This window comes from Parashewanella spongiae (assembly GCF_004358345.1).
Lineage (GTDB): Bacteria > Pseudomonadota > Gammaproteobacteria > Enterobacterales > Shewanellaceae > Parashewanella > Parashewanella spongiae.
Window position 1 is genome coordinate 5,132,767 of the sequence record NZ_CP037952.1, and the last position, 57,671, is coordinate 5,190,437.

Below are 57,671 nucleotides of genomic sequence, written 5' to 3' on the forward strand. Positions count from 1 at the left end.
CCCAAAACGACAATTTGACCAGAATCAGCCATCACCGTAGTAGTTAAGCGTCTTGTTGAAAGAGTAATATCGACACCTGTTGCTCCTTTAACACCGGACACTTCTTGTTCAATGGTCAACTTAACCGCACTACCTTCATTAATTTGTGGTACGACTTTTAATTTAACTCCGACTTCTTTTCGTTCAACCGTCTGAAACGGGTTTGAATTGTCAGAACTGGCTGTTGCACCAGTTAAAATAGGCACTTCATCGCCGACAATAAACTCTGCTTCTTGATTATCCAACGTCGTAATAGAAGGCGTTGCTAAAACGTTTGAGGTCGTATCCCCTGAGATGGCTTGAACCAGTGCGCCAAAGTCACCACTAAATACGCCCCATGCCGCACCATTAATCTTACCAAGCGCCTGAGCTAAGACAGTGATGTCACCTCGTGTATCAGGGTTAGTTGTAGTGATCGGCTGCCCCGTATTTGGATCAATTCTGGTCGTGGTATTTCCATCTTCACCTTGTGCGGCCCACACACCCGCACCAATCTCACCAATGGTTGTACCTAAGTTGTTAAACTGAGTACCGCCACCAGCAGACGTAGCCCACTGCACACCAAAGCCGACATTATCATCATTAGATACTTCAACAATAATGGCTTCGACTAATACTTGCGCACGACGAATATCAAGTTGATTAATGACATTCTCAATGGTGAGCATTTGATCTGGCTCAGCAGTGATCACTAAAGCATTATTTTCGGCATGAGCCATAATATTGATGCCACTATTGCGGCGGCTATTATTTCGACTGCTGCCTGCTTTTGATGAGCGTGATTTTGATGCTAAGCTGCCCTTTTTCTCGCTGGATAAATTCTCTGCAAAACCAGTCAGCACTTCTACGAGATCTTCCGCTTTGGCGTAGCGTAAATAACGGACTTTGGTGTTACCAGTATTCGCTTGCTCTGAATCTAAGCGTTTAATTAACTTGATGATACGTGTACGGGTTTTCTCATCACCGCTGACTACCACTGAGTTTGTACGCTCATCGGCCACAATTTTAGGCTCTTTACTTCGGTTACTTGTTCCGCCATTTTGACGATTCAAGGTTTCAATAATGCGAACAATTTCTCCCGCTGAGGCATAGTTAAGCGGTACCACTTTGACACCCGTATCAGATTGTTTGTCGACACGATGGACAATTTCAACCAGCTTATTAACCACTGCCGCACGCCCTGAAATCATCAAGGCATTGGACTCAACGTTAACCACGTTGCCGCCACCGGCATTATCATTAAGTTGTCTTAGCAATGGTGCGATTTGCTTCGCATCACTGTTGTAGACCTTAACAATACGCGTGACCATTTCGTCACCAACACCGGGGTTGTTATCGTCAGCCACCCGAATCGAAGACGTTTTTGCGTCTTTATCTTTAATGACTTTAATGATGTTATTGTCCATCTCAACGACGGCGTAACCGTAGACTTGCAACACATTGAGAAAAAATTGGTAATACTGATCGTCATCAAGCAGATCATAACTACGAACATTAATTTTTCCGCGAACGGTAGGATCGACAATGATGGTACGGTTGAGGTTTTTACCAACAATATTGATGAACTCTTGAATGTCTGTACCTTTGAAATTGGCCGCATATTCAGCTGACCAAGTGTATGTTGGCGACAGTAGGACAAGTCCGGCCATTAAACCGGTCAGGAATTTACGTCCTGCTTTATGCTTCGTCATTATTTCTCTTCCCCTAAACCTAAATGCTATTGCGGTAAACCAAAGGTAATTTCAACGAGTTGTCCTTGGCGTTCAACCATAACAGACAATTCTGTGAGTTCTGGCAATTGAGCCATGACTTCAAGCGCCTGTGAAATATCCGTTAAATCATAACCATTAATTGATTTAGCTAAATCATTAGCCTTAAAACCTGCTTGTTTAAATAACTGCCGATCTTTCCCCGGGTTTAAACGGTAACCTTGCAGTGCTCCGTTTATTGTTTTCGGCGAAATGGATAAATAGTCCGATATTTTATTGGGATCTTGCATCACTTCACTTCGAGATTCGGCAATTCGAGCTGCAATCGCTTTATTGTTACGCTGATCTATTTTTCTCAATTTAGATTTCGCACTGGCTTTATGTAATGCATTGTTTGCACTCGATTGAGCCGTGAATTGTAACCCATCTAACATGACAGTTTCATAACGACCGCTGTTAGTGATAATAATCCTATCAGCATACACTTCTTTCAACGAAGCCGATGTGCCTTTAATTTTATCACCGATACTATAAGTAACTTGTTCACCATTTGAATCAATAACCGCAAGCCCTTGTTGCTTTGCTGTTGATGCCACAACACCCGTTAATTGAATGGATAATGATGATTTTGGTGCATCAGTGATAAGCTCTGGCTGAGCGACAGGTTCGTGCTCAACCGTTGCGTCATGTTTACCAAAGAGAGCAAGTTGTTGGATACCACTTAAATCAACGTTTGATGAGGTACTGTTTGAATTCGATTGGCCCGTTGCCTTCCAAACTGAAGCGTGTTGCGGTGTGGGGATTAAGTTCCAAGTAATTTGCGCCATTAAATACAACACAATGGATAACCCACCCCAAAAAACGGCTAAACTGAGCGGCTTATGCGGTAGCCCGACCACTTTCGTTATAACTTTATCTAATGCATCCATTTCAATGGGAACCTATAAAATAGTCACGCTATTGTTACTTCACGCAATTGCTACTGACACAATGCACAATAATCCTGCCATGCTACCTTAGCCTGTTGCCAGCAACAAGCTTTTAACAGTGCGAAGATTGGCCTAAATTGACCATTTATGCTAACTTTGCGGCTCAAATGTACCGTTACTTTGCCTTAAAACGTAACTTTACTAATAAAAACTGAACGCTAGCTGATCCAAATCCACTCTTTTAGTTATCAGTCTCGAATCGGAGCGGTTATGACCACTGAAAACAAAAAAATCACTCCTATAAGACTTGATAAATGGCTTTGGGCTGCCCGTTTCTATCGTACTCGCGCCATTGCTAAGCAAATGATTGACGGCGGAAAAGTACACTACAATGGTCAGCGCACGAAATCCAGTAAGAATGTCGAAATTGGCGCTCAAATTCTTTTACGCCAAGGTTATGATGAAAAAGAAGTCGTTGTCCAAGCACTTTCTGAACATCGCGGTAATGCAACCTTAGCCCAGACGTTATACCAAGAAACGGATCAAAGCTTGAAAAAGCGCCAAGTATCCGCTGAAGCAAGACGATTAAACCGATTAAACAATCCTGCTCCAGATCATAAACCAGATAAAAAACAACGTCGTCAAATTGTACGTTTCAAACAAAACCAATTTATTGATGACACCGAGTGAGATCACATAAACATGAGTATAGACACTTTACATCGCTATTTGTTCGATAATGCCGACGTTCGCGGCGAGATTGTTCAGTTAGAGCAAAGCTATCAACAAATAATTACCTCGCACAACTACCCCAAGGTACTAAGAAATCTTTTGGGAGAATTGATGGTCGCCAGTTCATTATTAACGGCAACACTGAAGTTTAAAGGTGACATCGCCGTTCAAATACAAGGTGATGGCCCCGTTTCACTGGCTGTGATCAATGGCAATGACCAACAGCAATTACGCGGTGTAGCTCGTTGGCAAGGAGAATTAAAAGATAACGCAACCTTAGCGGAATTGTTTGGTAAAGGTCATTTGGTGATTACGTTAACACCTGAAGAAGGTGAACGATATCAAGGCGTAGTTGCACTAGATAAACCTAATTTAGCAGGCTGTATCGAAGCATACTTTATGCAGTCAGAACAACTGCCCACTCGACTTTGGTTATTCACTAACGACGAAAAAGCCGCAGGGATTTTCTTACAAGTATTGCCGTCGGACAAAGATCATCTCGATGATTTCGATCACTTGACCCAACTTACAGCAACCACAAAACCTGACGAGATTTTTACGCTTCCAGCTGAAGAGTTACTGCATCGATTATATCATGAAGAACAAGTGCGCTTGTTTGAGCCAGTTGATGTCAGTTTCAAATGTCGCTGCTCTCGAGAGCGCACTTCAGCGGCAATATTATCTCTCCCGAAAGAAGAGGTCGCCAGTATCCTCGAAGAACAAAACGCGGTTGAATTAGATTGTGAATACTGCAATACCCGTTACCGTTTTGACTCGATTGATGTCGCTGCCATATATGCACATTCAACCTAGAAACATCAGTTGACTGCGTTTTCAAGCGTAGAAAAGTGGCTGATAGTAAGGCGTAGCTTGCAGCAAGTAGTTATTCTATCTGCAAAAGTTACAACACAGATAGCAGTCATTTTAGCAAGCTTGTGAGCGTAGAGCACTTCACTCATTGGGTGAAAGCCATGATGATAAAGTCATCGTATTGCTCAAACAGTTACTCATATACTCAGCGTTCAACTGATCTTTTTAGGAAAGTTGCGTAAAAAAGTATACCGATGAGTTTTCGTCACTCCAGCGCAAGCTGGAAACGAAGTAACGACAGTTTTGTATGTCGGTAGTCTAGGGGCTGTTTATCTTTCAGGATTAAATTTTGTGCTATTTGAGCGTTTATCTGTTCAAAGCGTAAGCAGTGAAGCTTAGTCATCTAAGTAAACGGGTTACAACACAGAACAGTGAACACTCAAAAGCATCTAAGACAGCGTAAATTGGTCATTTCTACTGCGTTATCGCTTGCTTATTTGGAAACGAAGTAACGACAGTTTTGTATGTCGATAATACCAAACCGCACAAGCTCTGTCTTGTATAAAACGACCAATTTATCGCTGCAAAAATAAGCACGAAAGATAAACAGCCCCTTTTTTCTATAAAGGTCACTGGATACCAGCTTTCGCTGGCATGACAAAGATTGGTACTTTCTAAATCGCTAGATCCCTTAGGTTCAAACATCAATCAACAAAACAATAGTCAATTTTGTTTATGGCAATCTTCCCATTAGATTGCCATATCTTTACTTGCCACGTCGTTAACTATCACCACGATAAACAGTCTGTTTCCTTCAACGACACTAGAATCTCACCTTTTCAGATTAAGTTCAGTTACAATCATCGCAATAACATAATAATAATCATGGGCATAAGCCCGTCCTCAATGTCGACACTAATGATCGACAAATAATTTTACATCTTGCCCCAAACATGGAGAGTTTAGTTATGAGTGATACCACTCGTCGTACTTATTCAAACCTTACCACCGCCCAACTTGTCGAAATTTCACTCGCACGCAATGAAGGTCAATTGACTGAAAATGGTGCCCTAGTGGCCCAAACCGGATCTCGCACAGGACGATCTCCAAATGATCGCTTTATTGTGCAAGAAGAAAGTTCTCAGGATCAAGTTGACTGGGGTAATGTCAATAAGCCTTTTTCAGCCGAAAAATTCACCGCGCTTTGGCAGCGTGTCGAGCATTATCTGAGCAATAAAGATATTTTTGTGTCGCAATTAGAAGTCGGCGCCGATCCAGAGCACTATTTACCTGTCCAAGTCACCACAGAATATGCTTGGCATCAACTTTTCGCTCGTAACATGTTTATCGTTCCAGAAGTGTTTAACAAAGCAAACAAAGGCAGTTGGCAAATTATCAACGCACCCGGGTTTGAATGTATTTCAGAACGTGATGGTACACATTCAGAGGCCACGGTGATTATAAATTTTGCTGAGCGCAAAGTACTGCTCGCGGGTTTGAAGTACGCCGGAGAAATGAAAAAATCTATGTTTTCAGTGCAGAATTTTTTACTGCCAGCCAAAGGAGTGTTACCTATGCATTGCTCTGCCAATGTGGGGCATGATGGTAATACCACATTATTTTTTGGTCTTTCAGGAACAGGAAAAACCACTTTATCCGCAGATCCAAAACGTTTCTTAATTGGTGATGATGAACACGGCTGGGCACCTGGTGGCGTATTTAATATAGAAGGCGGTTGTTACGCCAAGTGCATCAATTTGAGCCAAAAGAATGAACCCGTTATTTGGGATGCGATTCGGTTCGGAACTGTGCTGGAAAACGTGATGCTTGATGCTAAGCGTCGCCCTGATTTTGATGACACAAGTTTAACTGAAAATAGCCGTGCCGCTTATCCACTCGAGCATGTTACCCAGCGTAAAAAAGACAATCGTGGCGGCGAACCTCGCGCCGTCGTATTTTTAACCTGTGATGTCTCAGGGGTTTTGCCTCCGGTATCTAAGCTTTCTAAAGAGCAAGCGGCGTTTCATTTTTTGTCTGGTTATACCGCCAAGGTTGGCTCTACAGAGGTTGGTTCAACCGCGGCCATTCAGTCAACCTTTTCTACTTGCTTTGGTGCGCCGTTCTTTCCTCGCCCAGCCAGTGTTTATGCTGAGCTATTGATGGAACGGATTGCAGGCTTTGGCAGCCAAGTGTTTTTAGTTAACACAGGCTGGACAGGTGGTCCATATGGCACAGGAACACGTTTCGACATACCTACAACCCGCGCGATTATTGATGCCATTGTTTCCGGTGAGCTCAATGATGTCGATACTACACACCTTGAACAATTAAACTTAGATATCCCTGTTAACGTTTCTGGAGTAGACGAACAACTTTTAAACCCAGTCAATACTTGGAGCGATAAGCAGCAATACGCTGGCTACGCCCAACAACTGGCAAAAGAGTTTAATGATAACTTCAAGCAGTATCAGGTTTCAGAATTGATTTCAAAAGCTGGCCCTAAGATTTAATCTATTTGCTGAATTATCCTAAATAAATCAGATGGGAGCGTTCATATACGCAGAAAAAATTACTGATAGCAAGGCATAAATAGCAGCAAGTAGTGGTTACCGACATAAAAAACTGTCGTTAGGGATGTCGCAGTTCAAATAATACCACTTTAAATTTCAACGCTTAATTTGTCATACCTGCGAACGCAGGTATCCAGCGACTTGTGCCCAAATTAACCAAAGACTCTGGACTCCTGCGTTCGCAGGAGTGACGATAAAATTGGTATACATTCTTCCGCCACGTCCCTTATACCAATTACAGTAATTAAATGCTCAACTCAGAGCTATGTATGCGCACAAAGTACAAACGAAATTGGTGAAAACATAGTTATCTACGTTGAGATAATTTTGTGAAGTAATTTTTGCGCATACAAGCTCCCGAAGGACAAGGCTAAAGGTTTCCATTACTGCGTTGCACCTTCTTGAATTATCCCGACAAAAGCACTAAGTGTGTTGAACGCCAGTTTTGTATGGCGGCCGTAGGGAATATAGTACTTCGAACATGCGCCTTGTACTGAAAACCTTTATCTCTTGCTGAGTGAGAGATTAATTACTGTAATTGGTATTACTTCGTTTCTACTTGCAAAATTTATAACGCAGCTAGCGGTGATTTTAGCAAGTATATGAATGTTCAGCACTCACCTGATGGATCAGTTCTAGCTATTTTATTTTGCATTTAATTTCAATAGATTAGAGTTAAACTGCGCACTCAGCCGATTTATTTAGGATTATGGTTATAAACAACCATAATTCACCTGTTTTTAAATGAATAGAACTTCATCTAACCCGCGGTATATCTTCATCTACACATCAACAGACCCAACTATAATTATTGACTCAATCTATTCATTTATACGAGCTTTAGTTAATTCAGTGGGAGAGGATGATGTTAAGTGGTTATCCACAGATAAACAGGCAAATGTATTCTCCTCATATCGGAGAACAAAACGGCACTGAGACATTCGCATCAAATGCAATACATAAACTAGCCGATTGCTTTAATAGCGAGAATAAAGCCTTAGCTCGTGAGAAGTTTAAATTATTATTTGAAAGTACAGAGTTACTTTTATCACAAAGACTGTGTAAAGACATTTTCGGTTTAATGCGCCCTGATTACCAAAGACAAGGGCAAGATATTTATTTTAAGTTTCAACCCGAAGGCACACATTACCTTTCTCGTACTTACATGCATTCTTTATCTATTAAAATCCCTTTGTATTTAACTGATGATGGGACGGAAGAATCAATCACGATTCCTGTATTAAAAAAAGAACGAGTCGCCGATGATTATTTATTTAACAACATTCTTGATCCAAATATGAAGCCGACATGTGTTATTCGTACGACCTTTATTCAATCAAATATCAATGAAATCACCCCTGATGCTTACTCTGTTTTTACAAGCTTACTCTGTAAGTTAGAACAAGATTTTGATGAGAGAGAACTTTGCACTCTTGCCCATCAGTTAAACTGCTGCCTAAAACCAAATTCAAAGCTAAACTTTATTACTCGAACAGTGACTGGAATCTTTTACCACCAAAAACAATCGGTCTCTGGATTAATTGTAAACCTTCCAAATTCCCAACAAGTCGTTTATGCATCTTGCCCCTCCGAAGGCTCTGATAGCTTTTTAACGCTTGCAGATGTCGGCAACATAACAGCTCATCTCATGTCAACAGATTACAGTTGCTTTGGTGTTACCCCAAACGACTTCTTCTCAACCTTAGATCCGTTTATTGGTAAAAGTGCAAAAGCAGACTTACAACACTTTGTCGCGACAGCCGCTAAACTTTGCAAATATGGAATTCACAATATACTGAAAGTAGAATCCAGCATTAAAGAAGTTGATGGCGACAAGTTTCACCACCATTCACTGATTCTTTACGCTAAAAATAATAAAGTTAAAGTATTCGTTTCATCTCTTGGTGAGCGTATAACTAAAGGCGACTTCATGGCTCCTATCAGCGACGTTGAGCGGGAATCATGCCTAAGTTCATTAACTTTAAATATGCATCCAGAAGCCCACTTTTCTAGTCAATCACAAGCCCATATTAGTCCGCAATGGCAACAGCGACCACCTTATTGCGCACATCAAACACACACAACTCATTTAACACCAAAAAAGCGATCTATGATCCCCCCCCAAAGAACAGCCCCATGCCATACACAAGTAATCTCTGCTCAATATTTTTGGTCACATCCAGAGAGCCACCTAACAGCTAAAGCTGAAAAATTTGAGCTTAATGCATCACCTCAAGCTTCTGTTAACCATGCTGAATATTTTTCTCGTCTTGAAAGTGAATGGGAATCACTTTTTGAGCTGTTAACAACAAAGGCGCTTATTTCAACAGAAGAAGACTTAACTGCCGCGCACAATAATCTGCTGGGTGAGTGTAAAGCTGGCTGTAAGCAATACTTTGAACTCATCAGAAATGATGAAGAAAACACACTGGAATCTCGTGTTTACTCAAAAGACGGACTAGCATCCGAAGTACTTGCTTCCGTTAAGTTAAGCAAACCTATCTCGCGAAGAGAAACAACGAATTCGGAAATCAATTATCGTTGGGCTCACCAAGTAGCAGGGTTATCACGGCAATGACTTATACCAATTACTACCTGATGTGTAATTAATTTTTGATATGCATGACAATACCTTAGAATGATTGATTCTAAAAAATCCTACCTGAAGGATACGATCTTTTTGCTCTAAAAAAGATAAAGAGACTGAATTCCTGCCTTCGCAGGAATGACGATGTGAACAATTTCAATGAGTTACAAAATCAACACATCAGGTAATTACTGTAATTGGTATAAGAACTTGATTAAAACAGAATCCAATCACTTAATCATATAAGTATTTGGTAAATAACAAATTCACTACAGCTTTTTTACCCATTTCCTCAGTGAGCAGCTGATTAACGGTTTCAAGGCACTGTTGGCGCATGGTTTCCCTACCACTCAGTGACTTTATTTGTGCTTCCGTTTGGTTCCCTAGAATTTCAATAATCGCCGCTCGCAGTAAAGGTTCGTGATGCTCAATCATTGATAAATCATCTTTACCACGAACCATTAATTCAACATTCACTCGCACAAAGCCAAGTTTTTTACGATTTGATAGGTAATTGGTAACAATATCCGGTTCAAAACCATAATAAGCGTAATCATCAACAGCTGAATCTTCGGCGTGCACGGCCACAATGGAAGTGAAGGTGAGTAAAAATGCCAATACAAGCTGTTTCATGCTAGTTAAAACTCCTCAAGCTATTTCCTCGCTAACCACTCTATATGGGTTATCAAGGTCATGGTAAACTGTTATGGTTTATTAATATTCTTGCGAGTAGCTCATGTCGTTGCCTCATCCACAGTTTCCAGTTGGCGAACCCATAAACTGGTCTGCGTTACCTGAAGATATCGGTAGACTGGATGACAATTTAACAAAATGGTTACTTGCTACTGGCAGTTTAACTGAAAAACTGAAAGCCTGCTGTACCGAATTTCAGGTTGAGGTGCTTGGGGAGGCAGAATTACCTTCTTTGCAATATGAGTCAAGCATTTCTACAACACTTTGGGTAAGAGAAGTATTATTGCTATTAGACGGTGTGCCTTGGGTATTTGCCCGTACATTAATACCACCCGCCTTATTACGACAAACTCAAGTTGATTTTAAAGGCCTTGGCACTCAACCATTAGGTCAGTTATTGTTTAGCCACCATGAATTTGTCCCTGGGAAGATTGAAATTGGCCACACGGCTTTAAATGGAAAAGTAAGCCAATTATCAACCTCAATAAATCAGCCTTGTGACTCCTTATGGGGCAGGCGACGTTTTTTCACTTATAAGCAACACGAAATGCAAGTGTGTGAATTCTTTTTACCGGCTGCCATTAATTACATGGAGGCCGAGACGGCACGCTCTTGCTCTAACCATTGATGATAAATCAACAATAACACCGATGCTGACCAGCTAAAATTATTACAATGCAGGCCCTGTCCTGTTATAGGATCATAGTTTTCTCGGATCACTCCATTGCCTAGCATTCCTTCCCCATTGCTCACCAGTTGTAATGCTAACGCTTTCGCTTCGTCTTCATAACCATATCTTTGCATTCCTTTTAGTCCGAACCAAGCTTGATCTAACCACACTGGGCCACGCCAATAACGCTTAGGTAGAAAATTAGGACTATCTACACTGACGGTTGGAAATGGTATTTTGCTATTAAATGTCGATTGACTTAAGTGACGCTTAACCACTTCTTGAGCTTGTACTTTGGTTGCCACGCCAGCCCATAGTGGTATCCATCCTTCGACACCTTTTCCATTTGCTACTAATAATCTGCGTTGTTCACCTTGAAATCGGACATCATAAAAAAATCCAGTTTTATCATCAAACATTTGAGTCTGGATCAATTCAGCTAACTTATCGGCTTGTTTCCGCCAATCCAGCGTTTGCGATTTGTAGTTTGCCTTTTTATCTGAATCCTGTTTTGCCAGTATTTCTGCCATTTGCGCCAAAAAATGCTTTTCAGCATAAAGATAGGCGTTCAAATCAACTGACTCTTGGGAAATTGAATAGCCAACCAATTCACCTTTATGGCGATTTTCTAAAATATACAGATCCTCTGCATCGTCAAAACGCGGGGCATTATCCATACCTGACTCCCACGCAGCGGCTTCAATAATCGCTGTTCGATCGGCACGACTATCCTTAATATGGGCTGGGTGAAGGTTAGCGCCATATTCTACCAAGCCATTATTATTGTGATCTCGATTACGGTACCACCAGTGATGGTAAGCCATTAATTTCGGGTACATCTGATTGATAAACTCAAGATCACCAGTTTGTTGGTAAATTTCCCACACGGCCCATGCCGCAAGTGGCGGTTTAGTATTACGCTCGTTCCAATTGCCGCCGATACCGCCTCTATCCGCATTTTTATTATAAAAAATAGCATCAGGTACGCTACCATGATCTTGAGCCCTAACCGCATCGTCTGGAGTAAATTGGTAAGCAAACATGGCCAGCATATTCGATTTAGCCAACTCAGGATTAAAACGTGCTAAAGCAACCGCTTGTTTCCAACTGTCCCATGACCACACGCCGTTAAACCACTTAAAACTCACCGAAGGTGTGACAGCGTCATGAGTTATTGCGCCCGCCGCACTGCGCCAATTATGAGTCAGCGTCATTATAGACTTAGCTGCTAAACGTCCGTACTCATTGTTGGGTAGATCGTGTACTACTTTTTCCCAATTGCGCTTGTGAGTTAACAGCGTTTTAGGTATCGATGAAAAATCAGTTTTTGGATGTTGTTTACGCTCATGTTGTGTATGAAAGTATTGATGTACGGCCTGTGTGCGATAAGTCTCATTAGGTGAGAGTTCAATCGTTGCTGAACGCGCATGATAACTAAAACCAGCACCTTGATTTAAAATGATATTAGGTTCGAATTGGATTTGATATTCAGCATCATTAAGCAGTAACTGCCACTGTTCATTGATGGGGGTCAATGACCAACGACTGGTATTAGTTTCAATTTGGTGTTGTTTCACCAATGAGTAATCAGCCAATTTGGGGTGTTTTGTGAAAGGTGCACCTTTCCATATCAGTTGCCACTGCTGTTTATCAGCGCTTAGATTATGTATCTGAGTGGTTATTATCGCACTACGGTTATCAAGAAAGCTTAATGATATGTTCACCATTAAGTCGTCCCATTTAAACATTTGAGAAAGTTGATCTGGTTGGCTAAAAATCTGCTTATCCTTCGCCGAAGCGAGTGAGCGAGGGCGATCTAACATCACATCAACTAATTGTAATTGTTGTATGTTATTACTGAAATAAACACTGAACTCCTGTGCGATGATCAGCGGGCCAACAAAACCACCATAATCGGAGTGCTTTTCGGGCAAATGAAAACCATGCCATGCGCCTTTGTCGATATAAACCGCTGGGATTTCTAAATTACGGAGCTTATCTCTCGGCTCCATGGTTGAAACAGAGCCGGAATAAGGCAATAGACTTTTGAAATCATTAACCTCAGCGCTAAAAGCAAAAAAAGTGTTAAATAGTCCTATAATTCCTAATAAAAGAGGAGGTAAAAATTTCATAGCAACCATCAATTTGAATACAATATCCATAAGCTATCATAAACAATTCGATTCAGAAACGGTCATATTTCAAACATTGTTTTTGCTTGTAATTTATTTACGCCACTTTATTGAAGTAGTCAGAAAGTCCATCCAACAACATCTGCACTGAAATCATTACCAGTACCATCCCCATTAAACGCTCAACGGCTGTTAAACCTTTCTCTCCGAGAAGCCGTGTGAACAATTGATAGAACATCAAAATAACCGCACTGGCCGCCCATGAAAGTACAAGTGCTATCGTCCAGTCACTCATTCGGGAACTGTCAGTGTGAGCCAGTAGAATTAAGGTGGCTAAAATTGAAGGTCCCGCCATTAGCGGTATAGCCATAGGTACTATAAAGGGTTCTTCACCAGCCGCTAAGCCAACAACACCTCCAGGTTGGGGAAAAATCATTTTGAGTGCAATTAAGAATAAAATGATGCCACCAGCAATGCTTACCGATTCTGGACGTAAATTTAAGAAAGTGAGTATGGCTTCGCCAGCATATAAAAACAGCATCATGATAGCCAAAGCAAACAACAATTCACGGATTAATACCTTGCGACGCTTTGCTGGATCAATATGTCGTAAAATCGACGCAAATATCGGCAAGTTCCCTAGAGGATCCATAATTAAAAACAACATGACTGTGGCAGAAAATATATCCATGACAGAATTAGACTCAAAGCAGGTGAAAACACCTCATTCTATACTCAAATGATGATAAATGAAGGTGGTTTTTAGTGTTTTAGTGTGCAATAACTTACTTTCAGTGAAATATTGAAATTTTCTGTTGGCAATCGATTTAATACCAATCCATTTTAATACAAGCAGATAGATTTTAGTGCTAGTACTGCCTTCATTTCGCTTTTAGGTATATACTTCAGCGTTGCCCATTTTTCAGCTAAGAAAACATGCTTTATCTCATCGCCAGTTTAATTGCCTTACTCATAGGGCCACTTTGTTATCGTTTTCTTGCCTCGGGTACGGGACTGCAAAAAGGCTTAGATGGGTTTATTTTTGTGGCATTGGGTGGCTTAGTTTTAATTCACATTTTACCTGAATTACTTGAACATGGCGGATGGCTATCATTAGTTTTTATCGTAATCGGTTTATGGGGGCCGACAGCGAGCGAGAGACTATTCCATCGTTACTCTGAAGTCACTCATAACATCACGCTTGTTTTAGGTGTTTTGGGGTTGCTGCTCCACACCTTGACAGATGGCGGCGCGCTTGTCCTTGCTGGCCAACCTGAGAATTCATCATTATTAGCACTGGGCATTATACTTCATAGGCTCCCTGTCGGGATTGCCATTTGGTGGTTACTGAAACCTCAAGTCGGTACTAAATGGGCCAGCGTTGTTATCGGTTTCATGATGCTGCTTACGGCTATCGGCTACTTTGTGGGCGAGCAATTACTTACTCAACTCAGTCTTGACAACACCGTATATTTACAAGCTTTCGTTACCGGCTCAATCCTTCACGTGGTATTGCATCAGCCCCATGTTCAACATCATGAAGATAAAAAAGGTCGGTATGAGTATCATGCTGGAATCGGCAGTTTATTGGGTATTGGGTTATTGTTGGTATTATTAGGTATGGAAAACATTTCCCATGATCATGACAAGCACTCACACCTATTGACAGAGTTTTGGCGCTGGGCTTTGACATTATCACCGGTGTTGTTGTTAGCGTTTATTTCAACGACAATTTTTTATTCCTTAGGACTCAGAACAAACACAAATAATCCAAAATCAGCATGGTTACAGAAATTAGTAGGTCCAGAGGCTATTGTTATCACAGGAATAATTTTAGGAATAGACTTTCTCACTGTGTATTTTATTTGTATCGGAGCCTTATATTGGTTTTTAATTCATCGCAACGTAATGCCTGTTATGCCCCATTCAACTTCAACTTCATTATGGCAATTTAGTTTTCAACACGCCGTTGATCAAAGTGCTCCATGGATTATTTTAAGCTTAGTATTGGCTAATTTAATCGGGCATCCGGCATTACCACTACAGAGCCCATTTAGCCAAATTACTTTTTTGGCTATTTTATTTGTAATACTCCGTTTTGAGCGTCTCGGTGCTGCAATATTTGCCGTTTCTATCGCTTATAACAATTGGAGTCCTCAAGCCGTCATTTTTGTATTACTTGCCGCCACTTTGTTACCTTCCTCTCAATTAAAAAAATTAGGTCGTTTCAATTCTTTAATAGTATTCGTTATCTTAATCATCAGCTTATCATTAAGCTCTCTATTTGAGTTTAAAATAGGCGCTTTATTCGTTTTACCAGACTCCCTTAATCTCGTGTCATCAATCACGTTAGGTTTGTTATTCACGTCCAGCTTGCTACGCCAGGGTCCAAGAAACTTCCTACAACCGCTTATCATTAAAAAGCCTCACAAACACCATTAGCTATTATCTAACAGATCGTTAAAACTTGTTTACAGCTACTCTCTCAAAAGTATTGGTTCAATTTGTGAGGGAGATCACGGACAAATCATAAATTCAATCTCGTTCACTACTTTTAATGTGATAGTTTGAAAATCCAAGCGGTTAGGGCTGCGTCAATCTAATATTTCAAAACGATGATGAGTAAGGAAGCTTCGTTGAAACACCATTCATGATGAAGAAAATGTAAGTCATATAGACTGATGTACTAATAACTGCTCATTAACACATTAGGGAGTTTATTTTGAAAATCCTCATGATCTTTGGCACTCGACCTGAAGCTATAAAGATGTGTCCATTGGCACTCAAGCTAACGGAAAACAAGGAGCTTGATGTTAAAATCTGTGTTACTGCTCAACATCGTCATATGCTTGATCAAGTCCTGCAAATTTTTAACCTTAAACCCGATTATGACCTCAATTTGATGAAACCCAACCAAACTTTAGAATGGTTAACCGGAGCAATCATTGAAGGTGTCGGTCAGGTTATTTCTGACTTTAAGCCTCAGTTAGTTTTAGTTCATGGGGACACAACAACATCGTTTTCTGCAGCACTAGCTGCTTTTTATCAAAAGGTTGATGTTGGGCATGTCGAAGCAGGGTTGCGGACTGGAGACATCCATTCCCCTTGGCCTGAAGAAGCCAATCGAAAGCTGACCGCAACCTTAACCATGCTTCATTTTGCTCCAACCGATGCTGCGGCACAAAATTTAAAAAATGAAGGTTATTCAACTAATAACATCTTCGTTACTGGAAATACAGTGATAGATGCTTTATTCAAAACCCTTGAGTTCACCAGAAAAAATAGATTTGTCCCTGCACAACAACTGCAAAAAATACTGCCGACTCTCGAAAATAAGAAAATAATACTCATTACGGGGCACCGCCGTGAAAATTTTGGCACAGGTTTTCAAAATATTTGTACTTCACTCAAAATTATTGCACAGACTTACCCTGATGTAGAGCTTGTATACCCTGTGCACTTAAACCCTCATGTTCAACAGCCTGTTTACGACACGCTAGGTAATTTAGATAACTTTCATTTAATTGAACCATTAGACTACCAATCATTCGTTTTGCTTATGGACTTAGCCGATATCATCTTAACTGATTCCGGAGGTATTCAAGAAGAAGCACCTTCATTGAATAAACCTGTTTTAGTGTTCAGGGAGAAAACCGAGCGCCCAGAAGCTGTAAATGCTGGGGCTGTCCGCATAGTTGGTACTGATATCAACCGAATTGTTACCGAGGTTAGCACACTTATCGATAAACCAAATGCATTTGGTAAAGCGGCAAATCCATATGGAGATGGGAAAGCTTGCCAAAGGATTTCGGACATCATTAAACGCTATTATCGAGTATAACAATGCCTAATATCTATATTATTTATCGTTCAATGTTCGATAACACTGGTAAATTGACAACCATTGGCGGTATCGAAAATTACATTCTTTCATTGATTGATGTTTTTTCCGAACAAGGCTGGGGAGTTCATGTTGTTCAACCTGCCGCCACTCCTTTTGAAATAAAAAGCAAAAACCATTACATTCATGGAATAAAAACTGGCTTTTGGAAAGGAAACTTAAAAAAAGTTTCTCTCGTCAGATGGGTGAAACAACGAAATAGTATAAAAAAGCGTAAAGACATTGTGATATTCGCTACTGACAGCTATGCGGTTTCTATGCCTGAATATAACACTGTCGCGATACAACATGGTATATCGTGGGATAAACCAAGAACCCAAAGTTGTGCACCAAGACAATTCTTTAGCTCTTTACTTAATCAATGTAAGTACCTGTCTTACACAGGTAAAAGCAAGACTCTTGTCTGTGTTGATCATAATTTTATCAATTGGTATCGAACGTGGTTTAACCTCAAAAATAATTCAATGAAAGTTATCTATAACTTTTATGAAAACAAGATTTCTGAAAAAGATTTCAAAGATAAATGGTCAATTGACGCTTCTACAAGCCCTCTGAAAGTAATTATTGCTCGCCGATTTGTCGACTACCGCGGAATAAAACTGATAGCCCCAATTATCAAGGAAGTGTTATCCGAGCACAGAAATGTCGAGTTTACTTTTGCTGGAGAAGGTCCACTTAAACCCTATTTAGATGCTCTCTTTGCCGATGAACCAAGAGTGACTTTAATTAAGTACGCTCCAAAAGAAAGTTTTGATATTCATCAACAACATCATATTGCAATAATTCCAACCCTGGGTTCTGAAGGCACTTCGTTATCAATGATTGAAGCGATGTCTTCTGGCTGTGCCGTTATTAGCAGTAATGTTGGCGGTTTATCCAATTTAATTATTAACGGCTACAATGGACAGCTCGTCATACCAACTTCCTCTGAACTAAAATCAGCCCTAATGCACTGTTTATTAGATTTAAACTTCCCCAAGCAACTCGCCTACAATGGATTACAATCAATCAGTTCAGCATGTTCTAAAGAAACATGGGCTGACAATTGGGTTTCGGTAGTTAAGGATTTAACTACCGAAACCCTATAAAAATCAGTTGGTGGCGTTCTTAAACGCAGAGAAAATTTTCGATAGCAAGGCGTGACTTGAAGTAAGTAGTGGTTCTACTTATAACTGACATTGTGCATATCTATTAAAAACCTAAAATTAATGAATGGTTACTCATTTTTGCGTTATAAAAATGTTTATATCGGTTAATTTTAAGTAAAATATAGATAAAAGGTGATTTCTTATTCAACCTTAACCACATAACTATTCCGTGTGCGCAATGTCTGTTATAAAAGTTACAACGCAGCAAGCAGTAATTTTAGCCAGTTCACGAACGTCAAGCATTCACTCAATGGATGAATACACTTTATGGCTTCTACGGTTGAACTTGAGTTATTTATCTTACTTCTAGGCGTCAAACTAATTTTTCTAGGTTAAATTATCGTGGCATTCAATATTCGGTTCGACAAACAAATAAAAACCCGCTATCAATAAAGCTAATGAATTCTCTTTATAGGCTAATCATGCTTACACGTTTCTCATTTTGGCTTTTTCATCAACTTGGTTGGTCATTCAAAGGTACACGCCCTACTGCAAAAAAGTATGTAATGATTGCTGCACCACATACCAGTAATTGGGATTTTGTTATCGGTATATTGGCACGTACTGCACTAGGTGAAAAAATTCATTTTCTAGGAAAGCACACATTATTTATTCCACCTTGGGGATGGCTGTTTCGTGCCATAGGCGGCAGTCCTGTTGATCGTCGTAAAAATAATAATCTCGTGGATACGGCGGTAACAATATTTAACCAACGTGATGAATATAAGTTAGCTTTAGCTCCAGAAGGCACCCGCAAAGCTGTGACTCATTGGAAAATGGGCTTTTATCGTATTGCCCATAAAGCGAATGTCCCCATCGTTTGCATTGGGTTTGATTTTGAAAATAAAAAGATTGTATTTGCTGACGCGATACAAACCACAGGGAATATAGAGCGAGACATGTCGATGGTGTACGCGTTTTATCAAAATATCAAAGGGCGTCACCCCAAAGATATTCCAGAATTTCATATTAAGAAGTAGATTTCACAATTTCGATGCGCTCAGTAGTTGATATTGAGTGGACGCAAGGTAGGTAACCAGCGACAATAAGTAACCCACTCTCCTTGTTACTCAAACGTTTATCAAAAGTAAACTCTCTACCAGAAAACCTAGTAAACCACCGAAAACTCTTTAAAAACGTGGCGCAGTTTACATGACCGTTATCAAATAAAGTGGTTTGCAACCACTCATAGCCATATTCTTTTCTAACTGACATTGAGCACATCTATTAAAAAACCAAAATTAATCAATGGTTACTCATTTTTGCGTTGTAAAAATGTTCATATTGGTTAATTTTAAGTAAAACATAGATAAAAAGTGATTTCTTATCCAACCTTAACCACATAACTATTCCATGTGCGCAATGTCAGTTCTAACAAAACAAATACAAGTAAGTATTAACAAGCAATTATAACTTTGTTTTATTCGCTTAATAGATAAATTGTAGAAACAACTCTCTAATTGCTAACACTTTTTGCCACAAACTATCGTTCAATTTGTCATTAAGTTTGTTATCTGTTTAATAAATATATGAATACCATTAGTTGAAGATGATTGTTTCATTTTTGTTGCTAATGCTTCCATAGTGTTTTCTTGTAATAAATATTTTATGCCATTGGCCAGCTCTTGAGCGTTCGCTGATACGATCAAATCCAACTTTTTACACACTTCGATTCTTGCAGGTTGATCCTTTGATACAGGGCAAGCAAGCGTTGGAATGCCTAATGAAATAGATTGCAATAAAGCATCACCGCCACTTAACACAGCAGCTTTTGAAGCGACTAATAGGTTGATAAAGTCACTATTATCGATTGAAGGCAAACAAATAAATTCATCATTATGCGCTATTGCCTTCGGATAATTTGGTCCCATCACTATTACGGTTTTGATTCCTGTATTATGAAAAAGCTCTTTAGCTTGCAAATAAAATATATCGGCCGCTAGTTGCTGCTCAATTCGATGTCCACCAGATCCTGAACTGAATAGGACAAATTCATTCTGCTTTAATTGCAAACGAGTCAATATTTGCTGTTGTTTCTGTTGATTAGGGGGCGTATAAACAGCTCCGATGCATTCGGGTTCTGATTTACCCAATAGTTTAAGTTTTAATTGGTTAATCCGGCCAACCTCTGGCATTACAAACCATGGTTGCACGACAAAGTGCAAATCGGTTAATTTTGCTCGCCCCCATTTCATTCCACGACGACGTTTTTTCTCATGCTGACTTATAAACACGACATGAGCCCCAATTTGTTTCGCTTTTTTCAATTGAGATTGACGGCCTGAAGCATCAAAAATTGCAAAATTAGGTCGATATTTTTCCAAAATATCATTTACAGCTTTGACTTGCTTCGTCGGTGTATCCTTAAGTAAGTCGGCAGGGTATGGACATTTATCTGCATAATTAGCCTGACGGTTTAATACAAACCGTATCTCAGAATCTGGCCATGTTTTTTTTATTTCATCTGCAATAATTAGTGAGCGCATATACTCACCAATCCCCTTTGTTGAAGATACGGGAATAAACAGAAACTTTTTTTTCACTTTCATTTCTCACTTCAAAAATCTTAACGGTAAAAACAATCGACTTCCGTATCTAACTAAAAATTAAACTTTCATTCGAACCAAAAAATAATGACTAACACTGACACACAGATAATGACATCAAGGTGAAGCTCAGATATGATCCTAACAATATCAAGTACAACTCATTGTACTGTTTACCCATTCTTTCGCAGTTTACATTAGGCGTGTTATGAAAACGATTAAATTAATGATTACTTCCCTACTGATTATCGCCCCATGCCTAATAAAAGCTGCACCTTGGATTGATAGCTCCGATATTTACTTGCGCGCAGATATCCAAGCCCTCGCGGACGAAGGAATTATAACCGTCCCGATAAACACCTTCCCGCTAATGTGGTCCGGTATAAGAGATGATTTATCAAACATCGATCCAACGGAGTTAACACCTGAACTTAACACCATTTTCTCTCGCGTTAATTATCGCTACAAAAGTGCAGTTAATGATCGTTATAACAAGCGTATAAAGCTTTCAGGCGCCAGTGATGAAGCAAGGTTTAGACATTTTGGTTCAGATTATCGAGAGCAAGGAGAAGTCACCGCATCTTACGAAAGCTCCTCTCAGTATACCGCATTTAAATTATCGTCTTCCGCATCATATCAACCTGAAGACAACAAGAGCCTTCGCTTTGATGATTCTTATTTTGCTCTAAAACTCGGCAACTGGGTTGCCAGTGTAGGCACACTTGAACAGTGGTGGGGGCCAGGGTTTGATAGTTCACTGCATAAATCAACCAATGCTAGACCTTTACCATCTATTGCACTCACACGAGATAATTCACAAGCATTTGAAACTCCACTTCTATCTTGGGTGGGACCATGGACGCTCACAACAGGTTTTAGCCTATTTGAAAAAGAGCGCTTTGCCCCTAACGCATTACTTTGGAACTTTAGAGGTACAATAAAACCACTTACCCAATTGGAAATCGGCTTTTCATGGACGATGCAGTTTTGCGGTGAAGGACAAGAATGTGATTGGAAAACTTGGGCTAAATCAGTTACTGGTCAGAAAGATTGCCGCAATGATACTGGAGGAGGGTGTACCAACTTCGGCAATCAAATGGCAGGTTTCGATCTTCGTTACGCCGATACTTGGTACAACATTCCCATAGGCATTTACGCCGAAAAAACCTGCGAAGACTCAAGTGGTAGTTCGCCTTTAGATATTGCCGATTGCGGTTATTTATTTGGCTTAGATAGTCGATTTTCTTTTGACGATTCTCAATATAAAATATTTTTAGAATACACAGATACCGTCGTAAGCTGCGGTGTCGGTGATGAATATTTCAACTGTTTCTATGAACACAGTACATATCGCAGCGGCTCTCGTTACTATCAACGTTCTCTTGGTAGCACTTATGATAGTGACGCGAAGGTGTATGTGATAGGACTGATAGGTCAAATTGGTAAAAACCGTGGACTCACCTCATTACTCCGTTATGCGCAGCTAAATAAAGACGGAGTGGAAGTACGCAATGGTTGGGCTCCTATTACGCCTAAAGAAGATTTATTACAACTTGAATTGAGCTATCGACAACCGTTTTTAAAAGGCATGGTCACTCTAGGTGGCACACTATCTCAATCTAAATTTGTTGAAACTAAAGATGACATAAAAGCAACTATCCATAGTAACTACGAATACCGATTCTAGAACTATCTAGTATCTATACGGTTATGAGTTCGACTACCTTTTATACAACAAATGAACTCATAACCATTAAATTTACGGAATTAAAGCCGTAACGTTTTCAACAGCGATACCTTGCATTAGCCCTTCACCTTTTGCTCGAGTCCCCCACGGCACACTTGTATCATGCTGCTCAGCAATCACTTGCTCATAAACACTCACCACTGAGTTTAAGCTATGATAAGGTCCAGTGCGATAAGGGTTGGAATGGGCGTATAAACCGATAACCTTTGTCCCTTGAGTTGTAGCCATATGTGCCGGCCCTGTATCTGGTGCTAAAACACAATCCGCTTGCTTTAAGATTTCAAGCAATTGCAATAACGTGGTTTCCCCAACTAAGTTAAGCAATGATTGTTGTGCTGATGACTCAATTTTCTCAGCTAATGCTTTTTCTAAAGCCGTTGGACCACCACACAAAACGACATGGTAACCTTTCAAGACCGCATAATCTGCCACTGCAGCATATCGCTCAGGTAACCAGTTACGCTCAGCTTTACTCGCAGCAGCGCAAATGACAAGCACTTTGCCCACAGGAAAGCGTGCTTTCACCCATTCAACATCATCTTCCATCACGGGAATCGACCATTTAGGCGTGATATCAACAACACCGATTGCTTTAGCAAACCCCATAAACCCATCTAAAACATGGGGTTGATGCTGCGGCGCTATTTTACTGTTAGTAAATAACCACTGGCCTTCTTTTGCCCTTGCTTCATCAAAACCAATTTTTACTTTTGCCCTAATCATTAATGAGGCCACGCTCGCTCTAAGCGCCACTTGCATGTGCAATAAAACATCAAACGTTTGTCCGGATAACGCTTTGCGTAAATTAGCATAACTCCGCCAGCCTTGAGATTTATCAAAGATGACAAATTCAACATCTGGAATGTGTTTGATCAATTGATATTCTAGTTTTCCGACCACCCAAGTTATCAACAGGTGAGGATATTGCCTCTGAATCGCTTGTACCATAGCAACCGCATGACATACATCACCAATTGCAGAAAGACGTAATACGCATAAAGATTGCTTTGAAGAAAGATCAAGACTCATTGGACTACCTGTTAAATAAAGCGCATTGAATTGACGCAAGTGACCGATCTTAATGTAGAATAACCAAGAGTACCACGCCTAAACCGATAATAATGCAACTAAAGAATATTAAAAACATCAGCATTGGCTACAGTAATCCTAGCCTTTATAACCTGACACCTGAGCAATTTACCCCGTCATATTATCAGCAAAATAATAGTATTACCGGATCGTCTTCTGGACGACAAACGGCTTGGTTTATCAAAGCTGGCGATAATGAATGGGTACTCAGACATTACTGGCGTGGTGGTTTAATGGCTCGGCTGAGCAAGGATTTATATTGTTTCTCTGGTGCCCGCTATACTAGACCGATGATGGAGCTTGGCTTACTTGAACAAATGTTTCAATTTGGTTTACCCGTACCTAGACCCATTGCGGCTAAAATTGAGCGACGTGGACTTTTTTATCGCGGCGACATTCTTATTGAACGTATAGAAAATGCGGACGATTTAGTCAAAATACTCTCCGTGCGAGCACTTAGCGATGCTGATTGGCAACAGTTAGGCAAAACCATTGCGATATTCCATAACTATGGTGTTTGTCATGCGGATCTCAACATCAAAAATATTTTACTACAAAAAGATAAATTCTATCTGATTGATTTTGATCGCGGAGAAATGCGCACGCCAAGAGCTTATTGGCAGAAATCTAATATTGCTCGATTAAAACGCTCTTTTGCTAAAGAACAAAAAAAGCATCCCAACTTACAATTTACTTCTGCCAACTGGCAAACTTTTATAACCGCATATCAGCAGGACATAAATACCTAACCTAAGAAAAGTTGCGGAAGAAAGTATACCGATGAGTTCTCGTCACTCCAACGCAGGCTGGAAACGAAGTAACGACAGTTTTGTATGTCGGTAGTCTAGGGGCTGTTTATCTTTCAGGATTAAATTTTGTGCTATTTGAGCGTTTATCTGTTCAAGGCGTAAGCCGTGAAACTTAGTCATCTAAGTAAACGGGTTACAACACAGAACAGTGAATGCTCAAAAGCATCGAAAAAAGAGAGAGCGTAAATTGGTCGCTCTTTCTAAATAAAAGGTACTGCGTTATCGCTTGCTTATTTGGAATACCAAACCGCACAAGCTCTGTCTTGTATAAAACGACCAATTTATCGCTGCAAAAATAATCACGAAAGATAAACAGCCCCTAGCGCCTTTGATTTTGTCTATAAAAGTCACTGGATACCAGCCTTCACTGGTATGGCAAAGATTGGTACTTTCTAAATCGCTAGATCCCTATGTTTTATTTAACTTTTCATCAGGGCTTCAAACACAGCGTATTGTCGACTAACGGCACCTTGATTGTTTTGTACCACCACCATCGCTGATTGTTGTTGTACTTCAAGGGCTTGAGGGTGGCTCACATCGTTGATTAATACTTGAGCCAGCTCATTACTATCATTTACGACATCGAGCGCATGTGCATCGCGTAACAGTCCACAAATATCAGTGAAATTGTATTGTGATGGCCCCATCAGCAATTTAAGGCCTATGGCCGCCGCTTCAATCGGATTTTGCCCTCCATGCTCAATAAGAGAGCCGCCGACGTATGCCTGATCGCCTACGGCATAAAACTGTAATAATTCACCCATGGTATCCCCAAGCAGTACTTGCGTCGTCCCTGTTACAGTCTGACCATTACTTCGGCGAACAAATTTAACTTTTTTCGATGCCAGCAATTGTGCTGCGGCATCAAATTTTTCAGGATGTCGCGGCACCATGATAAGCAATGCATCAGGAACAACTTTAATTAATTCAAGATGAGCATCAATAACAGCTTCAAATTCTCCCGGGTGTACACTACCGGCAACCCACACAGGAGCATGGTCTTTACCCCATGACTGGCGAATCTCTTGCCCTTTTGTAATCAGCTGGTCACTGATGGTGACATCAAATTTAAGACTGCCACAGGTGGAAATTTTGATCTTATCCAAGCCCAAAGCAATAAAACGGCTGGCTTCTGTTTCAGTTTGTACTGCGACAAGAGTCAAACAATTTAACATTGGATTAACCAGATTTTGCCATTTGTGATATTTTTCGGCTGATTTAGACGACAACCTTGCATTAGCCAGCATGACTTTCGTCCCTTGCCGATGGGCATAATGCAATAAGTTAGGCCATAGCTCGGTCTCTAAAATGATGCAATATGCAGGGCGAACTTGCTTAATAAATCGCTTAATACATATCGGAAGATCAACAGGTAAATAACAGTGCTGAACTTTGTCACCAAATGCTTTTAGCACTTCCGATGATCCAGTCGGGCTACTGCTCGTTATGGTCACTGTGAAATTCGGGTTACGGGCTAAGATGGTTCGTATTAAAGGCACTGCGGCCAAAGTTTCGCCCATTGAAGCCGTATGAATTAATAGCTGAGTTGGCCGTAATTCAGTCATACCAAACCGCTCCGACCAGCGGTGCCTATACCCGGAATGTTTAATTGCTCTTACCGCTAAATACATGATTAACAAAGGGGAAATAAGGTATAAAGAAAGAGAATACCAAAAGCGGTTCATTAATGAGTCCCTGTAATAGACTTTGCTTGAAGAATAACGCCAATGCTAACATATCAGCATAGAGAGCGAGAAACTGTAAATGATTGTCATCTATTAACCATATTTTAATAGTGGTTATCATGACAGACTAATATTAAATAATTGATTGGAAGCCAGATGAAAACCCGTGATAAGATAATTCAAACCAGCTTAGAGCTATTTAACGAGCACGGTGAACGCGCCATCACCACCAATCACATCGCTGCCAATTTAGGGATGAGTCCTGGCAACCTGTATTATCATTTTAGAAATAAACAGGACATTATCCAAAGCATTTTTCAACTGTACGAAAGTAATCTTAAGAATAGTTTTCAGCCTTATGAACAACATGAAGTTAATATCGAGCTACTGATCCGATATTTTGATGCCATGTTCGATATGCTGTGGCAGTTTAGATTTTTATACGCCAATTTGACTGATATTTTGAGCCAAGATGAAGCTTTAAAAAATCGTTATTTGGTCGCTCAGCAACGATTACTTGAGCAAGCCAGTAAAATCTTACAACAGTTATCAAAGGATGGCTTTTTACACATTAATGATGACGAACTATTGCCATTGGCCGATACCATGAAAATGCTCATTTCATCTTGGATTGGTTATAAATTAGCTCAGTCGAAAACGACCACTGTAACTAAGGCCTGCTTATATGAAGGGGTGTTACGCATTATCATGATAACCAAAGCCTACTCGACAGAATCATCATTAGATACATTTACTAGGCTTACGAAACATTATCAGCAGCTATCTGAAGCTACTGAATAATCATAGAATTTGCTCACTTAACGTCCGTACATGACTTAAGGAAAGTTTCGGAAGAAAGTATACCGATGAGTTTTCGTCACTCCAGCGCAGGCAGGAAACGAAGTAACGACAGTTTTGTATGTCGGTAGTCTAGTGCCTTTGATTTTGTCTATAAAAGTCACTGGATACCAGCCTTCGCTGGTATGACAAAGGTTGGTACTTTCTAAATAGCTAGATCCCTAAAGTGAGCAATGGTTATCTAACGTTTAAACTGACATTGGGCATAATCATGAATTGAAGGCCCCTCTACACCACATTTTAGACACACCCACTCTTTATGTCGCGCTTTCCATTCTTTTTTATGAAATCCAAAACGCATATCCATACCCATTTTTAGTTTATGTTCTAAAAACTGTAATCGGTTATGTAACCAACGACAACTGGGATCATTCGCGATACTTGCTCTAGAGTGAAGCATTTCTTTACGAGATAAGTCTTTAAAAAAACGCGGCTTAGTCTGTTCATTTTGCGAATTATTATCCACAACACTTACTGCACCCTCAAAATGACTGTTGTTATCATCTTTTGGTATCTTCAGAGGTTGCCCTTGATCATCTGTAGCTGAATTAAGTCGCAAACTTTTAGCTCTCAAATCTTGTCCTTTAGCATGAGGAATAGTCGCTAAAAAAGCACATAAAAAAACAATAACAACCCGATTTGAAAGCACAAATGACATGGTTAAATCCTTTTATTTTCAAGTCTAAGTTCTTCCTGATGACCTACAAGGTTCTGCTAACTTTGCCGTCATTCCAGCGAAAGCTGGAATCTAGCGACTTTCTCTTTTCTTGGAAAAGACACAGGATACCAGCCTGCGCTGGTATTACGATATAGCAACCATATAGATCAATGAGTTATTTCTGATCTCGTAATCAGAAAATTCTTTAAATAAAGTGTAGTCCTCCGTTGTAAAGTTTTCGAATTTACCGATGAGTTTTAAAAAAAAAGTAACGTTCATTCCAGCAAGAGATTGTTTTGCTTGATCATATTTGTCTTGATTAAATGCGCTTCGTGACCTACTTGAATAAGCCGTATAAACGCCTACATGAATATTTTTTGAGATTGGGTAACTAATTCAACACCGACTTCATAATCCTAAATATATCGGTTGGGAGCGTTCATATACGCAGAAAAAATTACCTATAGCAAGGCTATGAATAGCAGCAAGTATTGGTTATCGACATACAAAACTGTCGTTACTTCGTTTCTACTTGCAAAATTTATAACGAAGCTAGCGGTGATTTTGGCAAGTATATGAATGTTCAGCACTCACCTGATGGTCAATTCGGGTTGTTTAATCTTGTATTTAACTTCAATAGATTAAAGTTAAATTGTGCGTTCAACCGATTTATTTAGGATTATTGAGCAATAAATAGTAATCAATGGCGCGCATAATAAAGACTAATCATCACAAGGTTTAGCGAAAAAGATGGAACTGTGATCTGCATTAGATGCTAATTATTAATTCTACGGAGCATGCATTATACCAATTACAGTAATTAATCTCTCACTCAGCAAGAGATAAAGGTTTTCAGTACAAGGCGCATGTTCGAAGTAATATCGGGATAATTCAAGAACGTGCAACGCAGTAATGGAAACCTTTAGCCTAGCCCTTCGGGAGCTTGTATGCGCAAAAATTACTTCATAAAATTATCTCAACGTAGCAATGTAATAACGACAGTTTTGTATGTCGGTAATAACTATGTTTTCACTAATTTCGTTTGTACTTTGTGCGCATACATAGCTCTGAGTTGAGCATTTAATTACTGTAATTGGTATTATTATTGGTTAACCTTGATATTTGACCTCCTCGCCCTTATTAACAGAATTAGCGTCATAAATTCTTAGAGGACACCTATGAGCAACCCTTTATTGGTTTCAACTGATTTACCACAATTTTCAGCCATCAAGCCAGAGCACATTCAGCCAGCCGTTGAACACGCCATTGAGCATTGTCGTAATACCATCGAAGCGGTTGTGAATACCAAAGCGCCTTTAACATGGGAAACCTTAATTACGCCTCTCGAACAAGCGGATGACGCACTCAGCCAAGTCTGGTCTCCTGTATCACACATGAATTCAGTAGTCAGTAATGACCCATGGCGAGAAGCTCACGATGCATGCTTACCCTTACTCTCCGATTACAGTACATTCGTTGGTCAGCACCAAGGTTTATTCAATGCCTACGTTTCATTAAGGGACTCTGATGAGTTTTCATCGTTATCAAAGGCCAAACAGACTACCATTGAACATGCTATCCGCGACTTTAAGCTTTCAGGGATAGGCCTAAAAGATGACGCCAAACTTCGTTACGGAGAAATACAAAAGCGCACATCAGAGCTCACCAGCCAATTTTCGAATCAACTGCTCGATGCCACTAATGCTTGGAGCAAACTTATCACTGACGAAAAGGAGCTCGCAGGCCTACCTGAGTCGGCCATTGCCGCGGCAAAAGCCATGGCAGAAGAAAAAGAACTCACAGGATGGTTATTCACATTAGACTTCCCTTCATATTTACCGGTAATGACCTACTGCGACAACCGTACGTTACGAGCTGAATGTTATAAAGCTTTCGTTACCCGAGCCTCCGATCAAGGCCCAAATGCTGGAAAATTCGACAATACTGAGCTGATGAATGAAATTGTAGCCCTGAGACATGAAGTGTCGCAATTATTAGGCTTTGATAATTACGCCGATAAATCACTCGCCACAAAAATGGCAGAAAATCCCCAACAAGTTTTGGATTTTCTTAATCAACTTGCCGCTCGCTCAAAACCTCAAGCAGAAACAGAATTAAAAGCACTCACGGCTTACGCAAAAAGTGAATTTAGTGTGGATCAGCTCGACGCGTGGGATTTACCCTATTACAGTGAGAAATTGCAACAGCATCAATATCAAATTTCTCAAGAGACATTACGCCCCTACTTCCCTGAAGATAAAGTGCTTTCAGGGTTATTTTATACCGTAAATAAATTATTCGGCTTGCAAATCTCTGAGCAAACCAATGTCGATACTTGGCATAAAGATGTTCGTTTTTTCAATATCCTTGATGCTAGTGGTGAACACCGCGGTAGCTTTTACCTTGATCTTTATGCACGTAGTGGCAAGCGTGGTGGTGCATGGATGGACGACTGCCGTGTACGCCGACAAACCAGCACAGGTTTGCAAAACCCGATTGCCTATTTAACCTGTAATTTTAACTCTCCAGTTGATGGCAAGCCGGCCTTATTTACCCATGATGAAGTCATTACCTTGTTCCATGAATTTGGTCATGGTATTCATCATATGCTAACGCAAATTGATGTTGCAGATGTATCCGGAATTAACGGTGTTCCTTGGGATGCGGTTGAGCTTCCAAGCCAATTTCTTGAGAACTGGTGCTGGCAAGAAGAAGCATTGGTTCATATATCTGGTCACTACGAAACTGGTGAGCCATTACCAAAAAATTTACTGGATAAAATGCTTGCCGCTAGAAATTTCCAATCTGGAATGGCTATGGTTAGGCAGCTCGAATTTTCACTGTTTGATTTTACCCTTCACAGGGATTTTGACCCTGCACATGGAGCACGCGTCCAACAAGTGCTTGATAAGGTGAGAGCGCAAGTTGCGGTAATAAAACCTGCAAGCTTCAACCGTTTTCAACATAGTTTTGGCCATATTTTTGCCGGTGGTTATGCCGCTGGTTATTACAGCTATAAATGGGCTGAGGTCTTGTCAGCCGATGCCTTTTCACGCTTTGAAGAGGAAGGCATCTTTAATCCTGAGACAGGCAAAAGCTTCTTAAACAATATTCTTGAAATGGGTGGCTCAGAAGAGCCGATGGAGCTTTTCAAACGCTTTAGAGGTCGTGAACCACAAATAGATGCCTTGTTACGTCATTCAGGTATTGCCGCCTAATCTCTTTTAACTTTCCCTTAAAAAGGCGCCTTCTTGGCGCCTTTTTAAATCTGAGAACTTGTTATCTGGTCAGACCTTTGTTAGCCTGATTTCGTTGTGTTAAGTAACTACTTAAAAAGGATTTTCATGAACTTATATTTTCGATTATTTTGGTTACTCTTGTGGCAGGTACGTCGTTGTAAACGCATTGGTTTTCTAGATACCAGCAAGATAAAATATCGAACCATGCCAAGCGATTGTGATATAAATTTTCATCTCACGAATTCTCGTTATGCCGCTTTTATGGATCTCGCTCGCACTTACATGATGGCCGAAATGGGTGTGTTAAAACGGCTTATAAAATTGAAATGGATGCCAATTGTCAACGCGTCTGAATTCACTTATATCCGTGATATTAAGCCATTCGAAATATTTACAATTGAAAGTAAAATTGTTGGCTGGGATGAAAAATATTTTTATATAGAGCAACGTTTTATAACGGAAAGAGGCTTGCATTGTATCGTCCATGTGAGGGGAGTTTTTATAGCAAAACGTCAGCAAATCCCTATTACAAAGGTTATAAAAACCGTTGGATTTACCGGTAAAACTCCTACACTCCCCCCTGAAGTTATCAAATGGATTTCGTTTTTGAATCTAAAAAAAGCGGTAAATATGGCATAGTTTTAAATCATTCTGAGGCTAAATATTTCCATGTTTAGCCTCTCTTAGTAACATAACAGTCGATTTTATATCAACCTAGCCTATGCCAATTCTACTCTTCGTCAGTGAGGTCGTAGGGCAAAGGTTTAATCATTAATTGACTAGAAAGATCCCCAGCTATACGAAAACGAGCGGTGCCTTCTGTATCATTTGCCAGCACTGCTGTTAGTAAAACCTGTTCTCCGCGCTGAGCAAATTCTATGACATTACCAGCTTTACGATAACCAGACTCCAATTCAATCTCAATAAAGTTGTCTTTCGTCATCAACTCAGAAACCGTTCCAGATAGAATATATAAAGCTCGCTTATTACCACCACGATATTTCATTCTTGCAACTGTTTCTTGCCCCATATAGCAGCCTTTAGTGAAACTTATCCCGCCTATCGCGTCTAAATTACACATCTGCGGAACATATTCACCACTATGGTTCGCTGCAATATTTGGATAACCAAGAATGATTTCTTGTGCCTGCCAACTACTGGACTCATAAATAGCTTGATCAGCAAATAAAGCATTGGCAAACTCAGGCGAACTTACGATGATATAACGTCCTGAATCCTTTATGATGATCCCATCATCGAATTCAACCACATCCGTCGATACTGCTCCAAACCTTTCAGTAATAAAAGATTCGGCGTTATCACCAGAAACACCATATAATTGCCAATCTTGGCATTCATCTTTCAAAGTCACTTTACTGAAGACAGCATATTTTTGTAATTGCGGTAGATCTACAGCCAGTGTTGATTTCGGCATCAACAACCACAATAAACTTTTCGCATTAAACAAACGAAAACTCGCCAGCATCTTGCCTTTAGGATCACAATGAGCTCCCCAGCACCAAGAATCAGAATCTAAACTTGTGACATCTGCGGTAACCTGACCTTGTAAGAAAGAGGCCGCTTGTTCATCAGCTAAGCTTATCAACCCTAAATGAGAGAGTTTGCAAATTAATAACGCTGGGCTCGACTCCTGCAAACCCCAATCAGGATTTAATAGAGAAACTGGCATTTAATTATTTCCACTGAAAAATGATTAAAATTATTGTAACGGAATGATGAACAAATCGATATTGATTTTGCTTATTTAGGCCGTCTTATCGACATGGAAAGTCTAATTTTCTTCCACACGCAAAAAGGCCACCCTAATGGGTGGCCTTTTTAATTTGGCGCCTGGAAATGACCTACTCTCACATGGGGAAGCCCCACACTACCATCGGCGATACTGCGTTTCACTTCTGAGTTCGGAATGGGATCAGGTGGTGCCACAGCTCTATTGTCTCCAGACAAATTCTGTTTGCTTGTTCTTTTCTTTATTTACCGCTCTTTTAGCCGTAAATTAATAATTTGGTTGGCTGATACTTGTTTTTACAAGAAATTATCTCAAAGTTCTTACTTTATTAAGCGCTTATATATTCACTAAGGTTGTAAAACCCATCTGGGTTGTATGGTTAAGCCTCACGGGTCATTAGTACAAGTTAGCTCAACGCCTCACAACGCTTACACACCTTGCCTATCAACGTCCTAGTCTCGGACGGCCCTTTAGAGAGCTTAAAGCTCTAGAGATGACTCATCTCGAGGCTCGCTTCCCGCTTAGATGCTTTCAGCGGTTATCGATTCCGAACGTAGCTACCGGGCAATGCTATTGGCATAACAACCCGAACACCAGCGGTTCGTCCACTCCGGTCCTCTCGTACTAGGAGCAGCTCCTCTCAATCATCTAACGCCCACGGCAGATAGGGACCGAACTGTCTCACGACGTTCTGAACCCAGCTCGCGTACCACTTTAAATGGCGAACAGCCATACCCTTGGGACCGACTTCAGCCCCAGGATGTGATGAGCCGACATCGAGGTGCCAAACACCGCCGTCGATATGAACTCTTGGGCGGTATCAGCCTGTTATCCCCGGAGTACCTTTTATCCGTTGAGCGATGGCCCTTCCATTCAGAACCACCGGATCACTATGACCTACTTTCGTACCTGCTCGACGTGTCTGTCTCGCAGTTAAGCTGGCTTATGCCATTGCACTAACCGTACGATGTCCGACCGTACTTAGCCAACCTTCGTGCTCCTCCGTTACTCTTTGGGAGGAGACCGCCCCAGTCAAACTACCCACCAGGCACTGTCCTTACTCTCGATGAGAGAGCCAAGTTAGAACATCAACACTACAAGGGTGGTATTTCAAGGTTGACTCCACATCATCTAGCGACAACGCTTCAAAGTCTCCCACCTATCCTACACATGTAGGGTCAATGTTCAGTGCCAAGCTATAGTAAAGGTTCACGGGGTCTTTCCGTCTAGCCGCGGGTATACGGCATCTTCACCGCAATTTCAACTTCACTGAGTCTCGGCTGGAGACAGCGTGGCCATCATTACGCCATTCGTGCAGGTCGGAACTTACCCGACAAGGAATTTCGCTACCTTAGGACCGTTATAGTTACGGCCGCCGTTTACCGGGGCTTCGATCATGAGCTTCGACCTAAGTCTAACCCAATCAATTAACCTTCCGGCACCGGGCAGGCGTCACACCGTATACGTCATCTTGCGATTTTGCACAGTGCTGTGTTTTTGATAAACAGTTGCAGCCACCTGGTATCTGCGACTCCCAACAGCTTAGAGAGCAAGTCTCATCACCGTCAAGAGCGTACCTTCTCCCGAAGTTACGGTACCATTTTGCCTAGTTCCTTCAGCCGAGTTCTCTCAAGCGCCTTGGTATTCTCTACCCAACCACCTGTGTCGGTTTGGGGTACGATTCCTACTTACCTGAAGCTTAGAAGATTTTCCTGGAAGCAGGGCATCAACGACTTCATCACCTTAGTGACTCGTCATCAGCTCTCAGCCTAATGTAAACCCGGATTTGCCTAAGTCTACAGCCTACAGCCTTAAACGCGGACTACCAACGCCGCGCTCGCCTAGCCTTCTCCGTCTCTCCATCGCAGTAAGCAGAAGTACCGGAATATTAACCGGTTTCCCATCGACTACGCCTTTCGGCCTCGCCTTAGGGGTCGACTCACCCTGCCCTGATTAACATTGGACAGGAACCCTTGGTCTTTCGGCGAGGGAGTTTTTCACTCCCTTTATCGTTACTCATGTCAGCATTCGCACTTCTGATACGTCCAGCGTGGGTTACCCCTTCGCCTTCAACCGCTTACAGAACGCTCCTCTACCGCGTTTGTGCATCCCACATACGACTTGTTCTCCACAACCGCCTCAACGTGTTGCGTGCTTAAACTGACATTTAAAAAACAAATGTCAGTTCGCTGAAATCGCATCTGGTGATGCACAAACACCCATAGCTTCGGTGTATTGCTTAGCCCCGTTAAATCTTCCGCGCAGGCCGACTCGACTAGTGAGCTATTACGCTTTCTTTAAAAGATGGCTGCTTCTAAGCCAACTTCCTAGCTGTCTAAGCCTTCCCACATCGTTTCCCACTTAGCAATAACTTTGGGACCTTAGCTGATGGTCTGGGTTGTTTCCCTTTCCACGACGGACGTTAGCACCCGCCGTGTGTCTCCCGAGTAGTACTCATTGGTATTCGGAGTTTGCAAAGGGTTGGTAAGTCGGGATGACCCCCTAGCCTTAACAGTGCTCTACCCCCAATGGTATTCGCTCGAGGCGCTACCTAAATAGCTTTCGAGGAGAACCAGATATCTCCCGGTTTGATTGGCCTTTCACCCCCAGCCACAAGTCATCCGCTCATTTTTCAACATAAGTCGGTTCGGTCCTCCAGTTGATGTTACTCAACCTTCAACCTGCCCATGGCTAGATCACCGGGTTTCGGGTCTACACCTTGCAACTCAACGCCCAGTTAAGACTCGGTTTCCCTACGGCTCCGCTATTCGCTTAACCTCGCTACAAAATGTAAGTCGCTGACCCATTATACAAAAGGTACGCAGTCACGGCTTCTTACCCATAAAGAGTTGGGCCGCTCCCACTGCTTGTACGTATACGGTTTCAGGTTCTATTTCACTCCCCTCACAGGGGTTCTTTTCGCCTTTCCCTCACGGTACTGGTTCACTATCGGTCAGTCAGGAGTATTTAGCCTTGGAGGATGGTCCCCCCATGTTCAGACAACATGTCACGTGTGCCGTCCTACTCGTTTTCATCTTCGGTTAGTTTTCGTGTACGGGGCTATCACCCTGTGCCGCTACGCTTTCCAACGTATTCCACTAACACCCCAAAGACTTAAGGGCTAATCCCCGTTCGCTCGCCGCTACTAGGGGAATCTCGGTTGATTTCTTTTCCTATGGGTACTTAGATGTTTCAGTTCCCCACGTTCGCCTCACACAGCTATGTATTCACTGTATGATAATCACTTATGTGATTGGGTTGCCCCATTCGGAAATCTCAGTCTGTAACGCCTTTTATCGACTTAACTGAGCTTATCGCAGATTAACACGTCCTTCATCGCCTCTGACTGCCAAGGCATCCACCGTATACGCTTAGTCGCTTAACCATACAACCCAGATGAGTTTCACTTCTTGTTAAAAACAAGTCGTTAACATCATTGAGCTGCATTGCAACTAGCTGGTTTTTACTGATAATCATTGCATCAACGGGTAAGTTGATGCTGATATCGCCTTAGTTTTGAATATTCAAGACACTTAATAAAGTGTTTGAGAACTCTTGATGCTTTACCATTTAATGTAATGCATCGTTTTTGAGATTTTTCGTATGATTTACTATTCAAATGAACAATAAATCCTACTATCAGCTTTCCAAATTGTTAAAGAACGGGCTTAAAAAAGCCAAAGATAAATTATGTTTTATCTTTGGCCTCTCTAACTGTGCATGCTTCTCATAATTAACATTATAAGATGTAATGGTGGAGCTATGCGGGATCGAACCGCAGACCTCCTGCGTGCAAGGCAGGCGCTCTCCCAGCTGAGCTATAGCCCCATTACATGCAGTGAATAAAAGTCAAAAAACCAATCAAGTTGGCAAAGCCAAATCGAGTTAATTCAAGGCAGATTTTGACGACGTTTAGTTTTATAAACGAGGAGAAATCTAACGCAGAAATAACGAAGATTTGGTGGGTCAGAGTGGACTTGAACCACCGACCTCACCCTTATCAGGGGTGCGCTCTAACCAGCTGAGCTACAGACCCATTTCTTTTTGGCCTTTTGCGTGTTACTCAGCGTTACTCTCATCGATTCTAAGTCATGAACTTATGTTCACTCCTTGTGAGTCTCTTCAAGTGCCTTGATTAACGCACAAAATCCTCAAAAATGTCTATTTTGAGCTTTTATTCTTTCTTTATATCAAGCATATCTGTGTGAACACTCTACAAAAACAACAAAATCGTGCCGATAAGGAGGTGATCCAGCCCCAGGTTCCCCTAGGGCTACCTTGTTACGACTTCACCCCAGTCATGAACCACAAAGTGGTGAGCGTTCTCCCGAAGGTTAAACTACCCACTTCTTTTGCAGCCCACTCCCATGGTGTGACGGGCGGTGTGTACAAGGCCCGGGAACGTATTCACCGTAGCATTCTGATCTACGATTACTAGCGATTCCGACTTCATGGAGTCGAGTTGCAGACTCCAATCCGGACTACGAACAACTTTATGAGATTAGCTCCACCTCGCGGCTTCGCAACCCTTTGTATTGCCCATTGTAGCACGTGTGTAGCCCTACTCGTAAGGGCCATGATGACTTGACGTCGTCCCCACCTTCCTCCGGTTTATCACCGGCAGTCTCCCTAAAGTTCCCACCCGAAGTGCTGGCAAATAAGGATAAGGGTTGCGCTCGTTGCGGGACTTAACCCAACATTTCACAACACGAGCTGACGACAGCCATGCAGCACCTGTCTCAGAGTTCCCGAAGGCACCAATCCATCTCTGGAAAGTTCTCTGGATGTCAAGAGTAGGTAAGGTTCTTCGCGTTGCATCGAATTAAACCACATGCTCCACCGCTTGTGCGGGCCCCCGTCAATTCATTTGAGTTTTAACCTTGCGGCCGTACTCCCCAGGCGGTCTACTTAATGCGTTAGCTTGAGAACCCAGTCTTCAAGAGACCAAATTCCGAGTAGACATCGTTTACGGCGTGGACTACCAGGGTATCTAATCCTGTTTGCTCCCCACGCTTTCGTGCATGAGCGTCAGTCTTTGTCCAGGGGGCCGCCTTCGCCACCGGTATTCCTTCAGATCTCTACGCATTTCACCGCTACACCTGAAATTCTACCCCCCTCTACAAGACTCTAGTCTGCCAGTTTCAAATGCTATTCCCAGGTTGAGCCCGGGGCTTTCACATCTGACTTAACAGACCGCCTGCGCACGCTTTACGCCCAGTAATTCCGATTAACGCTCGGACCCTCCGTATTACCGCGGCTGCTGGCACGGAGTTAGCCGGTCCTTCTTCTGTGGGTAACGTCACGGCTGCTGGTTATTAACCAACAACTTTTCCTCCCCACTGAAAGTGCTTTACAACCCGAAGGCCTTCTTCACACACGCGGCATGGCTGCATCAGGCTTTCGCCCATTGTGCAATATTCCCCACTGCTGCCTCCCGTAGGAGTCTGGGCCGTGTCTCAGTCCCAGTGTGGCTGATCATCCTCTCAGAACAGCTAGGGATCGTCGCCTAGGTGAGCTCTTACCTCACCTACTAGCTAATCCCACCTGGGCTTATCCAATTGCGCAAGGCCCTAAGGTCCCCTGCTTTTCCCCGTAGGGTTTATGCGGTATTAGCAGTCGTTTCCAACTGTTATCCCCCACAACTGGGCAAATTCCCAGGCATTACTCACCCGTCCGCCGCTCGTCAGCAGAGTAGCAAGCTACTCTCTGTTACCGCTCGACTTGCATGTGTTAGGCCTGCCGCCAGCGTTCAATCTGAGCCATGATCAAACTCTTCAATTAAAGTTTAATTTTAAGTCCGAAGACTTACTCAATGAATCCTGTCGATTTGACTTACTTCTCTTTATGAAAAGGAAAGTAAACCAAATTTGCATGTTCAAAATGCTTATTTACTTAACGTAAGTAATCACTTTGAAAGTTTGCGTGAACACAATTAATTGAGAAAATTTTTGACTGCTTAATCTATTCACCGAAGTGATAAACCAATACAGTTTCGATTTTGTCAATCTCTGTGAGTGCTCACACAGATTTGCTTGATATATTGTTAAAGAGCGTTTTGACCGACTTCGTTATTCTCAGCGGGTCAGGGCTGCGTATTCTACGCACTTCCCTGTGGTCGTCAACATTTTTTTCAAAGTTTTTTCGACCGATTTGAATTTGATTAAATCTCCTTCAAACCTTGACTCGTCTTGCTTGCTGCTTCATCTCTGCAATGCCTGCTGTGCCGTGTCAGTGGATGCGCATTATAGGGAGATTCTGATTTAGCGCAAGGGCTTTTTTGAAGAAAGTTTCCTTTCATGGTTTGCCTGCTGAAAAAGCAAACTACAATGCTTGTTTTTTCTCTTTTTTGACTGGTTTTTATGCGAATTTAGCTATATTAATTTTGATTCGGTATAGTTCGGCTCATTGTTACTCATTCATTAGGTTCTATTGTTATGTCATCCATTCATTCTTATAAAGGAATACGCCCTTTTATTGGGGAAAATACTTATGTTGATCCAAGCTCTGTTCTTGTGGGCGATATTTATCTTGATGACGATGTCAGTATCTGGCCGATGGTGGCGGCGCGTGGTGATGTGAATTCTATAAAAATTGGTGCAAGGAGTAATATTCAAGATGGTACCGTACTTCACGTTACTCACAAGTCTGAATCCAATCCCGACGGTTATCCACTAACAATTGGTGACGATGTGACCGTGGGCCACAAAGCCATGCTGCATGGTTGTACTATTGGTCATCGAGTATTAGTCGGTATGGGGACACTTATTTTAGATAATGCCATTATTGAAGATGATGTTATGGTTGGTGCAGGCAGTTTAGTTCCGCCAGGTAAGGTTTTAGAAAGTGGTTTTCTTTATGTTGGCAGCCCTGTTAAGCAAGTACGCCCTTTAACGAATAAAGAGCGCAATTTCTTAAGTTACTCTGCCGCTCATTATGTTCGTTTAAAGAATGAATATATCGCAGAGACTAACGAGTAAGCTTATTTAATAGAAAACGGCGCCGTTTTCATCGAATTCTTCGGCGTCAATTTTTTCTTCAAAGTGCTCTTCTATATCAAATCGAAATGATTCCGCCACTTCCATGGCCTTCTCAGGCTCTACTTTTTCATTCAATAATGCACTTAACTGCTTTGTAGAAATGTAACAAGGAATATCTACTCCCATACTCTGTGCAGTAAACTTTATCGTGTTCTGTTTTGTGTTAAATTCCAAACTATCAGTAAAAATGACACTTTGATTCATTGGGTTTCTCTTAACTTACTTCTTAATTTTAATAATACGTCTGAGGCATTCGGCTTTTTATTACGCCATATTTCATAACTTTTTGCCGCTTGATGTACAAGCATACCAAGTCCATCAACGACTTTATTTGCCCCCTTCGCACGACACCACTCTAAAAACGCCGTGGGTTTGCTGCCATAAACCATATCGTAGCAGTGAATATCTACATGTATAACTTCTGATGGAATAGCGGGAATATCGTTATTTAAGCTTGCTGCCGTCGCATTGATAATGACATCAAACTCAGGCTCTTTCGCTAAGTCATCAAAATTTGATGAGAATAATTTTTTATGATTAAACTCGTTAACTATTGCTACAGCCTTTGACTCAGTACGATTAGCCACAACAATAGCTCTTACTTCTTCTTTTAGCAGTGGTAATAAACATCCTCGGGTTGCGCCACCAGCACCAAGGATCAGGACTCGTTTATCTTGCAATGTGCCAAAATTCAAACGTAAGTCAGTGACTAACCCGTATCCGTCGGTGTTGTCGCCTTTCAATGTTCCGTCTTTAGATACCGTTATGGTATTTACCGCCCCTGCTGCTCGAGCTTCTTCTGACAAAACTTGGCAAATTTCAAGCGCCTGCTCCTTGAATGGTATCGTGACATTCGCACCTCTGCCTCCCTTTTTTACAAAATCTTCTACAGATGCTTTAAAAGAGTTTGTAGGAGCAAGCAGCTTTGAATACTCAATATCATGGGATAATTGTTGTGCAAATTGATGATGGATAAAAGGCGACTGGCTGTGCCCTATCGGATTTCCAATCACAACATAGCTATCTGACATCTGTTTTTCCTATATAATTTTGCTCATTACATAAATACCCGTGTTACCTGAAGATGCAAGATTTCAACAAGAGTAAACTGCCGCTTAGACAAGGCGCTTATTCGAAATAATAGTGACTTTATTATCTCGAATAAGCGTCATAAAAAATGAACTGGTTTAAACTATTTTTCACTCAACAAAACCCAAACCTCTCAGAGCAAGCAACCTAAAAATCAAATACTTACAAGAAAATCTGTGGTGCAAAATCATTACACAAAAATGTTAAAAAGCCTGAACATCGGCAAGCGATTTCTCAGGCTGTTTCAACATTAGCCGATCATATGCGAAATCAGCCTAACCACTCTTGAGGTTTGAGGTAATGTCCATATAAGTCCGCTTCTGGTGATCCTACTTCAGGCTTATAGGCGTATTGCCAACGAACCAACGGCGGCATTGACATCAATATTGACTCTGTGCGCCCACCTGTTTGTAAGCCAAACAAGGTACCGCGATCATAGACTAAGTTAAACTCTACATAACGACCGCGACGATAAAGCTGAAATTGGCGTTGATGCTCAGTGTATACATCGTTTTTGCGGCGTTCAACAATAGGAGCATAAGCCACGATAAAACCATTACCTACAGCTTTCATAAAATCAAAACTCTTATCAAATCCGCCTTGATTCAAATCGTCAAAAAACAATCCACCAACTCCGCGCGTTTCATTACGGTGAGGCAAGTAAAAGTAATCGTCACACCATTTTTTGTATTTTGGATAAACTTGCTCACCAAATGGATCGCATAAATCTTTTGCCGTCTGATGCCAATGGATCACATCTTCCCGATTGGCGTAGTATGGCGTTAAATCGAACCCACCTCCAAACCACCACACAGGATCTGCACCTTCTTTATAAGCAATAAAAAATCGTACATTAGCATGAGTAGTTGGAATATGAGGGTTGGTTGGATGAATAACGAGAGAGACGCCCATGGCTTCAAAGCTGCGGCCTGCCAATTCAGGTCGATGTGCCGTCGCCGATGCCGGCATTTTTGCACCAGCCACGTGAGAAAAGTTCACTCCAGCTTGTTCGAAAACTTTGCCCTGAGTTAATACTCGGCTTATGCCACCACCGCCTTCTTCGCGCTTCCAGTTATCGCTCGCAAAACATGCTCCACCATCCAGCTTTTCGATTTCGTGACAAATATTCGTTTGCAGCTGTAATAGAAACGCTTTGACCACTTCGGCGTTAACGACACTCATGTATTAGTTTCCTTTTATTCATTCTTTGCCCTGATACTTGAATAGATCACTTACAGGGCATTCCAATTACCACGTATAGCTAGCGTAAAACCTGCCCCGTAAGTACATCAATGATGCGAGATGGTTGGTTTTGATTTCCGAGCTCACCGAGTATGATCGCATCTAATTGATGCTCAAATACATGCTCAATTTGCTCAATCGATAGTGCTGGCGGCTCACCAGCCAAATTAGCACTGGTAGACACTAAAGGCTTACCCAGTGATTGACACAATTGCTGCACAATAGAATGCGCTGATATACGAACAGCAATGGTATTAAAACTGCCTTTTAGTTTTGAACTCACAGAAGCTTTTGCAGGCATCACTTGTGTCACAGGGCCAGGCCATTTACTTTTGGCTTCGGTCATTTGCTCATCGGTCATCTTTGCAAAGTCGACGTAATCGGTTAACTGCTCCCAGTCACTGGCGACAATGATCAGCCCTTTTTGCCACGGCCTGTCTTTAAGGATCAGTAATCGATTCAATGCCGCAAGATTATCAGGGTCACAGCCTAGTCCGTAAACGGCTTCAGTGGGATAGGCAATGATACCACCAGACTGTATCACTGGGATGGCTTGTTGAGGTTGTAATTTCTGGTTCAAAATGAGCCTTTATTGTTAAAGTAGTCCGGATAAATCGGTATTGGTTACGATAATGATTGCTTAAATCTACAACTTTTTTGAGGACACTCTAACCGTGTACCCGCCGGCATATGACGCTCAACCAGAATACCAAAATTACAATCAGGACAGGTATGGGCAATAGGCTTAAAATTCACCAAATACTTGCACTTAGGATATGCATTACAGGCATAAAAGCTTTTACCATATCGACTTGTTCTATGATCCATCATTCCCGTACGGCAAATAGGACATGGTACGTCACGTTCATCAACACTTTGATCTTGTTTTTCGATGTGATGGCAGCTTGGGTAGTTGCTGCACCCTATAAAAATACCAAATCGACCGGATTTAACGGCTAATTCATGTCCACATTCAGGGCATTCTGATCCTGAGATTAGTTGAGTTTCAATCGATTCATGTTGTACAAGCGGCCGAGTATATTGGCAACTTGGGTAGTTACTACAACCTAAGAAACTGCCATTTTGGCTGTGTTTTACCGATAATTCACAGCCGCAGTCAGGGCAACACTCGTACTCTTTCTCTAACGCATGTTCATGAGCTTGAAACAATTGATGATCTATTTTTGACATGTATTGACTTAGCCCGTTGCTGTATTCAGTGATGGAGCAAACTCTGCAGACTATTTTATCTTATCCGAGCGATGGTACCAAATGTGTTGGCTGTCAATCACCCATCAACTTCTGTATATTGTATTCAAAGAGAGATATTTAACCGTCAATCACCATAATAAGGATATCCACCGTGTTAAAAAAACCTCATTTTTTGGCCATGACGATATTAGCCGTCATCTGCCTTGGAGCTTGTAATAGCACTCCTCCAACGAACACCCCAAATAAGATTGACCACCTAGCAATCCAATCTGTCATCCAACTCGAGCCTCAAGATCTGTTCTCAGCCGAACAGCCATTGCTCAAACCTGACACTTTTGATCAAGTCCTATTAGCTCTGAACACAAAATCATCAATAGCCGATATTAATCATTTACTTTATTACCTACGTGCATACAGTTATTTCGGACCTCAAAAAGAGCTCACAGAAACTCAAAGGCGGCAACTGGCTTCACAATTAGTCTTGCTCGCTCAAGATACCAATATCAATACAAACCCTCGTTTTCAAGAGCAGTTGGCCGTAACTGTTTATCGATATCTAAACAAAGACGAATATGCGTCATCACTCACTTCTTTATTTCCGGTACTGAGTCGCCAATTGGCTCATTTACAAAACAGCGACATAACCAATATCAATGACATCGCCTTATGGGAAACCCTCCGCACATACGGGCTATTGCTTAATGTCGCTCGAACCAAACCTGAAGGTGAATTGGCAAAGCTATTAATTGAGCACCGTGTTGATAAGCCATTGCTACGCTTTGCCGCCAGTACTAACAGCATTCGAAACAATAATGATTGGCCGAGACTAAATGCTTATTGGGCTTTAGCTATGTACCGATTAACCTTGCCTTCCAGTACTGATGGTTCAACAACACAGCAAGAGCAAGCCATTGATGATGGGATTGCAAAAATAGCTACCGCTGATGTTGCTTTGCGTCAACAGGCGGCACAAGATGCCTTTACTTTGGGCTATCACGTCAATACCTCTGCGGGGAAAAAATTATGTGAAGACAACGCGAGTTTATGTCGAATACCAGAATTAACTTCTGTTCTTCCTCATCGCCACGATTGCTCCATGACGCTTTTTATTACTCACCAAGACTTATCTAAGAGCGAACTGGAAGAGTCTTGTACCAAGCTCACTTCACAAGAGTTTTATTTTCATCAATTGCTTGAGTCGCAACTACAGCCAACAGCTAACGACAACAGCGATGCATTAGAGGTTGTGGTATTTAAAAATTGGAGTCAGTACAACGCTTATGGACAACTATTTTACGATATTCGCACCAACAACGGTGGCATGTATTTAGAAGGCACTCCTCAAAAAGTGGGTAACCAAGCACGATTTTTTGCCTTCAGGCAGTGGTGGATAGAACCTAAATTCGCCATCTGGAATTTAAATCATGAATACGTACATTATCTTGATGGTCGTTTTGTAAAATATGGCAAGTTCGGTCACTTTCCTGACAGCATGGTGTGGTGGTCAGAAGGCTTAGCGGAATATGTTTCTAAAGGAGATGAAAATCAAAAAGCATTTAAAGTCGCTCACGAGAATTTTGAAAAAGCGCCCGATCTGGCCACTATTTTTGCGACTACATATAAAGATGGTTTAGACAGAACTTATAAATGGAGTTATCTCGCCGTTCGATACTTAGCAGAAAAGCACCCAGCCGACCTAGTTCAACTCAGCCAATATTTAAAAGGTGATTACTTCACAGGTTATAAAGACCTACTCAAAGCATTATCAGCCCACCAAGAGGATTATCATTTATGGTTAACGGCTTTACTTAAGCAACATCCTTTGCCAAAAGAAAAAACGAACAGTCGACTTTACAAGCAAGACCGATACAGTTATCGGGATTATTTAACCCCTGATCATCTGGTATTTGGTGAGCAACATAAACATTATTAATACTTTATAAATCAGTGGTATTAACGACTAAAAATCAATGGTGATCGGGTACATCATCCTAGAAACATCAGTTGACTGCGTTCTCAAGCGTAGAAAAAATGGCTGGTAGTAAGGCGTAGCTTGCAGCAAGTAGTTTATTCTACTTGCAAAAGTTACAACGCAGATAGCAGTCATTTTAGCAAGTTTGTGAGCGTAGAGCACTTCACTCATTGGGTGAAAGCAATTAAAGTCATCTTATTGCTCAAACAGTTACTCATATACTCAGCGTTCAGCTGATATTTTTAGGATCATCATATCTGACAGTTGATAATGCCACCCTTCACTTTCACTACTGATAGTATCAAAACCTGCAACACTCATTAAATAATCGATTTGGCTTGAATCAAGATAACCATAATTTCCCCTAGCCTATTGTGTAACAGTAGGCTCCAAAGCCAAATGTAGCAATGACATCATTTACTCCCCACACTGATTACTGTTATACCAATTACAGCAATTAACTTCCCATTCAGCAAGAGCTAAAGGGTTTCAGTACAAGGCGCAAGTTTGAGGTACTATATTCCCTACGGCCGCCATACAAAGCTAGCGTTCAACGCACTTCGCGCTTTTGTCGGGATAATTCAAAAACTTGCAACGCAGTAATGGAATCCTTTAGCCTTGCCATTCGGGAGCTTGTATGTGTCCAAATTACTACGCAAAATTGTCTTAAAGTAGCAATGTAATAACGACAGGTTTGTATGTCCGTAGTAACTATGTCTTCATCAATTTCACTTGTACTTTGAACACATACATAGCTCTGAGTTGGGTATTTAATTACTGTAATTGGTATTAGTTATATATATACGGCAAATATTCTTTATAAAAAGTTCATCAGTGAACTACGATGATGTTGCTAAATTTTGCCGTTCATTCATATAAAAATAAATTCAGTAATAATTAAATTTTAATTTAACTCTGATCCAATTGATAAATGAGCTGCGGGATTTTTTTATCCACTAATTGTTTGAACGGAGGATTTATGCAGTATAAAAAATTCAGCCTGGTCACTATTGCTGTCGCAGGTTTTTTATTAGCGCCTATGTCAGGGTTTGCTACAGCTCTCGATAATTCTACTGATCAATTTCAGCCCTTTAATCCTGGTGACAGCAGTGACGACCCATTACCTTTACAACTGAATCAGCCTAAAAGAAATATTAGTAACCCTTCAGGACACTCTCTTTACTTTAAATTTATAATTCCCGCCAATGAGGACGGTATCACCAATGGCTATGTGCTTTTTGCCTTACGACAAAATGTTTTTGGTGATGCCCAACTGTTTCTAAAAGAAGGCTCAGTTCCTAGTGAAACTGATTTTGATTGTAAAGGGAGAGTATTTGAAGATAGTTGGCAATACAAATCGCAGATTTGCGAATTTCATAATCAAGAAGGTGGCACTTACTGGGGATTAATTCACGCTGAGACCGATTATTCAAAAGGTTCTCTTTCTGCACAAACCATCATGGATTTTTCCCCTTTTAGTTTAAGAAAAACCACTGATAACTAATTAGTAAATAGACTGTCAAATCGAAGCAATGAATCACCTCGCTCCAGTGAAGGCGAGAAACGAAGTAACGACAAATTTGTATATCGGTAGTCTAGCGCCTTTTTATTGCTTAGTGAAAGTCGCTGGACACTATCCTACGCTGGTTGACAAAACACAAACCTTTTCTGTCAATTCGCCCAAAGGGGCGGGGAACTAAACCCGAAGTGATTACATATCAAGAAAGGAAGCCTTACGCTTCCTTTCTTATCCCGATTGCTCTATATCAACCTTATGAATGCAACCGTCCATCTGGTTGCTCAAACACTAGGTCTTCCATCTGCTCGTACGCAGATTTATGTCCCGGTGCATTAAACAATACCATCAGAATCACCCACTTAAGATCATCGAGTCCCAAACAACTATCATCCAACTCCATTACTCGGTCTATGACTATTTCTCTTGTTTCGACACTGAGCACTTTAATTTGCTCAAGAAACAATAAGAAACCTCGACTTTCAACATCCAGCTTGTCCATTTCCTTTTCAGTATAGATACGGAAAGAATGCTGATTATGATCACGAAGATACGGTACATCTTTATCTTGTAATTCACCCAGTCGTTCTAACCAATTTAACGCTTTGATTATTTCCGACTGATGGAAACCAGCACGAGTCAGCTCCTTAGTAAGATCGCCTTCATCAACGAGAAGCTCGGTCTCACCATGAACATAGTTTTCAAATAAATACATGAGGATATCAAACATGACTAACTCCTCTTAAGTCTGACGTAACCACCAGCAACTGAAGCAATTGAACCTTGTAATTCCAGCTCAAGTAACTGCTCCAACACCTGATCGATCGTATTTCCACTATGCTCGACTATGGCATCAATTGCCGTAGCCTCATAGCCTACACTAGCCAAGAGTGACGCAAATGGCAAATCACATTCTTGAGGTTCTTTGATATGGTGCTGCTTTTTCACTTCTTCAAGGTGATGATCAAAAATTAATGGAAGTTCTTCTAAAATATCTTCCACACAATCGACCAACTTCGCGCCTTGCTTAATGAGATCATGACATCCCTGACTTTGACTGCTCAATGTGCTGCCCGGTACCGCAAACACATCTCGGTTTTGCTCCATCGCTAATCGTGCTGTAATTAATGATCCACTTCGCCTACTTGCTTCAATGACCAAAGTCCCTAAACTTAGACCGCTGATAATGCGATTTCGTTTCGGAAAATTTCCTGCAAAAGGGCCAACATTCGGCCAGAATTCACTAACGACACAACCGGATTGTTGGATGTCTTGATATAAGGTGTTGTGCCGCTTAGGATAAACAATATCAACGCCTGTACCAGTAACCGCAATGGTTTTATTTCCTGATACACTGCGCGCGGCTAATGCGCCACTATGAGCCGCACCATCTATCCCTGCGGCCATACCGCTGCACACAATTACCCCATTTTCGACTAAGGATTGTGAAAGCTGATAACTGAGTTTTAGACCCGCTGGAGTTGCCGCGCGGCTACCAACGACAGCTAATGCAGGTAACATTAACGTATCGAGATTCCCTTTTACGAATAATAACGATGGTGGATCGGTGATTTGTTTGAGTAAGGGAGGATAAGTTGGATCGTCAATAGTTAGAATGACATGCTGTGGATCTGACTCAAGCCACGATAACGCTATATCAACTTTTTGAGGGTTAAGGCTGATTTTTTCAATCATTTGTGCCGATAACGGCAAATCTTCAGGACGACTCTCCAGCGCATGTCGAAGCTCTTGCAACGACATGCGTTGTAATAATTGTTGAATTCGAACCGGCCCAAGTCCAGATACAGCACAAACAACTAACCAATCAGCAAGTGATTGTTGGCTCACTCAATTTCTAATACCAATGAATCAGGAATCACTAACTTATCGCCAACTCGAACAGGACGTTCATTCAACATGATGAGCCCCATACTTTGATGATTAAAGGTTTTGAACACCAATATATTACCGCGATAAATATCTGGCATTTTCACTTGCCTATCGGCAAAGGTACTGCCTATCAGTTTGTCATACAAGCTGCGATCACTGGCTTGTACTGGCTTACCATCATTGTCGATAGCTATTTCTTCGCCATCGAGATAAAGCTCAAGTACTTGTCCCGCCTTCACACCAGCTTTGCTACCACGATCGAAATAGATCACATCTAAATGACCCGCTTCACGTTTTCCATCGGCAATGGCTAATACATGAGCCGGCTGTGATAACGTCGCAGCCGTTGGCATATAAAACGCTGACATTAACGCTTCATCTTCAATAGCCAGTACTTTATAACCAGCTTTCGTTTCACGTAAATTGCTGAGTAGCTCAACTTTTGAGACGTCACCACTTTCTACAACACGGCCGCTTGAAGCTAAAATCAGCTCACGATCATGACCTTCAATCTCTTCATCATCGATGTGAAAGATACGACCTTCTTCATACATCCCCAGTTTCTGCCCCATGGGTAATCGGGCATCAACGTATATGATATCGCCTGTTGTATGATGTCGAGATTCCCTTTCTCCGCCCATCACTTGAGGTTGTTGCTCAAGCCATAATTCATTTTCGACCCGATTTTGTAAAATGTAGGATTGGATAGAAGCCAAATCCACCATAGGTATCGCTGAATTTTTATTAATAACTCTTCCTTGAGGACTTCGACGCACCAATGGTTTTTTCACTAATCGAGGTTGGCCATTAATGAATACTAACGTCAGCATGTCACCGGGATAAATTAGATGTGGATTGGCGATTTGAGGGTTTGCTCCCCATAACCTTGGCCATTTCCATGGATCATCTAAAAAGTAAGCAGAAATATCCCACAGGGTGTCGCCTTTTTTAACTTCATAAGACTGGGGATGCCCTTCTTTCAGAGCTAAAGTATCAGCGAAAACACTGGTACTCAGCATCATTAAGATTAAATAAGTTAAACGTTTCATTAAACTGTCCATGTTGTCATTGCTCTTTGTATCAGCTTTTGCTGTCATTGGTTGCGACAAAAGATTAAAATTAAACTATCAATGTGACAATTTTTAACCTAAACATCAGTATAACGAACTGATTGTGATTTAACACACTTAGATTCAACAAACTGATTTTGATTTAATAAACTGATTTTGATTTAACAAACTTAGAGTAACTTTATGGCAATTTTAACCGTTTTACGTTTTCCAGATGAACGCTTGCGCACCGTAGCTCAACCTATCACTGATTTTGATGATGCACTGCAAACACAGATTGATGATATGTTCGAAACCATGTATCAAGAAAAAGGCATTGGTCTGGCCGCAACACAAGTCAATTTTCACAAACAACTTATTGTGATGGATTTGCAAGATGACGTAGAACGCCCAACTGTATTCATTAATCCAACAATTGTCACCAGCAGTGGCCACTTTGAAAACGAAGAAGGCTGCTTGTCGGTTCCAGGCATTTATGCCAAAGTGGAACGCGCTGAAAATGTCACCCTTAAAGCATTAGATCGTCATGGCAAAGAGTTTACCGTTGATGCTGACGAACTGTTTGCGATTTGCATTCAACATGAAATGGATCACTTAATTGGTAAATTATTTGTTGATTACTTGTCACCACTCAAGCGTGATCGTATAAAGAAAAAACTCGAAAAAGAAGCTCGTCAGGCTGCTAAAGAAGCTTAATTGTCGCCAGTATTCATAGGTACCATGTTGAAACTATTAAAGATTATATTTGCCGGTACTCCGGATTTCGCCGCTCGCCACCTTCAAGCTCTGTTGAACTCACATCATCAAGTGGTTGGGGTTTATAGCCAGCCTGATCGCCCAGCTGGTCGAGGGAAAAAACTCCAAGCCAGCCCAGTGAAACAGCTTGCCGTGCAACATGATATTGCCGTATTCCAGCCCGCCAGTTTGAAAAAAGAAGAAGCTCAGCAAGAGTTAGCACAATTAGATGCTGATCTTATGGTTGTGGTCGCTTATGGGTTAATTTTACCTCAAATCGTACTGGACACACCTAAATTGGGCTGCATTAATGTTCATGGTTCGATTTTACCTCGCTGGCGAGGTGCGGCTCCGATTCAACGTGCAATTTGGGCCGGAGATGCCGCCACAGGTGTGACCATCATGCAAATGGATTTAGGACTAGATACCGGTGACATGTTGCTGAAAACTCATCTTGAAATCCAACCTGAAGATACGTCAGCCAGCTTATATGAAAAACTGGCAGAGCAAGGTCCTGACGCGTTAATTGAAGCTGTCGACGGTTTATCAGCCGGTACACTAACCGCCGAGAAGCAAGATGACACATTAGCCAATTACGCGGCCAAGCTTTCTAAAGAAGAAGCCGAAATCGATTGGAATAAGAGCGCCAAGCAATTATGGCAAGAAGTGCGCGCCTTTAATCCTTGGCCAATCAGTCATTTTAAACACCAGCAACAAACCATTAAAATCTGGCAAGCTGAAGTATTGTCGACAAGGGTAGAGCAAACTCCCGGCACCATTATTTCTGCCAATAAAAACGGCATTGACGTGGCAACCAGTGACGGAGTAATTCGACTTTTATCTTTGCAACTACCCGGTAAAAAACCTTTTTCTTGCGCTGACATGCTCAATGGTCGTGCCGACTGGTTTATTCCCGGTACTTTACTACAAAGTAAATTAGCAAGCCCAGATGAGACCGCATAAATGAATGTCAGAGCCTTAGCGGCTAAAGCCGTTTTTTCCGTACTTGAGCAAGGTATTTCGTTATCTGTCGCATTGCCAAAACAGCAACAACACTTGACCAGCGCCAAAGACAAAGCTCTATTGGCCGAGCTTTGTTATGGCATCATGCGCCGTTTGGTACAAATTGATAAACGTGTCAGTGATTGCTTAAGTAAACCGTTTAAAGGCAAGCTACGCATCATTCACCAAGTGCTATTAGTTGGGTGCTATCAACTGTATTTTACTCGAATTCCTGCTCATGCTGTGATTGCTGAAACCGCTGAAGCGTGCCGCCAACTTAAATTTGAAGGCATGGTAAAAGTTGTGAACGGTGTATTGCGTAATATTCAACGCGCCCAAACCGACTTAAGTTGCGAAAACCCAGTACTTGAATTCAATACGCCAAAATGGCTCATCAAACGCCTGCAAGATGCCTATCCAGAACATTGGCAACAAGTGATTGAAAACAGTCACCAGCGCCCTCCTATGTGGCTGCGCAACAACGCCTTGGCCCAAAGCCGTAAACAATATTTATCTGAGTTACATGGAATTGACATTGAAGCGACGGCTGGAGCCAGCAGCGACTCAATTTTATTGGCTAAAGCTAAAGATGTTTCCCAACTGCCTGGTTTTGATAATGGCGCCGTATCTGTGCAAGATGCTGCGGCTCAATGGGCTGCACACTTGCTAGCACCACAAAATGGTGAATTGATCCTCGATGCTTGTGCCGCTCCTGGAGGTAAAAGCTGTCATATTCTTGAAGTTGCACCACAAGCTCACCTTGTCGCTGTTGATTTTGATGCCAAACGATTAGAGCGAGTAGAACAAAATTTACAGCGTTTAAACCATAGCGCGCAAGTTGTGCACGGTGATGCAGCAAATATTGACTCATGGTGGCAAGGCAAGCAATTTGATCGCATACTGCTTGATGCTCCTTGCTCGGCAACCGGAGTGATCCGCAGGCATCCTGACATTAAGTGGTTAAGAAAGTCGAAAGACATTGATGAATTAGCTGAACTACAAAGACAAATTCTCGATCACTGCTGGCAATGGTTAACACCGGGAGGTACGCTATTGTATGCGACTTGCTCTATCTTACCTGACGAAAATCAACGACAGATAGAAGCATTTTTAGCACGAACCGACAACGCTGTGCTTGAGCCCATTGACCAACAACCTGACAGCAATAGCATCGGTTGGCAGATCACGCCAGATCAAGACGATATGGATGGCTTTTATTACGCTAAGTTACATAAAAAACGATAAAGATCAAATAATAAGGATAAGGGCAAAGGATGTTGCTCTAACAAGGTAGGCAATGAAAATTATCATATTGGGTGCAGGCCAAGTTGGCGGTACGCTGGCTGAAAACCTCGTCGGTGAAAATAATGACATTACATTAATCGATAATGACAAAGTAAGACTTCGTTCCTTACAGGATAAATTCGATTTACGTGTGGTTATTGGACATGGTGCGCATCCCGATGTGCTAAAACAAGCTGGCGCTGAAGACGCTGACATGCTGATTGCGGTTACCAACAGTGATGAATGCAATATGTCCGCCTGTCAAATTGCTTATACACTTTATGGCACCCCTACAAAAATTGCTCGAATACGATCTGAGCAATATCTAAACCTTAAAAACAAGTTGTTTATCAACAGTGAGCTCAAAAGCTCTGACAATCGCCTTCGCGGTGGCTTTGTGATTGATGAGCTCATTGCACCTGAGCAGTTAGTCACGTCATACATTCACCGGTTGGTTGAGTATCCCGGCGCTTTGCAAGTGCTGGAATTTGCAGAAGGACGATTAAGCCTAGTGGCCATTAAAGCCTATTACGGCGGTCCATTAGTAGGCAATGCCTTAGCTGCATTACGTGAACATATGCCCAATATCGACACGCGTGTGGCGGCTATTTTCAGGCAAGGCCGTGCCATTATGCCTCAAGGTACCACCATCATCGAAGCCGATGATGAAGTGTTCTTTGTCGCTGATAGTCGTCATGTGCGCGCGGTAATGAGTGAAATGCAAAAACTGGACAACTCATATCGCAATATCATGATTGCTGGCGGTGGAAACATCGGGTTGGGCTTAGCTAAAAAATTGGAACCCAATCATTCTGTCAAACTGTTAGAAGCAAAACCCGAGCGAGCCGAAGCGCTTTCTGAGCGATTAGAAAACACGACTGTTTTTTGTGGTGATGCCGCAGATCAAGAGTTACTACAAGAAGAGCATATCGATCAAACCGATGTATTTATCGCCGTCACCAATGATGATGAAGCCAACATCATGTCAGCACTATTAGCCAAGCGCATGGGTGCTAAAAAAGTCATGGTATTAATCCAACGCGAGGCTTATGTCGACATCGTTCAAGAAGCCAGTATCGACATTGCCATTTCTCCACAACAGGCGACCATTTCAGCTTTACTGACTCATATTCGCCAAGGGGATATTTGTAACGTTTACTCACTACGTCGAGGCGCGGCTGAAGCTATCGAAGCCATTGCTCATGGCGATCCGAGCACGTCTAAAGTGGTCGGTAAGCGAATTTGTGATATCAAACTTCCGCCGAGCACAACCATTGGTGCCATTGTTCGCGAGCAGGAAGTACTGATGGCTCATGATAAAACCATTATTGAACAAGGCGATCATGTCATTCTATTCTTAGTGAACAAGAAATTCATTGGCGAAGTCGAAAAACTGTTCCAACCCAGTGCATTTTTCTTTTAACGCAGAAAGTGATGTATTCAACAGTATTTCATCGTCCAATAATCTAAAGTAAAACTTGTCAATTGCCACTTTTATACTTAACTAAATTGTGTAGAAGTGGTAGTCCTGTTTCCTTTGTGTATAACCATCCGTACGTTAGGAAGGTTTCTTATCCATGATTAATGTTCGTCCTGTTATTTTTACTCTTGGCACATTCTTATCCATGATGGCTGGATTTATGCTGATCCCTCTAGGCTTCGCATTGGTTTATGGTGAAGACACCAGCCTCGCTTTCCTCATCTCGGCGGTTATTACGGGACTTTTTGCCAGTTTTTGTCTACATCAGGGTCACCAATCGTCACTCAATCTGAATATCCGTGAGATGTTTTTGCTGACAAGCTTTACTTGGTTTGTTGTCAGCTTATTTGCCGCCTTTCCCTTTACCTTTTATCACGGTATTGGCTATAGCGATGCCTTTTTTGAGACCATGTCAGGGATCACTACTACAGGCTCTACCGTACTGTCTGGGTTAGATGAGATGGATCACAGCATTTTGATCTGGCGCTCATTATTGCAATGGCTTGGGGGTATTGGTTTTATTGTCATGGCCGTCGCGATATTACCATTTCTCAATGTCGGTGGTATGCGTTTATTTCGAACTGAATCGTCGGATTGGAGTGACAAAGCCATTCCTCGTACGCAAAACATGGCGAAAAACTTGTTTTTCATTTATATCCTGCTCACTATCGCCTGTACTGTCGCCTATCATCAAGCTTACATGAACTGGTTTGATGCCATTAACCACGCCATGACCACAATTTCAACAGGCGGCTATTCAACCTCTGATAAGTCGATGGCCGGATTTTCTAATCTCGCACACTGGGTCGCTGTCGTGTTTATGACCGCAGGCGGGTTACCGCTTATTTTGTTTGTACAATGCATCAGCCAAAGCAGCTTTAAAGTTTGGAATGATGCCCAAGTTAAAGGCTTTCTAAAATTTATATTTCTCGTGTCAGTAAGTTTAGCGCTATGGTTTTGGTACACACACGATATATTACCAATTGACGCCTTAAGACTGGCGAGTTTTAACGTGATTTCAGTCGTTACCACCACAGGTTATGGCCTTACTGATTACGGTGCTTGGGGCGGCTTAGCCAATATCGCTTTTTTGTTTTTGATGTTTGTAGGCAGTTGCTCAGGCTCCACCTCAGGAGGAATTAAAATTTTTCGCTTTCAAATTGCAATGGCCATCACCCGCGAACAACTCAAATTACAGATCCATCCCAATGGCATATTTTCAGAACGTTACAACAATCGGATCATTTCTGACGATATTGTCCGCTCCCTAGTGACCTTTATTCTTCTCTACATCGCAGTTATCGTGCTGCTGTCAGTTGTATTAGTACTAACAGGATTAGATTCTCAGACCAGTTTTACAGGTGCCATTACAGCGGTAAGTAACGTTGGACCGGGGCTCGGTCCAGTAGTCGGACCTTCTGGTAACTTTTCTGGCTTATCGGACATCGCCAAGTGGGCGATGGCTATCGGTATGTTACTTGGACGATTAGAAATCTTGACCGTTGCAGTATTACTCCACCCTAAATTTTGGAAGTATTAGAGGAAAGTAAATTACTTACCTTGAATGTACTAAGTGTTGGAGCTTAATACAAAACATTAACCTAGGGGCTGTTTATCTTTCACGATTAAATTTTGTGCTATTTAAGCGTTTATGTAGAGTAGGCTACTGGCTTCGCTATCGCTTATCCAGCAGCCCCTCTTCGATTCCGTGCATGAGGTTTTCCCTCACACGGCTCTGTTGTTACACTTCTCTCAGCCCCTTCACTTTGCTTATCATCTTGTCGTGGGTAAATACTCAAGACCAGCTTGGCGTAATTTTTCGTAAGCACCTCGTGATAGATACTTGCTTCGACGTTGACTTAAGCGACGATGCCATCGATAGAACCGGTTTACTACAAATCCATTTATTCTGAAAAATACACCTCTGGGATAACCTATCCCACCAAAATAGTGTTTCCATCCCCTCAGAACTTGATTAACCTTATTTATCAGTACGCCAAGTGTATTTGAGGTTCGGTGTTTCACTATGTCTCTGATTTTATTTTTCAGCTTTGTTTGGCTCTTCTTAGACGCCTGTATCTTGATGTAACTGGTGCCTTTGATGAGGCCTGTGATCCGTTGAAAGTTAAAACCGAGGAAATCAAACGGGTGTAGATCTTTTAGATCGACGAAAAGCATGAAAAGATCATTAATTATCAATTGGATGGGTTTAATAAATGGTGCGAAAGGAGCAATTTTATAGTACTTATCAGTTTCCACACACAACAAGTATATAAAAAGGCTCCTTTCATGAAACTAGCATACTCAAACTCACTCGAATTTTCATTCTTTTCTGAAGCCAAATTGAAATTTGAGCGTATTATTTCGCACCTCGAAGACAAACAAGTTAAGCAAGAGAGCCATGGAGAAGTTGAAGCCTATATCGATACCGAAGGAACTGAGTTGTTGCGGTGTTTATTGCAGGGTTTCTTAGATATCAAAACCGCTGAAGAGCCCCGTCAGCAAGTTTGTTCCAACCGTGACATTGCATTGAATTATTTGAAAAATAACTGCAAACGAAACTTAGAAAGTTTATTTGGTACCGTAACGATGCATCGAAAAGGTTACAGTCAACGTCGGTGTGATAGCGTGTTTCCAATGGATGGTGAGCTGAATCTTTCGAAAGATAAATACTCTGATGGTGTACGCCTAAGACTCGCTACAGAAGCAGTCAAAGGCTCATATGATGATGCAGTAAGCTCAATAGATACCACCACAGGTGCGCACGTGCCCAAGCGACAAGCAAGGCAAATTGTGCAGGATATTGCACAAGATTTTGATGGTTTTTATCTCCAGCAGAGATACCTTAAGCCAGAAAATACATCTGATTTACTGGTATTGACTATGGATGGAAAAGGCATCGTTATGCAACCTAATAGCTTGAGAGAGGGCACGCAAAAAGCAGCGAAACAACAGAAGCTCAAAGGACGCCTAAGTGCTGGAGAAAAAAAAGACCGCAAACGAATGGCAGAAGTTGCAGCGGTATACACCACCAAGCCTTTGCATCGTACCCCAGAATCAATCATGTCTAGAAACGATAATTCAAATGTTCGTCCATTACGTGTGCCACCAAGAAATAAACGTGTGTGGGCAAGCGTAGAAAGAAGCGCTGCGACTGTGATTGAAGAAGCATTTTTAGAAGCTCTGGAACGAGACCCTACTCAAAGCCGTCAGTGGGTTGTACTCGTTGATGGTCATCCTCATCAGCTAAAACAAATTTATCGGGTGATGAAGAAACTCAACATCAATGCAACGGTGGTCATGGATTTCATCCATGTGCTTGAATATCTCTGGAAAGCGGCGTGGTGCTTATTTGAAAAAGATGATCCAGAAGTCGAAGATTGGATAGAAAATCGAGCGACTGAAATCTTACGAGGTAATGCGTCACAAGTAGCAAAAGGCCTTGGGATCAGTGCAACAAAACGGAAATTAAAACAACGAGAAGGCATTAATAAGTGCATCGGTTATCTATTGAAAAATAAATCAAGATTAGAATACGGTAAAGCGTTAGAGCAAGGTTTCCCAATTGCTAGCGGTGTCATTGAGGGAGCTTGTCGTCATCTGATTAATGATAGGTTGGATATCACTGGAGCGAGATGGAGCCTTGAAGGTGCAGAAGCTATATTAAAACTTAGGTCGTTAAGATCGAGTGGTGATATTGAAAAGTATTGGGAGTATCACAAAAAGCAATCCAAACAGAGGTTATACAGATGTGGGTAACTTCGTCGTTTTAAAAGACCCACACCCAAATCAAACTCATTCATCAGCTTTCCCATATCCACACAGTGGGTTTTACTTTGAT

The 57,671-nt window shown here is 41.6% G+C and carries 43 protein-coding genes, 2 tRNA genes and 3 rRNA genes (2 of these 48 only partly in view); 23 read left to right on the forward strand and 25 right to left on the reverse strand.

Annotated features, from left to right (window positions below; translation table 11 throughout):
- Both gspD and gspC read right to left on the reverse strand, forming a co-directional pair.
- Nucleotides 1-1,688: the 5' portion of a type II secretion system secretin GspD gene (gene gspD, locus E2I05_RS20355; RefSeq protein ID WP_376707892.1), read on the reverse strand. The gene continues 415 nt to the left of window position 1, outside the view; the window shows 1,688 of its 2,103 coding nt (coding positions 1-1,688); the start codon lies at nt 1,686-1,688; the stop codon falls past the left edge of the window.
- A 68-nt stretch (nt 1,689-1,756) separates the two neighbouring features.
- Nucleotides 1,757-2,677: a type II secretion system protein GspC gene (gene gspC / locus E2I05_RS20360; RefSeq protein WP_121852272.1), complete on the reverse strand. Its 921-nt coding sequence runs from the start codon at nt 2,675-2,677 to the stop codon at nt 1,757-1,759.
- Nucleotides 2,678-2,947: 270 nt separating this feature from the next.
- On the opposite strand from gspC, the gene hslR reads away from it, so the two are divergent.
- The 4 genes from hslR (at nt 2,948) to E2I05_RS20380 (ending at nt 9,367) form a co-directional block, all read left to right on the forward strand.
- Nucleotides 2,948-3,367: a ribosome-associated heat shock protein Hsp15 gene (hslR, locus tag E2I05_RS20365; RefSeq protein ID WP_121852273.1), complete on the forward strand. Its 420-nt coding sequence runs from the start codon at nt 2,948-2,950 to the stop codon at nt 3,365-3,367.
- Nucleotides 3,368-3,379: 12 nt separating this feature from the next.
- On the forward strand, nt 3,380-4,222 hold the full coding sequence (hslO, locus tag E2I05_RS20370) for an Hsp33 family molecular chaperone HslO (protein WP_121852274.1): 843 nt from the start codon (nt 3,380-3,382) through the stop codon (nt 4,220-4,222).
- A 965-nt stretch (nt 4,223-5,187) separates the two neighbouring features.
- Entirely contained in the window at nt 5,188-6,729 is a 1,542-nt protein-coding gene (locus E2I05_RS20375) for a phosphoenolpyruvate carboxykinase (RefSeq protein ID WP_121852275.1), read from the forward strand.
- A gap of 958 nt (nt 6,730-7,687) precedes the next feature.
- A complete protein-coding gene (locus E2I05_RS20380; protein ID WP_133309824.1) occupies nt 7,688-9,367 on the forward strand; it encodes a hypothetical protein in 1,680 nt (559 codons plus the stop codon).
- A 243-nt stretch (nt 9,368-9,610) separates the two neighbouring features.
- Here the strand turns inward: E2I05_RS20380 and E2I05_RS20385 are convergent, their stop codons facing one another.
- On the reverse strand, nt 9,611-10,009 hold the full coding sequence (locus E2I05_RS20385; RefSeq protein WP_121852277.1) for a flagellar basal body-associated protein FliL: 399 nt from the start codon (nt 10,007-10,009) through the stop codon (nt 9,611-9,613).
- Between the two features lie 103 nt (nt 10,010-10,112).
- Here E2I05_RS20385 and E2I05_RS20390 point away from each other — a divergent pair, with 103 nt between their 5' ends.
- Nucleotides 10,113-10,697, forward strand: a complete 585-nt coding sequence (locus tag E2I05_RS20390) for a chorismate--pyruvate lyase family protein (RefSeq protein WP_121852278.1) — start codon at nt 10,113-10,115, stop codon at nt 10,695-10,697.
- On the opposite strand, the gene E2I05_RS20395 is transcribed toward E2I05_RS20390, so the two are convergent.
- Both E2I05_RS20395 and E2I05_RS20400 read right to left on the reverse strand, forming a co-directional pair.
- On the reverse strand, nt 10,655-12,901 hold the full coding sequence (locus tag E2I05_RS20395; RefSeq protein ID WP_243641034.1) for an MGH1-like glycoside hydrolase domain-containing protein: 2,247 nt from the start codon (nt 12,899-12,901) through the stop codon (nt 10,655-10,657). The two genes, E2I05_RS20390 and E2I05_RS20395, sit on opposite strands and share 43 nt — an antisense overlap.
- Before the next feature lie 67 nt (nt 12,902-12,968).
- Nucleotides 12,969-13,562: a YhgN family NAAT transporter gene (locus tag E2I05_RS20400; RefSeq protein ID WP_121852279.1), complete on the reverse strand. Its 594-nt coding sequence runs from the start codon at nt 13,560-13,562 to the stop codon at nt 12,969-12,971.
- A 245-nt stretch (nt 13,563-13,807) separates the two neighbouring features.
- Here E2I05_RS20400 and E2I05_RS20405 point away from each other — a divergent pair, with 245 nt between their 5' ends.
- The 4 genes from E2I05_RS20405 to E2I05_RS20420 all read left to right on the forward strand — a co-directional run bounded on the left by E2I05_RS20405 (nt 13,808) and on the right by E2I05_RS20420 (nt 18,900).
- Nucleotides 13,808-15,313: a ZIP family metal transporter gene (locus tag E2I05_RS20405; protein ID WP_121852280.1), complete on the forward strand. Its 1,506-nt coding sequence runs from the start codon at nt 13,808-13,810 to the stop codon at nt 15,311-15,313.
- Between the two features lie 280 nt (nt 15,314-15,593).
- Entirely contained in the window at nt 15,594-16,712 is a 1,119-nt protein-coding gene (gene wecB, locus E2I05_RS20410) for a non-hydrolyzing UDP-N-acetylglucosamine 2-epimerase (RefSeq protein WP_121852281.1), read from the forward strand.
- Nucleotides 16,713-16,714: 2 nt separating this feature from the next.
- Nucleotides 16,715-17,860 carry a glycosyltransferase family 4 protein gene (locus E2I05_RS20415; protein WP_121852282.1) on the forward strand — a complete coding sequence of 382 codons (1,146 nt, stop codon included), beginning with the start codon at nt 16,715-16,717 and terminating at the stop codon, nt 17,858-17,860.
- 482 nt (nt 17,861-18,342) lie between these two features.
- Complete coding sequence (locus tag E2I05_RS20420) at nt 18,343-18,900, forward strand: lysophospholipid acyltransferase family protein (protein ID WP_121852283.1); 558 nt, start codon at nt 18,343-18,345, stop codon at nt 18,898-18,900.
- Nucleotides 18,901-19,410: 510 nt separating this feature from the next.
- Here the strand turns inward: E2I05_RS20420 and E2I05_RS20425 are convergent.
- The gene (locus E2I05_RS20425; RefSeq protein ID WP_121852285.1) at nt 19,411-20,469 is read right to left on the reverse strand and encodes a hypothetical protein; all 1,059 of its coding nucleotides are present in this window, start codon (nt 20,467-20,469) and stop codon (nt 19,411-19,413) included.
- A gap of 205 nt (nt 20,470-20,674) precedes the next feature.
- Here E2I05_RS20425 and E2I05_RS20430 point away from each other — a divergent pair, with 205 nt between their 5' ends.
- Entirely contained in the window at nt 20,675-22,153 is a 1,479-nt protein-coding gene (locus E2I05_RS20430; protein WP_121852286.1) for a capsule assembly Wzi family protein, read from the forward strand.
- Between the two features lie 72 nt (nt 22,154-22,225).
- Here E2I05_RS20430 and E2I05_RS20435 read toward each other — a convergent pair whose 3' ends face one another.
- Nucleotides 22,226-23,242, reverse strand: coding sequence for a glycosyltransferase family 9 protein (locus E2I05_RS20435; protein WP_121852287.1), 1,017 nt, complete (start codon nt 23,240-23,242; stop codon nt 22,226-22,228).
- 92 nt (nt 23,243-23,334) lie between these two features.
- Between E2I05_RS20435 and E2I05_RS20440 the strand changes: the two genes are divergently transcribed.
- A complete protein-coding gene (locus E2I05_RS20440; protein WP_179952733.1) occupies nt 23,335-24,051 on the forward strand; it encodes a 3-deoxy-D-manno-octulosonic acid kinase in 717 nt (238 codons plus the stop codon).
- Nucleotides 24,052-24,530: 479 nt separating this feature from the next.
- Here E2I05_RS20440 and waaA read toward each other — a convergent pair whose 3' ends face one another.
- Complete coding sequence (gene waaA / locus E2I05_RS20445; RefSeq protein ID WP_121852289.1) at nt 24,531-25,796, reverse strand: lipid IV(A) 3-deoxy-D-manno-octulosonic acid transferase; 1,266 nt, start codon at nt 25,794-25,796, stop codon at nt 24,531-24,533.
- A 156-nt stretch (nt 25,797-25,952) separates the two neighbouring features.
- On the opposite strand from waaA, the gene E2I05_RS20450 reads away from it, so the two are divergent.
- A complete protein-coding gene (locus tag E2I05_RS20450; protein ID WP_121852290.1) occupies nt 25,953-26,597 on the forward strand; it encodes a TetR/AcrR family transcriptional regulator in 645 nt (214 codons plus the stop codon).
- 238 nt (nt 26,598-26,835) lie between these two features.
- Here the strand turns inward: E2I05_RS20450 and E2I05_RS20455 are convergent, their stop codons facing one another.
- Nucleotides 26,836-27,312 carry a hypothetical protein gene (locus E2I05_RS20455; RefSeq protein ID WP_121852291.1) on the reverse strand — a complete coding sequence of 159 codons (477 nt, stop codon included), beginning with the start codon at nt 27,310-27,312 and terminating at the stop codon, nt 26,836-26,838.
- Nucleotides 27,313-28,490: 1,178 nt separating this feature from the next.
- Here E2I05_RS20455 and prlC point away from each other — a divergent pair.
- Both prlC and E2I05_RS20465 read left to right on the forward strand, forming a co-directional pair.
- Entirely contained in the window at nt 28,491-30,530 is a 2,040-nt protein-coding gene (gene prlC / locus E2I05_RS20460; RefSeq protein WP_121852292.1) for an oligopeptidase A, read from the forward strand.
- A 126-nt stretch (nt 30,531-30,656) separates the two neighbouring features.
- The gene (locus E2I05_RS20465; RefSeq protein ID WP_121852293.1) at nt 30,657-31,190 is read left to right on the forward strand and encodes a thioesterase family protein; all 534 of its coding nucleotides are present in this window, start codon (nt 30,657-30,659) and stop codon (nt 31,188-31,190) included.
- A gap of 91 nt (nt 31,191-31,281) precedes the next feature.
- Here the strand turns inward: E2I05_RS20465 and ygfZ are convergent, their stop codons facing one another.
- From ygfZ to E2I05_RS20495, 6 genes are all read right to left on the reverse strand, one after another.
- Complete coding sequence (ygfZ, locus tag E2I05_RS20470) at nt 31,282-32,241, reverse strand: tRNA-modifying protein YgfZ (RefSeq protein WP_121852294.1); 960 nt, start codon at nt 32,239-32,241, stop codon at nt 31,282-31,284.
- A 159-nt stretch (nt 32,242-32,400) separates the two neighbouring features.
- Nucleotides 32,401-32,516 (reverse strand): 5S ribosomal RNA (rrf, locus tag E2I05_RS20475).
- Nucleotides 32,517-32,676: 160 nt separating this feature from the next.
- Nucleotides 32,677-35,686 (reverse strand): 23S ribosomal RNA (locus E2I05_RS20480).
- A 367-nt stretch (nt 35,687-36,053) separates the two neighbouring features.
- A tRNA-Ala gene (locus E2I05_RS20485) sits at nt 36,054-36,129 on the reverse strand.
- A 131-nt stretch (nt 36,130-36,260) separates the two neighbouring features.
- Nucleotides 36,261-36,337, reverse strand: a tRNA-Ile gene (locus E2I05_RS20490).
- A gap of 203 nt (nt 36,338-36,540) precedes the next feature.
- Nucleotides 36,541-38,082: ribosomal RNA gene (locus tag E2I05_RS20495) — 16S ribosomal RNA — on the reverse strand.
- Together the 16S, 23S and 5S rRNA genes with 2 tRNA genes alongside form the textbook arrangement of a ribosomal RNA operon.
- 653 nt (nt 38,083-38,735) lie before the next feature.
- Between E2I05_RS20495 and E2I05_RS20500 the strand changes: the two genes are divergently transcribed.
- Nucleotides 38,736-39,278, forward strand: coding sequence for a gamma carbonic anhydrase family protein (locus tag E2I05_RS20500; protein ID WP_121854353.1), 543 nt, complete (start codon nt 38,736-38,738; stop codon nt 39,276-39,278).
- 6 nt (nt 39,279-39,284) lie between these two features.
- On the opposite strand, the gene E2I05_RS20505 is transcribed toward E2I05_RS20500, so the two are convergent.
- The 5 genes from E2I05_RS20505 to E2I05_RS20525 all read right to left on the reverse strand — a co-directional run bounded on the left by E2I05_RS20505 (nt 39,285) and on the right by E2I05_RS20525 (nt 42,860).
- Complete coding sequence (locus tag E2I05_RS20505; protein WP_121854354.1) at nt 39,285-39,542, reverse strand: DUF1488 family protein; 258 nt, start codon at nt 39,540-39,542, stop codon at nt 39,285-39,287.
- Nucleotides 39,539-40,369: a shikimate dehydrogenase gene (gene aroE, locus E2I05_RS20510; protein WP_121854355.1), complete on the reverse strand. Its 831-nt coding sequence runs from the start codon at nt 40,367-40,369 to the stop codon at nt 39,539-39,541. The genes E2I05_RS20505 and aroE overlap by 4 nt, the downstream gene beginning before the upstream one ends.
- A gap of 328 nt (nt 40,370-40,697) precedes the next feature.
- The gene (gene hemF, locus E2I05_RS20515) at nt 40,698-41,609 is read right to left on the reverse strand and encodes an oxygen-dependent coproporphyrinogen oxidase (RefSeq protein WP_121854356.1); all 912 of its coding nucleotides are present in this window, start codon (nt 41,607-41,609) and stop codon (nt 40,698-40,700) included.
- 79 nt (nt 41,610-41,688) lie between these two features.
- Nucleotides 41,689-42,252: an L-threonylcarbamoyladenylate synthase type 1 TsaC gene (tsaC, locus tag E2I05_RS20520; RefSeq protein ID WP_376707905.1), complete on the reverse strand. Its 564-nt coding sequence runs from the start codon at nt 42,250-42,252 to the stop codon at nt 41,689-41,691.
- A 41-nt stretch (nt 42,253-42,293) separates the two neighbouring features.
- Complete coding sequence (locus E2I05_RS20525) at nt 42,294-42,860, reverse strand: DNA topoisomerase family protein (protein WP_121854357.1); 567 nt, start codon at nt 42,858-42,860, stop codon at nt 42,294-42,296.
- A 172-nt stretch (nt 42,861-43,032) separates the two neighbouring features.
- Here E2I05_RS20525 and E2I05_RS20530 point away from each other — a divergent pair, with 172 nt between their 5' ends.
- A complete protein-coding gene (locus E2I05_RS20530) occupies nt 43,033-44,814 on the forward strand; it encodes a collagenase (RefSeq protein ID WP_243641112.1) in 1,782 nt (593 codons plus the stop codon).
- Nucleotides 44,815-45,832: 1,018 nt separating this feature from the next.
- A complete protein-coding gene (locus tag E2I05_RS20535; protein ID WP_121854358.1) occupies nt 45,833-46,357 on the forward strand; it encodes a hypothetical protein in 525 nt (174 codons plus the stop codon).
- Between the two features lie 268 nt (nt 46,358-46,625).
- Here the strand turns inward: E2I05_RS20535 and E2I05_RS20540 are convergent, their stop codons facing one another.
- The 3 genes from E2I05_RS20540 to E2I05_RS20550 are packed head-to-tail and all read right to left on the reverse strand — an operon-like array spanning nt 46,626 to nt 49,320.
- On the reverse strand, nt 46,626-47,099 hold the full coding sequence (locus tag E2I05_RS20540; RefSeq protein ID WP_121854359.1) for a DUF494 family protein: 474 nt from the start codon (nt 47,097-47,099) through the stop codon (nt 46,626-46,628).
- Between the two features lie 2 nt (nt 47,100-47,101).
- The gene (gene dprA, locus E2I05_RS20545) at nt 47,102-48,217 is read right to left on the reverse strand and encodes a DNA-processing protein DprA (RefSeq protein WP_446500446.1); all 1,116 of its coding nucleotides are present in this window, start codon (nt 48,215-48,217) and stop codon (nt 47,102-47,104) included.
- Nucleotides 48,214-49,320: a LysM peptidoglycan-binding domain-containing protein gene (locus tag E2I05_RS20550; RefSeq protein ID WP_121854368.1), complete on the reverse strand. Its 1,107-nt coding sequence runs from the start codon at nt 49,318-49,320 to the stop codon at nt 48,214-48,216. The genes dprA and E2I05_RS20550 overlap by 4 nt, the downstream gene beginning before the upstream one ends.
- Before the next feature lie 192 nt (nt 49,321-49,512).
- On the opposite strand from E2I05_RS20550, the gene def reads away from it, so the two are divergent.
- The 5 genes from def (at nt 49,513) to E2I05_RS20575 (ending at nt 55,370) form a co-directional block, all read left to right on the forward strand.
- Entirely contained in the window at nt 49,513-50,025 is a 513-nt protein-coding gene (gene def, locus E2I05_RS20555; RefSeq protein ID WP_121854360.1) for a peptide deformylase, read from the forward strand.
- Nucleotides 50,026-50,052: 27 nt separating this feature from the next.
- The gene (fmt, locus tag E2I05_RS20560; protein WP_121854369.1) at nt 50,053-51,027 is read left to right on the forward strand and encodes a methionyl-tRNA formyltransferase; all 975 of its coding nucleotides are present in this window, start codon (nt 50,053-50,055) and stop codon (nt 51,025-51,027) included.
- Nucleotides 51,028-52,311: a 16S rRNA (cytosine(967)-C(5))-methyltransferase RsmB gene (rsmB, locus tag E2I05_RS20565; protein WP_121854361.1), complete on the forward strand. Its 1,284-nt coding sequence runs from the start codon at nt 51,028-51,030 to the stop codon at nt 52,309-52,311.
- Between the two features lie 52 nt (nt 52,312-52,363).
- The gene (gene trkA, locus E2I05_RS20570; RefSeq protein WP_121854362.1) at nt 52,364-53,773 is read left to right on the forward strand and encodes a Trk system potassium transporter TrkA; all 1,410 of its coding nucleotides are present in this window, start codon (nt 52,364-52,366) and stop codon (nt 53,771-53,773) included.
- Between the two features lie 154 nt (nt 53,774-53,927).
- Complete coding sequence (locus E2I05_RS20575; protein WP_121854363.1) at nt 53,928-55,370, forward strand: TrkH family potassium uptake protein; 1,443 nt, start codon at nt 53,928-53,930, stop codon at nt 55,368-55,370.
- Nucleotides 55,371-55,603: 233 nt separating this feature from the next.
- Here the strand turns inward: E2I05_RS20575 and E2I05_RS20580 are convergent, their stop codons facing one another.
- Nucleotides 55,604-56,008 carry a group II intron maturase-specific domain-containing protein gene (locus E2I05_RS20580; RefSeq protein WP_133309825.1) on the reverse strand — a complete coding sequence of 135 codons (405 nt, stop codon included), beginning with the start codon at nt 56,006-56,008 and terminating at the stop codon, nt 55,604-55,606.
- A 111-nt stretch (nt 56,009-56,119) separates the two neighbouring features.
- On the opposite strand from E2I05_RS20580, the gene E2I05_RS20585 reads away from it, so the two are divergent.
- The gene (locus tag E2I05_RS20585; RefSeq protein WP_133309522.1) at nt 56,120-57,589 is read left to right on the forward strand and encodes an ISKra4 family transposase; all 1,470 of its coding nucleotides are present in this window, start codon (nt 56,120-56,122) and stop codon (nt 57,587-57,589) included.
- On the opposite strand, the gene E2I05_RS20590 is transcribed toward E2I05_RS20585, so the two are convergent.
- Nucleotides 57,547-57,671 carry the final stretch of a reverse transcriptase domain-containing protein gene (locus E2I05_RS20590; protein ID WP_133309826.1) on the reverse strand. It continues 862 nt past the right edge of the window, so only the last 125 of its 987 coding nucleotides appear in the window; the start codon falls outside the window, past its right edge; the stop codon is at nt 57,547-57,549. The two genes, E2I05_RS20585 and E2I05_RS20590, sit on opposite strands and share 43 nt — an antisense overlap.

Excerpts from the sequence above, each read along its gene's own strand:
- def (WP_121854360.1), top strand. The coding sequence starts at position 49,513 with ATGGCAATTTTAACCGTTTTACGTTTTCCAGATGAACGCTTGCGCACC.
- E2I05_RS20375 (WP_121852275.1), top strand. The coding sequence starts at position 5,188 with ATGAGTGATACCACTCGTCGTACTTATTCAAACCTTACCACCGCCCAA.
- E2I05_RS20390 (WP_121852278.1), top strand. The coding sequence starts at position 10,113 with ATGTCGTTGCCTCATCCACAGTTTCCAGTTGGCGAACCCATAAACTGG.
- E2I05_RS20380 (WP_133309824.1), top strand. The coding sequence starts at position 7,688 with ATGTATTCTCCTCATATCGGAGAACAAAACGGCACTGAGACATTCGCA.
- E2I05_RS20400 (WP_121852279.1), bottom strand. The coding sequence starts at position 13,562 with ATGGATATATTTTCTGCCACAGTCATGTTGTTTTTAATTATGGATCCT.
- E2I05_RS20395 (WP_243641034.1), bottom strand. The coding sequence starts at position 12,901 with ATGGATATTGTATTCAAATTGATGGTTGCTATGAAATTTTTACCTCCT.
- rsmB (WP_121854361.1), top strand. The coding sequence starts at position 51,028 with ATGAATGTCAGAGCCTTAGCGGCTAAAGCCGTTTTTTCCGTACTTGAG.
- E2I05_RS20535 (WP_121854358.1), top strand. The coding sequence starts at position 45,833 with ATGCAGTATAAAAAATTCAGCCTGGTCACTATTGCTGTCGCAGGTTTT.
- E2I05_RS20505 (WP_121854354.1), bottom strand. The coding sequence starts at position 39,542 with ATGAATCAAAGTGTCATTTTTACTGATAGTTTGGAATTTAACACAAAA.
- E2I05_RS20405 (WP_121852280.1), top strand. The coding sequence starts at position 13,808 with ATGCTTTATCTCATCGCCAGTTTAATTGCCTTACTCATAGGGCCACTT.
- E2I05_RS20500 (WP_121854353.1), top strand. The coding sequence starts at position 38,736 with ATGTCATCCATTCATTCTTATAAAGGAATACGCCCTTTTATTGGGGAA.
- waaA (WP_121852289.1), bottom strand. The coding sequence starts at position 25,796 with ATGAACCGCTTTTGGTATTCTCTTTCTTTATACCTTATTTCCCCTTTG.
- E2I05_RS20420 (WP_121852283.1), top strand. The coding sequence starts at position 18,343 with ATGCTTACACGTTTCTCATTTTGGCTTTTTCATCAACTTGGTTGGTCA.
- aroE (WP_121854355.1), bottom strand. The coding sequence starts at position 40,369 with ATGTCAGATAGCTATGTTGTGATTGGAAATCCGATAGGGCACAGCCAG.
- E2I05_RS20450 (WP_121852290.1), top strand. The coding sequence starts at position 25,953 with ATGAAAACCCGTGATAAGATAATTCAAACCAGCTTAGAGCTATTTAAC.
- trkA (WP_121854362.1), top strand. The coding sequence starts at position 52,364 with ATGAAAATTATCATATTGGGTGCAGGCCAAGTTGGCGGTACGCTGGCT.
- E2I05_RS20575 (WP_121854363.1), top strand. The coding sequence starts at position 53,928 with ATGATTAATGTTCGTCCTGTTATTTTTACTCTTGGCACATTCTTATCC.
- hslO (WP_121852274.1), top strand. The coding sequence starts at position 3,380 with ATGAGTATAGACACTTTACATCGCTATTTGTTCGATAATGCCGACGTT.
- hemF (WP_121854356.1), bottom strand. The coding sequence starts at position 41,609 with ATGAGTGTCGTTAACGCCGAAGTGGTCAAAGCGTTTCTATTACAGCTG.
- E2I05_RS20465 (WP_121852293.1), top strand. The coding sequence starts at position 30,657 with ATGAACTTATATTTTCGATTATTTTGGTTACTCTTGTGGCAGGTACGT.
- E2I05_RS20455 (WP_121852291.1), bottom strand. The coding sequence starts at position 27,312 with ATGTCATTTGTGCTTTCAAATCGGGTTGTTATTGTTTTTTTATGTGCT.
- E2I05_RS20580 (WP_133309825.1), bottom strand. The coding sequence starts at position 56,008 with ATGCTTTTCGTCGATCTAAAAGATCTACACCCGTTTGATTTCCTCGGT.
- prlC (WP_121852292.1), top strand. The coding sequence starts at position 28,491 with ATGAGCAACCCTTTATTGGTTTCAACTGATTTACCACAATTTTCAGCC.
- E2I05_RS20385 (WP_121852277.1), bottom strand. The coding sequence starts at position 10,009 with ATGAAACAGCTTGTATTGGCATTTTTACTCACCTTCACTTCCATTGTG.
- gspC (WP_121852272.1), bottom strand. The coding sequence starts at position 2,677 with ATGGATGCATTAGATAAAGTTATAACGAAAGTGGTCGGGCTACCGCAT.
- E2I05_RS20540 (WP_121854359.1), bottom strand. The coding sequence starts at position 47,099 with ATGTTTGATATCCTCATGTATTTATTTGAAAACTATGTTCATGGTGAG.
- E2I05_RS20430 (WP_121852286.1), top strand. The coding sequence starts at position 20,675 with ATGAAAACGATTAAATTAATGATTACTTCCCTACTGATTATCGCCCCA.
- ygfZ (WP_121852294.1), bottom strand. The coding sequence starts at position 32,241 with ATGCCAGTTTCTCTATTAAATCCTGATTGGGGTTTGCAGGAGTCGAGC.
- E2I05_RS20435 (WP_121852287.1), bottom strand. The coding sequence starts at position 23,242 with ATGAGTCTTGATCTTTCTTCAAAGCAATCTTTATGCGTATTACGTCTT.
- E2I05_RS20415 (WP_121852282.1), top strand. The coding sequence starts at position 16,715 with ATGCCTAATATCTATATTATTTATCGTTCAATGTTCGATAACACTGGT.
- E2I05_RS20550 (WP_121854368.1), bottom strand. The coding sequence starts at position 49,320 with ATGGACAGTTTAATGAAACGTTTAACTTATTTAATCTTAATGATGCTG.
- E2I05_RS20585 (WP_133309522.1), top strand. The coding sequence starts at position 56,120 with ATGAAACTAGCATACTCAAACTCACTCGAATTTTCATTCTTTTCTGAA.
- E2I05_RS20425 (WP_121852285.1), bottom strand. The coding sequence starts at position 20,469 with ATGAAAGTGAAAAAAAAGTTTCTGTTTATTCCCGTATCTTCAACAAAG.
- E2I05_RS20440 (WP_179952733.1), top strand. The coding sequence starts at position 23,335 with ATGCAACTAAAGAATATTAAAAACATCAGCATTGGCTACAGTAATCCT.
- E2I05_RS20525 (WP_121854357.1), bottom strand. The coding sequence starts at position 42,860 with ATGTCAAAAATAGATCATCAATTGTTTCAAGCTCATGAACATGCGTTA.
- hslR (WP_121852273.1), top strand. The coding sequence starts at position 2,948 with ATGACCACTGAAAACAAAAAAATCACTCCTATAAGACTTGATAAATGG.